Here is a 57671-nt window from a genome sequence, read left to right as displayed (position 1 = left end):
TTATTTATTCGTGAAAGCCGATTAGCTTCTACAATAGTATAGTCGTTGTAATAAAAAAAGCGTTATATAGTGGCTTCTAAGGAAATCGATCCCAAACAGTTAAAACACCTTCAAAACAACTTTGTTGCTTTGAGCGAAAAACGCCTGCTTAGAATGTTGGATAACTTTAACATGGTCCAAGCTGATTGTATTAAGTTACTGCCACTTTTATTTCACGTCAACCACCCAATGTTGCCCGGTTATGTCGATAAGGCGACGCCATGTGGCATACCTAATTACTCGCCCGATAATTTACAAAAAAAAATTGTTAAAACAATTAGTCGAAGTTTCGAATACAAATCAAGAGCCTATTTAAAATTTGATATTGCTGGTCTATTTCTTATGGGTAGCACCGGAACTTTAGGTCAATCAATTAAAAGTGATTTGGATTTATGGATTTGTCTGGCACAACCTTTAGCGGTAGAAGAAAAACAAAAGCTGGTTAAAAAAACAGCACTGATTAGCGACTGGTTAATGACCAAAGGCGTTGAGCTTAATGGTTATCTGGTGCAACAAAATCAATTTAAGCAACGACAAAAACAACAGCTTGATAAAGAAAGCTGTGGTAATGCGCAGCATTATTTATTGCTGGATGAATTTTATCGAACAGCGGTATGGATTTGTGGTCGACAGCCATTATGGTGGTTGATCCCTGTGGAAGAAAACTATCAACAATATGCCAGTCATTTGTTAGATGAAAAACGAATCGAACCTTCTGACTGGATTGATTTTGGCGAAATTGACAGTATTCCACCAGCAGAATATTTAAGTGCAGCGCTATGGCAATTATATAAAGCAATTGCTTCGCCCTATAAATCATCGTTAAAACTGTTACTACTTGAAGTTTATGCGCGATATTTGCCTCAAGTCGGGTTGATTTCAAACCAGTACAAAAAACGGGTACACGAAGGTGAAAGTGATCTTAATAATCTAGATCCTTACATTTTAATGCTAGGCTACGCTGAATCTTTTTTAGAGGGTGATGCGATGCGGCTGGAATTTTTACGTCGCGCCTTTTATTTGAAAACAGGGATAAAAATTCAACTCAATAAAGGAAATCACCGAAACTGGCGGTATCAACAGATAAAATTGTTGGTTGAACGTTGGGGCTGGAATCAAAATCGTCTGGATTATTTGAATAATCGAGTGAACTGGCAGATCAATGAAGTGCTAAAAGAAAGAGTGGATTTGGTAAGACAGTTAAATCATTCATACCACTTTATTTCGAATTTTGCGCGAGTACAGGGAGTGCTCGATGAGGTTGGGCAAACTGAGCTGATCGCATTGGGGCGAATGCTATATGCGACTTTTGAACGACGAACTGATAAAATTGATTGTGTCAATCATGGTATTGCCAAAAATATTAATGCAGCTTCGGTAACCGTGTATCAAAGTCATAATCAATGGCAGCTACTGATGGGAGCAATCTCGCCTGAGCAATTTTCAGTGAGTCAATCAGTGAACAGCGAGGCATCTTTTTTTGAAATGATAGTTTGGTGCGTGTGCAACCAAATTGTCAATAATAATAGTAACTTTCAAATTTTTAGCAATAACAAGTTTTTTAGCCATGTATTAGCTCGTCATCTGGTGAGAGATATTTCTGGCTTGGTTAACCATGCTCAAAAACAAGAGAAAAATTTTTCGCAAGTAGCAACGACACAAGTATTAGGTGTCTTTTTGAATACTATGTGTGATCCGTTAGAACAAGAAAAGCAGTCGGGCATTTATTCTGTCAGTGAAAACCAAGATAGTTTTAGCTGGGGGAAAAATCAATTAAATTTACTACAACAATTTAATGTTTTTTGGAGTAATAGTTGGGGAGAATATTGCACTAAAAACTATGCAGGAGAATTTGCCTGGATAGAGTTTTTCATAGAGCATCGTCAATTTATCATTAACACTGAAAATCAAATTTTGTTTTTTAACTATCAGTTCTCTGAATTAAGTCAACATAGGTTGCGAGTATTTGATTTGTTTCGCCAATGGAATAAATGGTTGACTGATAGTATCAGAAAAAATAAGACTACCCGATTTTTAATGTCAATTGGTGATGGTTTTTTACGCATAGACTTTGTCGGCAAAGAAATAAAGTTTCATCATTATCAAACGGTGAACTTACTCTTGGTATCGTTAAGTGAATTTGTTGCTGAAACCATACAATATCAAGTTGATCAAAAAATCAATCTACCAGCCAATGTTATTAAAATATTAAATAAACCGGTTTCAAATGGATTGGATATTTACATAATCCAAAAGCAGTCACAAAAAATAGGTGTTTTATTCAAAAGTATTTCTGGCTACATTAGATATTGTGAGCATAATGCGGCAAATGTACATCATTTAGTGAATCACTATCAGCAGTTTTTTGATTCAATCTATTATCGAATTAACGCTAGCTTTACCCTTTCAGATAAAACTTCCGGAATTAATGAGTTGGATAATCGACAGTTTTGGTATGCCGAATCTTCTACTTATCACCATACATCAAGATTCAATAAGTTAAAGCCTTCTAATCAGCAAATTGCCTTAATTTACTCTCCAATTCAAGCGGTCGCTCGACTAAATACTGAAAATAAAGTCTGTTTTAATTTTTATGTCGACCAACAGCAATACCTCTATCAGGATTATGGTGAGCTGGTATATCGAGAACTAGTTAAATATATTTTCAAACAACGTAATAGCAGTGAAAGTTACCCTATTTTTATTACTGATATTGATTTGACGGCAATATCTCATGATGCTTGCGTCATGGATTATTTAGATTATAAGTCGCAAGTTGAAAATAAAATTCTGTCTGCAATGAATCGGCTTGTTGCCGTGCATCCATTTATTGCCAGCCGAGAATAAATTACGAGACAAAAAAATAAAAAATTATTTAATTAGAGATATTCACTTCAATTTTTTCATTCTTAAATTTTTTAAATAATTCGCTTAAATTATCATATGCCTAAACATAACTAGTATATGCTATATCGCAATATCAAATTATCACCATCAATTAAAAATAACTTAATAAAATTAGGAGATTACTGTGGCTAGAGTTCACTTTTTTGAATGGGAAGATCAAAAGTGGTTCCCTCATTTGTTTCGAAACTTTATTACCGATCATTTAGTCTTTCATAGTACGCGTTTATATCAGCCCGTAATACAAAAATTGTTAGATGCGATGCGAATTACTGGCTACCGTTCGATTGTTGATTTATGCTCAGGGGGTGGCGGACCGTTACCTAAACTGATTGCGAATCATAAAGAAAATCTTGATCAACCTATCACAGCAACTTTAACTGACCTTTATCCAAACCTCGATGCATTTGAGCGAAATCATGACTTATCAGATGGTGCAATTAAATATCTAGAAAAATCAACCAGTGCAATGGATTGTCCAGCAGAATTAAATGGATTTCGCACAATTTTTACGGCCCTTCACCATTTTAAACCAGATGATGCAAAACGAATTTTATCTGATGCAATGGAGAAAAATGTACCAATTGCTGCGTTTGAGCATACGGAGCGTAGTGCTGTAAATATTGCTGCCATGCCGTTTGCTGGCTTTTTAGGAGGACTGGTTTTAACGCCCTTTGTTGGTAAAATGACATTCAGTCGCTTTTTATTTACTTATATTATTCCGTTGGCACCATTTTTCTTAATGTGGGATGGTATTGTGTCATGCTTGCGTACCTACACAGTCAAGGAGCTTGAAAAGCTTACCGAAGACCTTAACAAAAATGGATATCGTTGGGAAATTGGAAAAATATCTGCTGTTGGACATATGGGACCGTATAACGTTACCTACGCTATTGGATTTCCGGGAGAAGAGAAATCTTCGACAAATTAGTCAGCGAGATTTTATTGTTTTTTGTCGCTTTTATTTTTAAAAAAAGCGACAAATCTTTTTAATAGACGAACAACTGATTGAAGAGAACCGCTAAAAAAGTAATAGTTTTGTTCGAAATATTAGCTAAAAATGTTTCAAGCCAACTAGCTCAAGCCAACTAGCTCAAGCCACTCATATTGATTTGAAGTACTTCAAAAAATTAAAATGATTATAAAAAATAAAAAGCGAATCGAAAATTAAAGTAAATTAGCGCCATCAAAAGAACGAACATCGATATCTTTTAATTCCTCTATATTTTCTGCCATGCGAAAATTAATACCGACCTTGGCAGGCGTTATTTCTTTAAGCGTTTCATAATGGCAGACACAACCGCATTGACTACATATTTTTACGGTTAGAGCGCCTTCATCTTGAGTGTACTCTAACGGCGGTTGCCGATTAATAGTAACTTCTACCTCTTTAGGCGTATAGTAACCCCACAATGCCGCATAGCGTCGACAGATAGAGCAGTTGCATTCGGTTAGTTGTGTTGGTTTATTACTGACAATCAATTCAATATTACGACAATGGCAAGAAAGTTTCATTTATTTACTCATTACACTTTAGTTGAATTGACTATATCAAAAGGCTACTTTTTTATAAACGCTTTTTGGTTTCAGAAAAAATATCTTAAGTGTTAACCTGAATAGTAAAAAAAATTTATTTTTATCTCAACTGAGGTATTTAAATTGACTGGTCGTTCCATTAATATCTTGTTCGAAGTCGTCAGTAATAAGCATTTAAAGTTTACCGCAAAAAAGGAACTATTAGTGCCTCACAAGGATGTTTTCACTCACTTAGTGAAAGTGCTTAAAAATTTTATCTAAAAAAGCGACATAAAAATATAAGCAAAATACACGTCAAAAAATATAAGTTAGATATAAATTAAATTTCAATCAGATTTTACTAGAGAACAACCTTGTTTAGTTTGCCTTTGGAATCTTTCCTTTACTACACATTTAAATAATAATGTCTTTTCTATTTTATTGAGATTTTTCTTAAAAACACTTGGTAATTTTTCTCATACGGTTAACTTGAACACAATTAATTTACAATGCTCAGTAGCGATTTAATTGTCTCGATCAAAACTTTTATTAAGTTCATCAAAAGTTAAAGCGTTGAGCCACTTTTTTTACTGTCATCTAAATTATTCAATCAGTAAAATTTTTCAGTAAACTATTGATTGACGCCAGGCGATTTTCAACTGGTAACTTTTGTTGAATTTAAGAGCGTGCAATTTGTTGGATGTCGAGTCGACTAACATCAATAAAATTGAAATTGCGATAATGAACATCATTCACAGGGCTAAAGCACAATAGCGATTCATAAATAGATATTTAAATTACAGATCCAGATTACTGACTCAAAATCATGCTTTACAGACTGATATTGAAATAATTTGAGAAAAAATATCAACAGGCGGTAAATGTTGGTATATTTTTCATATATTCATAAAACTCATTGATTTCCTTTATAAAATTGCTGAAAATTAACGATATTTAACGAATATTCAGGTATGTTCATGCGCCTTGTGTCTTTCTTTAAGCCAATTTGCATAGTTTGCTTTTCAATTTTGCTGTTGGCCTGCGGCCAAAAAGGTCCGCTAAAACCTGCACAAATGAGCAGCAATATGAATCAATCAAATATGCATAAAACTTATATAAATCAATTACATTTGAGCCAAATTCCGGCGAATTATTCGCTATCAAAAAATCCAGCAGCAATTGCAATGTATCCTATTTCTATTCGCAAGGAGCAAAACTAATGATGCTCAGTTTTGCTAAGATGCACGGGTTAGGTAATGATTTTATGGTGGTTGATGGTGTTACCCAGCCTATATTTTTGAATGAAAGTCAGATTATTAAACTGGGTGATCGACACCGAGGTGTTGGATTTGATCAACTATTGCTGATAGAACCACCACAGCAACCCGATTTAGATTTTCAGTATCGTATATTTAATGCCGATGGTAGTGAAGTTGAGCAGTGCGGTAATGGGGCGCGTTGTATTGCAAGATTTGTCAGAAATGTTGGCCTGACCTGGAAGCATAAAATTCGGGTGGGTACAATGAAAGGAGTGTTGAATCTACAGATAATGCGTAACGGCCTTGTCAGTGTCGATATGGGTGAGCCTAGGTTAGAGCCTGGCGACATTCCACTAAGATATGCGCAAAAAGAGCTATTTTATCATGTGAATCTGGATGGAATAGACTATCAATTTGGTTCGGTATCGATGGGCAATCCGCATTGCGTATTAACAGTTGATAATGTTGATGAGACAGATGTTGATAAAATTGGCCGCCAGCTAACAGAGCATCATTTGTTTCCTGAAGGTACTAACGTAGGGTTTATGCAAAAAGTTTCTGATAGCGAAATCCGCTTACGTGTTTATGAAAGAGGAGTTGGCGAAACACAAGCCTGTGGTACCGGAGCGTGTGCCAGTGCCGTTATTGGACGATTACAGCATCAAATGGAAAATAAAATCAGAGTATATTTACCGGGCGGGCATTTACATATCGACTGGGGTGGGGTTGGCGAAACACTCAAGATGATGGGACCTGCTGAACTTGTTTACCAGGGGTTTATTGAGTTATGAAGTTTCCTAATCCACAAGCACTCGAAGAAGATAATATCAGTCGTTTAAATCAATTGATGGAAGAGGCTCAGGTGAAAAACTATCTGGCCAATCATCCTGACTTTTTAGTCAAAAATCCACAGTTGCTAACTCATATTGAGTTAAATCATGACTTTGGTGATGATGCGACCTCTTTAGTTGAGCGACAGATCAAGGTATTACGAGAACGCAATCAGACGCTGCAGGGACAGCTCATCGAAATGCTGCATGCTGCACATAATAATGAAAAGCTACTCATTCAAAGTAATCAATTTATGATTGATTTACTGCAAGCTAATAGTCTGGTTGAGTTATGTACCAATATCCGACTGTTTCTAAAACGGGATTTTAATATTGATGATGTGGCGCTTGTACTAGTCGGGACCTTTTCCCAGACAGGACCTGCTAAAGTTGTTGCAGAGCCCGAGCAAATTAAGCAATTGCTGAATTGTCAGTTTCCTGACAGTCAACCGCTATGTGGACGTTTGGAGGCAGAGCCCAAAGCAGAGCTATTCGGTGACTTTGGTAAAGATTTGCAATCTTTTGCACTTATTCCGCTTGGTGAGGGTTGTCGACATGGTCTTCTAGCTTTAGCCAGTACGGATGTGTCTCGATTCGCGCCTGAAATGGGGACTCTCTTTATCGAATTGATCGCTAATTTAATTACTCATCTGATTAAAAATTATCATGGCGAGATATGAAGAAAACCAGCTATGGCAAGAATTTGAGCCGCAACAGGTTAAGCCGGTTATTGAGTTTCTGGATTATCTGGCACAACAGAAAAACTATTCATCGCTGACGATTGAAAATTATCAGCGTCAACTGATAAAGTTGCTGCAATTTACCAAAGAGAATGCGTTGCAAAACTGGGCACAAGTAAAACCCATTCACATTCGCCAGCTTTCAGCAAAACATCACCGGTTAGGTGCTTCAGCAAAAACGATCGCCTTATTATTATCGGCTGGACGACGTTTTTTTGAGTATTTGGTTTTTCAAGAAAGATTGCAATCCAATCCTGCAAAAGGAGTTAAAGCACCAAAAATTCCAAAAAATCTGCCGAAAACAGTAGCAGTTGATCAGTTAAGTGCGCTACTAAGTGGAATTGACACCAGTGAAGAAATTGGCGTGCGTGATTTAGCTATTGCTGAATTATTCTATTCCAGTGGCTTACGTTTGGCAGAACTGGTTCGCCTAAATTTAGATGATTTGGATATCAATCAGGCGACGGCCAGAATTTTGGGTAAAGGAAGAAAAGAACGTATTGTTCCCGTTGGCCGAATCGCACTGCGCACAATCAAGCAGTGGTTAAATATTCGTCATATTTGGCTTTCCGGTCAAGCCGATCAGGCGCTATTTATCACACGACAAAAAAATCGGTTAACTCCACGTAGTATTCAAAAGCGTATGGAGTACTGGGGAAAAGTGGTTGGACTCAATGGACGCTTACATCCCCATAAATTTCGCCACTCTTGTGCAACACATATTTTAGAGTCATCGGGTGATTTACGAGCAGTACAAGAACTGCTGGGCCATGCGAATCTTTCAACAACACAAATATATACCCATCTTGATTTTCAACAACTCGCCAAGGTTTACGATAGCGCACATCCGAGGGCAAAAAAATAATGTACCAATTTAATGCTTCTATAAAATTGTTGAGTTTTGATTTGGATAATGCGCTGTATGACAATCGGGCAACAATTGAAGCGGCAGAGTTGAGCTGTCAAAATTATTTACAAAGCGCTTTTTCTAATCAAGGTGTTCATTTTGAGTATGAAAAATTTTGGGAAATTAGAAAGCAACTAGTTGCTCAAAATAATCCGGCTTTTGACGACTTGACATACTTGAGGTTAACGGTGCTAATTGAGTTTTGTAAGCCGCTCAATGCTGGAGAAACTATTGCAAAGCAAGCTTTGGCGGCTTTTTTACAACAGCGTAGTAAAGTGGATGTTGAACCAACCATTCAAAGTATGTTGTCACTACTGGTTAAGCATTTTACCCTGGTATCTACTTCAAATGGTAATTGTGATATTAACCAGACAATTATTGCTCCCTTTTTTAGTAAAAACTATTTTCCGGTTGGGGGAATGCGGGCAAAACCGCATCCTGCCATGTTGCATCAATGTATGGCAGATTTTTCGATTACAGCTTCCCAATTAGTTCATATTGGTGATTCGATTGAAAAAGATGGTGGTGTCGCTGAAGCAATTGGTGCTCGCTATCTACACTTTGCACCATTTGAAAGCGATAAAGATTTAGCGCAAAGTTGTCATGAATTGTGTTTGCAGTTATCTTCGTTATAAAAATAAATTTAGCTTAGCACTACTTTTTACTTCTCTTTCAATAATAGTAACCAAACATGATTGATGTTTGGTTACAAGTGAGTTGTTAACAGCTATCTTTATATATTACCCAAAATCTTAATTACATAGCACTTATTTAGTAGTCCGTATTCGAGAGCTTGTATTTAAAGGCTTGTATTTAAAAGTACTCAATAATAAATTTTTACCTCTTTATTTTTTCTATTCAATTTCTGCATAGGATATAAAAAATAAGGAAGGTGTATCTTTGTTAACAGCAGATATAATTCACTTTGTTGTCTATAGGGTTATTGAAAAATGCTATTGATAACAATAAAAATTATTCGTTTCTGTTCTGTTAGCACATTAGCACAATAGTTTTTTATGCTAAATCAAAGGTAATAGTGTCATGCGTATTTTCAATACAGTCAGATCTGTTGTTATTTGGGGTTTGATGAGCACGCCGTTAACAGCGGTAGCTAGCGAGACTAATGAAAAAACAGGAAGAGCTCGTGATTTTGGTATCGTAACAGGCCATTTGACGACCGGAAAATTCAATGCCATTACTATATTAAAAGCATACAAGTCTCAATATAACGGAAACTTACCAACAGGAATTTAGGTTATAAGATGAAAAAGATAATAAAGTTTTTGGTGATTGTGAGTATCTTCAATGTGTTGTATGTATCTGCCGTTGTGAAAGAGCAATTGGAGCAATTATTGATTGAAAATATAACTTACAAAGAATCTTTGATTTCATACTTAATTATAGACTTCAATCAGGATGGATATGAGGATGTGCTTCTCTTAAGTCGAAGGGGAAGTTCAATATTTTTAAGCAAAGGGGAGATATTTACAGAAGTTCATGGAGATATTGGTCAATATATTAATTCCAGTAATGTGGTTATAGTAGAAGAAAAAGGTAAACTAGCGTTAAGAATTATTTCTAATGAAGCACCAATGGAATTAGAGTTGCTCTATTTTTTAAGTGAAGATGAAAAGCAAATAAATAGGGAGCTAATAAAAGAAACTTGCAAGGAGCTTGTAGAACAGTGTATTAGTCGTACCCATAAAAACTATAAACTGAAACCGTATTTTTCGTCAGAAGAAGAGTTTCAGAAAAATTTTTACCATGGCTCTCTTAAAGATGTAGTGAGTAATAAAAAATCAAAATTGCTTCATTCGAAAAGTGAGGAAGTAGCGGAAACCTATTTGGCGGTTAACACAGTGAACTCCGCTATTTCTTCAGATATAGTAAGAGTGTTTGACCGGACAACAAATGAATTTGTCGGCTATGTTAATTTGTGGACAAACAAATTTGTAAGCTTAAAATTTCTCCCAATTGATACTGCTAAACATTCAAAAAATGATATTAGACCTAACTTTGAAGTCTATCAAGTTTATGGTGAAGAGCCTGTTGTTAGACTAAAAGAAGTGCCTAAAGAAAAAGTAGGGGCAATTGTTGGTGCGCCTATTGTTGCAGAAGAAAAAAGGATTGAAAATAAAGACGACAGCAATAAAAAACAAGCTATTACCTCAGAGCAACAACAGGCCTCGCCAAAAATGTTCAATCTGAAGTTAAAGATAAATATGAAGAGCCTGAAGAAGAGCGCTGGGTATGGTATTGGTTAATTGGGCTTTTAGTTATTGTAGGCTTATTTGAAATTTATAGAAAAATTAAATAGTTTGAGTTATTAATGGACAATTTTATGAAAGTATTTAGTCAGGTTGTACTATTGGTCTCGGCGTTATTTTTAATTTCTAGCTGTAATCAAGAAAACCAAAATAAACAAGAGCAGTGGCAAGCAGATGAGGTGTTACTACATTTGTCTGAATTGCGTAATTGTAGTGGTCAAGTAACTTTGGCCACAGATTCAGTGAATTAACAAGCTCAAGCAACTAGTCTAGTAATCCCACTTGAGCTTGTCATTTGACTACTGACGGATACCTTCAATATGTAACTCAATAATTACTTCAGTTGATGCTTTGCCGAGTTTTTCTGGAATACCAAAGTCTTTTAAACGCAATACGGTTTCTCCAGCGAACCCTACGCGGTAACCACCCCAGGGATCTTTTCCTTCACCAATTTTTTCGGCATCAATGGTAATACTTTTGGTCACACCATGTAGTGTTAAATCACCAACAACTTCTAGTTGGTTATCGCCTTGATCGGTAATTTTGGTACTGACAAATTTGGCGGTTGAAAATTTGCTGGCGTCAAGAAAGTCACCACTTTTTAAATGCTTGTCTCGCTCAGCATGATTAGAGTCAATACTAGTTGTGTCAATTTCAACCATTATCTTCGAATCATTTGGCTTAGCGGCATCATAGGTGAATTCGCCTGAAAAGTCATTGAATCGACCTGTTAACCAGGAATAACCTAAATGCTTAATTTTAAAGTTAACTGAGGCATGTGCGCCGCTGGTATCGATTTTATAGTTTGCTGCTGACACACCAAAAGATAGTGCTGCGCAAGCAACCATAGAAAGTAATAAGTGTTTCATTTTTTTCTCCCATGTTTATAACATTCGTTTTAAAGTTTGATCTTTATGAATAAAGTGGTGTGTTAAAGCTGCGCCTATGTGTAACACAATAAGGCCCATTAATATATACGCCATCCATTGGTGAACCAGACCAGCTCTGTCCTCCTGATTTTCAACCAGCAACCCTGCCGATGGAATTTCAAATAAATTAAATACGCTGATCCCGCGACCATCTGCTGTTGAAATGAGGTAGCCACTGGTAATAATTAATAAAATGAGGGTGTAAATTAAAATATGAGTTGCCAAAGCCAAACGCTGTTCCCATAAACGGTGACTAGCTAAGGGGGCTGGCTTGCTATTGATTGTGCGCCAAAAAATACGTAACAACATAATAAAGGCTAAAATAATGCCCGTACTTTTATGATAAAAAGGCGCATCTTTGTACCATTGGTCGTAATATCCCAACTCTACCATCCATACTCCAATTGCAAATAATCCAAAAATGAGAATTGCAACCAGCCAATGGAAGATTTTTGAAACTATACCGTATGCTTGACTTGAATCGTTTAACATTGTTAGTACCAAATAATTATCTGTCTAATAAGTTATACTATTTTACGACAAATGATAATCATTATTTTTAGAACAGATAATCGCAATAATTAGAACAATTATATTGGGGGATTAATAAATTCAATTAAGAATAATGTTTAAAAAACGTTGAGTCGATAGATTTGTGCGACGATTATAGCTAACTTGTTAGCGAATTTGGCTATTTGATGAACAATTTTGTTTAAGTAATAAGTAATAAGTAATAAGTAATAAGGTTTTGTTTCACTACTCCCTACAAGTAAAAACTTTAATTATTGTCAGTGTCACGGAATTTAAATTGAAATGTCATGCAATCGCCACAAAAGATTTACAGACTGAAAGTTCCATTTTTTGTAGGGGAAAATCAAATGAAAAAACCTAATTTCCTTGGCCGACTGTCTGTTATTTCAGCAGTTATTTTAAGTGTTAGCTGCATGGCAAGTGCAGGTAACCATGACGATAATAAAAAACATTACAAACCGAAAAAAGCAAGTACTGCGCAACTTGGTCCTCGACCATTTTATTTGGTCGATGATATGGATATTGGGTCACTTAAAAACCAGTTAAAAAGTTGTTCAAATAAAAAGCGCTTCAAAAAAAGTGATTTTTCAATTGGGCATCGTGGTGCAGCAATGCAGTTTCCAGAGCATACTAAAGAATCTTATGTTGCTGCGGCGCGCATGGGCGCGGGTATTCTTGAGTGCGATGTTACCTTTACCAAAGATAGAGAGCTGGTTTGTCGTCACTCACAATGTGATTTGCATACCACCACTAATATTTTGCAAACCCCTTTAGCCGCTAAATGTTCTAAGCCATTCTCGCCAGCAACATTTGATGTTGATGGTAATCGCTTAACACCAGCTACTGCACAATGTTGTACCAGTGATATTACTTTAGAAGAGTTCAAAACCTTAAAAGGTAAGATGGATGGTGCCAATGCCAATGCTAGAAATATTGAAGAGTATTTAGCCGGTACACCGGGTTGGAGAACTGATCTGTATATTCAAGATGGCACTTTGTTATCTCATGCAGAGAGTATTGAGTTGTTTAAGTCATTAAACGTTAAAATGACACCAGAGCTTAAATCAGCCAGCGTTGAAATGCCTTATGAGGGTGATTACACCCAACAAGATTACGCTCAGCAAATGATTGATGAGTATAAGCTGGCTGGTGTCCACCCTAAAAATGTTTATGCGCAGTCATTTAATCTTGAAGATGTTAAATATTGGATAAACAATGAGCCTCGATTTGGTCGCCAAGGGGTTTATCTGGATGATCGTTATGATAATCCAGCGTTTGACTTCCGTGATCCGGCAACTTGGACGCCTAGTATGGAAGAGCTGGTTGCAGATGGTGTGCAAATCATTGCACCACCTATGTGGATGCTGATCGACTTGAATGCAGATAATCAAATTGTTCCTTCGTTATATGCTAAATCAGCTAAAGCTGCGGGATTAGATATTATCACCTGGACTTTAGAGCGTTCTGGCCCACTGGCAACAGGTGGTGGCTGGTATTATCAATCAGTAACCGATGCGATTAATAACGATGGTGACATGCTGACTGTGCTTGACGTATTAGCGCAAGATGTTGGTGTTATTGGTGTATTCAGTGATTGGCCTGCCACAGTGACTTATTATGCTAACTGTAAAGGTCTAAAATAATTACTTTTAGGGTGCTGTCGGGAATAATTTGTTGACAGTACCCATTCAATTCTTTTTATAATCAAATCTTCTAATTTATCAACTTTTATATTATTTAAATTAAAAATTTATTTTTGTAACTAAAACTAACATTGAGTCATTCAATCAGATATTTAAAGGGCCGTCTTTAACCACTTGTAAAAGTTATTAAATTATTTTATTGAATAATTGTTATTGTTTATTTTTTTATTGTAATTTGTTGTTTGTCATTTTCTGCAATATTTGACCTGTTAAATTATAGGAACATAAATAAATCCAAAAATAGAAGGGAAATTATGCCAATTATTGTGAACTTAGATGTAATGCTGGCCAAAAGAAAGGTGAAGTCTAAGGAGCTAGCAAAGGAAATCGGTATCAGTGAGCAGAATTTATCGATGCTTAAATCGGGAAAAGTTAAAGGGGTTAGATTTTCAACTATTGAAAAAATCTGTAAATCATTATCTTGTCAACCGGGTGATCTGCTGGAGTATCAAGAAGAGCTTCCATAAAGCGATTGCATTATTCTCTTTTTATGTCAGTTATTGTACAAAACTATTATTGAAGAATAAGTATAATTAACTCGTGTAGGTGGCGTGAAATTCAAACGACACTGATTCAATGGGTTGATTAATTCCTGTCTCGTCATTTATGTGCTAAGGCATCCAATAGTGATGTTGGTTTTGCTCAATTTGAAAAAAGCTTCTTTGAAAAGAATACTTTTGAAAAAAGGTATCTTTAAAGAGTGTCTTTAAAAAAGCGTCTTGGTATCTGATAAATTGAATTACTCAGGTTTAACACCATCTTTTTGCAAATACCATTATTTTAAATCTCACAAATAAATATTGAAATTTTATCCAGCAATCAATTATTTAACCGAAAAAAACGCTTAATTTAACTATACTCAAATACGATAATAAAAAGCCAAGATTGACTTAACTTGGGCATTGATAGCGCCCGATAATTTGTTCTGTTCAAGCAACTCACTTTAATAATGTCAGCCTGCCTACAGGTTAATACAGGGAATATTGCTCATGAAACCCATACTACTTATTCACGGTTACTCTTCCGAAGGTAAAGATAATAAAGTCGAAGATATTTATGGCACATTACCAGATTTTTTAAAAAAAGAGTTTGGAGAAGAAAACATTGAAAGTATTAATTTAAGTCGCTGGATTTCGCTCAATGATGGTGTCCGTCTTGATGATATCAGTTTTGCCATGGAGCGGGCGCTAAATAGCGACCAATACCGTAGTTTATTAAGTGGTGGATTTCATGTAATTATCCATAGTACGGGCGCGTTAGTTGTACGTAACTGGATTCGAAAATACAGTGCTAAACCCAGTCCGATTATTAATCTGATTCATCTGGCTGGGGCTAATTTTGGCAGTGGACTGGCACATATTGGACAAGGACGCTTATCTCGTTGGGGACGTTATTTATTCGGCGGAACTGGGGTTGGCAAACATATTCTGCAAGCGCTAGAGTTTGGTTCGGCGGAAACTCTGAATTTACAAACCCATTTTTTAACATCAGATAATGATATTTATGAAGACTATCAAGTGCAGGAGTTTTGTATTATTGGATCTCAAACCTTGAGTTTTTTGCGTCAAGTTCCTATTCGTTATGTCAAAGAGGATTCATCGGATAATACGGTGAGAACTAGTGCGGGCAATCTAAACTTTAATTACATTCTTATTTCTCCTACAAAAACTGCTGATGATTTGACCGTGAAAAAACTCAATGAACTGATTGAAAAAAGAAAAAATAATGAAACCTTTAAAGAAGAAAATTATCAGTATGACTTAACAGGTTTAAGTGAAAATCGTCAGCCTATTCCGTTCACTATTGCTTACGAAACGGCTCACTTTGGTGACGATATTGGCATTGTGACTGGTAAAAGCAATCGCTCTGCGGTCATTCCACTAGTGATAAAAGCATTGAAAACAGCACAGGATAAAATTGCTTATACTAAAATGGTTCAGTTTTTCGAGCAGAATACTAGCAAAACCTTTCAGCGGGTTACCAAACTAAAAGGAAACATTACTGATTGGGACAAACAAGCGCAATATGAAGCTCATGCACAATTGATTTTTCGGTTAACGGATCAATATGGCAGACCTGTCGAAGAGTATGACATTACTTTTAAATCTAAAAATAAAAAAATGAATCGACTGGAAAGTATGATTGAAGATGACCATGTTAACGAGCAAAATCCAGCAAATAAAACCTTATATTTACGTACCCAACAGTATGACAGTAAAAGTAAAACCTGGATTAATTTAATGGATAATATATCGCCGCTGAATATGGAAGTAACTGGTGTTGAAGCGCATTCGAAAGATATTGCTTACGTTCCCGTTAATATCAGTTTATCAAGTAAGCAACTGCAGCAGGTGGTACAAAACTTTACGACAACGATTGTTGATATTCAGTTAATACGCCTACCATCGAGTAATGTATTTACCATAAAGCAAATATAATAGAAGCTTTAAATAATCGGTAATCCTTTATCGATTTTAATACGCTCGATAACAACATAAGTGTGGTTTTTGGCAACGCCGGGTATATCGACGACCTGACCTAAAACTGCACGATATTCTGCCATGTCAGAAATTCGAATTTTCAGTAGATAATCAAATCCACCGGCAACCATATCACATTCGGCAATTTGCTTAATTTGAGCGACTTCCTCTGCAAAGGTATCAAACACCTCGGAAGTGGATTTATCTAAAGTGACTTCAACATAAGCGGTTAATCCAAATTTAAGCATTGGTGCATTGAGTACTGCCCCATAGCGTTCAATAAAGCCTTCGGTTTCCAGACGTTTAACCCGATCCAGACAAGGGCTGGCACTTAAATTAACCTTTTTCGCCAAATTTACATTGGAAATTCGGCTATTTGATTGAAGAGCATCTAAAATTGCTAAATCAATCTTGTCTAGGGTACGAATTTTGGGAGGAGTTTTCATGGTCAGTACGATCTACGGAAAAGCTAATTGAATTCCCTGTAATTTACGGGATTTTCACAAAATTCACCAGCACATTCTGCTGCGACTTCTATAAAATGCTCTCACTTATACGGTTAGGGCTTTGACTCCTAAAGAGGATTTTGTAAATGTTGTTTAACGATTCATTGGTAACAAGCTGTCCAACGCGACAAAAAATTCGAGATTTCTATCGAATTGATGAAGAGACAGTGATTAATCATATTTTGCCGTTGGCTGAAGTTGGTGTCAGTGCCCGCAGCCGTGCTTGGGAACGCGCCCGACAAATGGTGGTAAATATTCGGGAAGATCAAGAAGGTCAGGGTGGTATTGATGCGCTGCTCAACGAATTCTCACTGTCTTCGGAAGAAGGGGTTGTTCTAATGTGTCTGGCCGAAGCATTGCTGCGTGTACCAGATGATGAAACTCAAGATAGCTTGATTCGCGATAAACTTTCCAAAGGTGATTGGAGTTCTCACCTTGGCAACAGTGATTCGCTTTTTGTGAATGCATCTTCTTGGGGTCTGCTAATTACCGGAAAAATGGTTAATTATTCCGATAAAAACAAAGAGCGACAGTTTGGTGTTCTTAAAAAGACAATTGGTCGACTGGGCGAACCGGTGATTCGTAAGTCGGTACAGTTTGCCATGAAAATCATGGGTAAACAGTTTGTCATGGGACGCACGATTGAAGAAGCGATTGATCGCGCAGTTGAAAAAGAAAATAAAGGCTATGCCTATTCTTATGACATGCTGGGCGAAGGTGCCCGCACCATGAAAGATGCCGAGCGATATTTCGATAGCTATATGTCAGCGATTCATGTAATTGGTAAAGCCGCAAAAGGTCGCGGACCAATTAAAAGTCCTGGTATTTCAGTGAAGCTATCTGCGATTCATCCACGTTATGAATTTACACACCGTGAAAGGGTGATGACTGAACTTGTACCCAAATTAAAAGAATTAGCACTGGCCGCTAAATCATACGATATTGGTTTTACCGTCGATGCCGAAGAAGCTGATCGACTGGATATTTCGCTAGATATTATTGAAGCGGTCTTTTTAGATGATGACTTGGGCGATTGGAATGGATTTGGTCTAGCGGTACAAGCCTACCAAAAACGAGCGATTTTTGTGATTGATTGGCTAGGTCAATTAACCGAAAAAACAACGCGTAAATTGATGGTTCGATTGGTAAAAGGCGCCTACTGGGATACGGAAATTAAAACATCACAACAAGATGGGCTGGAAGATTTTCCGGTATTTACTCGCAAAGCGACGACGGATGTTTCTTATAAAGCCTGTGCAATTAAACTAATGGCTATGCGTGATCGAATCTTCCCACAGTTTGCCACTCATAATGCGTATACCGCAGCAACCATTTTACAACTGGCACATGGTGATACCAGCAATTTCGAGTTTCAACGCTTGCATGGTATGGGTGAATCCTTATACGACCAAATTGTCACTCAAGATAAAGTACAGTGCCGCGTATATGCACCGGTTGGCCAACATGAAGATTTGCTGGCTTATTTGGTGAGACGATTATTAGAAAATGGTGCAAATTCATCGTTTGTTAATGCCATTGTTGATGAGTCTAAACCGGTGGAGTCTTTATTACCCGATCCGGTAGAAAAAATTCAAGGTGTAAAATCGAAAGCCAATCCGCAAATTCAAATGCCAATACGACTGTATGGCGATGAGCGCGATAACTCGAAAGGGTTGGATTTAACCAATATCAATCACATTACACCACTAAAAGAAAATCTTGATCAATGGTTAAGTAAAATACTAATTGATGCGCAGCAAGTTCCTGAAGGTTCTAAACCTGTGCGTAACCCGGCTAATCGTGACGAAGTGATTGGTTATATTACTCATCAAAATGATGAGCAAATGAAACTGCTAATCGATAATGCTGATAAAGCTTTTGCCGAATGGTCAACTAAACCGGTCAAAGAACGTGCCGATTTATTGCGTAAAACTGCTGATATTTTAGAGCGTCATCGTGATGAACTGATTGGCCTATGTATGAAAGAAGCGGGTAAAGTTGCGCAAGATGGCGTTGATGAAGTCCGTGAAGCTGTAGACTTTTGTCGTTACTATGCCGCTCGTGCTGAAGAATTGGCAAAAGATGAGCGATTTGAAGCGCGCGGGGTAATTTTGTGTATCAGTCCGTGGAACTTTCCGCTGGCTATCTTCTTGGGACAGGTTGCCGCTGCAATGGTTACCGGTAATACCGTAATTGCAAAACCTGCGGAACAAACAACTTTGATTGCATTAAGAACTATTGAATTAATGCAAACAGTTGGCTTACCTGAGCATGTGGTACAGGCCGTTGTTGCCAGAGGTAGCAAGGTTGGTCAGATTATAATTCCAGATGAGCGAGTTCAAGCCGTCATGTTTACTGGTTCAACTGAAACCGGTACACAAATTTCGCGAACTCTGGCCGAACGTGGTGGTAGTCAAGTTCCATTGATCGCTGAAACTGGTGGTCAAAACTGTATGATTGTTGATTCAACTGCTCTGCCAGAGCAAGTGGTTGACGATGTAGTTTCATCAGGTTTTCAAAGTGCGGGTCAACGCTGTTCGGCATTGCGAGTGTTGTTTTTACAAGAAGAAATAGCCGACAAAGTGATTCACATGCTGAAAGGTGCGATGCAAGAATTAACTGTTAGCGATCCTTCTCTTTTATCGACTGATGTTGGCCCTGTGATTGATCAAAAAGCTCATGAATCACTAACCGCACACGTTGAATATTTGAAAGACAAAGCAAAATTGATTTACGCTTGCGATATTCCTCAGCAAGGTGAACATTTCTTTTTTGCGCCCAGACTTTACGAAATTGAAAACTTATCTGTACTGACTCAAGAAGTCTTTGGTCCTTGCGTTCATGTCATTCGCTTTAAAGGTGATCAGCTGGATAATGTTATTGCTCAAGTTAACTCAACTGGATTTGGATTAACTATGGGTATTCATTCTCGTATTGAATCTCGAGCAGACTACTTGGCAAAAGCTTCACGCGCTGGAAATATTTATATTAACCGCAATATGATTGGTGCGGTTGTTGGGGCGCAGCCATTTGGTGGTCGCGGATTATCTGGAACAGGCCCCAAGGCTGGTGGCCCTGCTTATTTAACGCGTCTGGTTAAAGAAAAAGTTCCAACAGAAAATGCACAGGCAACTCTGCAAAAGTCAGATGTTGTTGATTTTACCCTGAGTGCTGCTGAACAGGTGCAAGTAGAGGAAATCATGCAACAATCTGCCCGAGATGAAATTATTTGGCGCAATACTGATTTGGTACAACGAATTTCATTAGTGCGGCAGTTAATTGCAAAAATTGCAACGGTCGATAGTGTGAATGAATTTGCTGATGATTTGGATAAAACACTCAATGACGCGCGCAAATTGTTAAATCAAATGGAAGGACAATTAGCTAAGCCTAAAATAATGCCTGGACCAACTGGTGAGTCAAATAAATTGTATCTTGAACCGCGCGGCTGTGTTGTCTGTTACGCCGATAAAGATACGTCATTTAATTTTTGGGCAATTTCCATTATTACCGCACTGGCTGCGGGTAATACGGTTGTTACTGTTGTATCTGACCTATTTCATAATGAAGCACTGGCATTTAAAGATAAATTTTTATCGACTGGTGTTGCAAAGGGCATTTTACAAGTTGCTAAATTGAAATATCTGGATGCTATTTTGGCACATCCGGTATTGGCTGGAGCGGTTATTGGTAGCGCGTGTGAGCGTAAGGAGTATGTGACCGCAGCGCTGGCTAATCGTGATGGCGCTATTTTACCCGTTATTAGCAGTGAATATTATGATACGTTGATTAATCGACTATTAACTGAAAAAACGGTGAGTATTGATACAACCGCATCTGGTGGCAATACATCATTAATGACATTATCCGAAGACGATTAAGGTGCTGGTATTTAGGAATTCTAAATTTGCAGGATGCAAAGATATTTGTCTGTCACATGGTCGAGTGCGTTAAGTACTCCGGCCATGTCTTCTCTGACCTTTAACAACAAAAGCTCCCTAATCAATAGAAGCTCTCTAATCGATAGAAGCTCTCTAATCGATAGAAATCCCTTAGTCATAGGCAACCCATTGATAACGCTGTGAATTTTAAGGTGACATTGGAATTTGATAAGTCGGTGATTGATTAGTTTGGGCTTTTAATCTTTACCAATAGTGACTTAATACAAGATTCTCAAAACTTGGCGAATGAATATTGCTATACTTTTTATATTAATTGTCTGATAGTGATTACATTGCAGGTGTAAACCCGATGGAAGAAATCAAACAAGACGTACTGTTTGCCAAGCAGCCTATTTATGATATCAATCAGAATCTGTATGGATATGAAATTCTGTTTCGTGATAAATCAACTAATTTTGCTGATATTCGAGATGGAAATACAGCAACCATGCAGCTGTTAACCAATTATTGTAGTGGTATTTTCGAATATATTAATCAACCCTATGTAAAAATATTTATTAACATGACAAGAGAGTTGATTCTTTCCGAGGTCTTTATTCCTCTTCCGCCAGAGAGAATGGTCATCGAAATTTTAGAAGACTCGGTAATCGATGATGAACTTCTGACTCGTATTGATGAACTCCGAAAACAAGGTTATATTTTTGCAATTGATGACTTTCATAACCAGATTGAAGAGCTGGAACCTTTGTTGCCAGTGATGGATATTATCAAGGTCGATATCATGGAGTTTACCGATCAAGCTAAACTCGACAGTATTTTAAAAAAAATAAAATCATTAATGCCACCGCAAAACCGTCCGATTTTTCTAGCTGAAAAGGTTGAAACACAGACAGAACTAAATTTTTGTAAAGAATCTGGTTTTGAGCTTTTTCAAGGTTACTACTTGTCTCGTCCTGAAATGGTATTTGGTAAGCGAATTGAATCAAATAGTCAAAATGCATTTCGACTTTTATCAGCATTACAAGATGAAGGTGTCAGCATTGAGCAAGTCAGAGAGTTGGTTTCTGTTGATGTAAAACTGAGTTATCAATTATTAAAAATAGTGAACAGTCCTTTATGTGGGTTACCTAAAAAAATTGACAGCATTCACGATGCCATTGTTTTCTTAGGTTTGAAAGTTGTCAAACAGTGGGCAATGATTTTAACTATATCTTCGCATAATCAATGCTCTCAGGAATTACTCAGAGTTTTATTAGAGCGAGCAAAACTTTGTGAATTGTTAGCACAAAAAGAGACAGGCATTAATAGCGAAACTGGATTTACGGTAGGACTATTTTCAGGTATCGACCTGGTTTTACAAGCAGATAAAGCCTGGTTGTTAAATCAAATTGATTTATCTAACGAAACCATTCAGGCAATCCTTGATTTTTCGGGTGAACTCGGACGCATCTTGAAGATTGCAATGCATATTGAAAAAGCTGAGCTGTCTTTGCTCGATGATTTAAGTATTGATGAAAAGCTATATGCAACTAATGCGAGTATTGAAGCAATCCATTGGGTGAGTGATATTTTAAATGTGACAAAATAATGGGGTTGATGATTTTCCTTATCCAGAGTTAAGGTTAATTATTCAGGCCGTTTTTTGTTGTTCAGTGGAATAAAAAAAGCCAGGTTTTTACCTGGCTTTTTAATGTTATATCGAATATTCAATCGTGATAAATAATCGATAAATTTTCCTTAAGGTTCCCAACGGGCTTTCAAGTTAATACCTGATGTATAAGAGTAACCGTTGATACCAATATGCCATTGACCTGCTTGAGGATTATTAATGGTACAGGTTTCGGTAACGCCCGTATCTTTGTATGGACGACAAGTCCAGTTAGAGGTTGAGGCTTGTGAACCATAAGCAACATACAAGTCAGGATCTCCACTAAAACCCGAAATAGAAATGGTCAGTGACTTGGTACCTTCGGGTACATTGACCCAACTATGATTCCACGCACCTTTGTTTACGGTAATATTATTTGAGTCATACCAACCGCTATGGCGAGCAGTAATTGATGTATTTAAAAATTGTTTTGCACCGTGCAACATGACATACCAAGTACCGCCTATATCAGTTGATAACCCATTACTGCTATCACACTTTTCATTATTGCCATCTAAAAATGGACGACAGTCATAGTCATTTAATGTTGGGATACCACCTTTTTTTACATAAAGATCGACATCCCCTGTACCACCTGAAGTTTCAAAAATAACGCGGTTAGAACCGGCAGGTGCAGCAGGAACTATCATTTTGTAATAGAGTTCGGTTGTGGCGGTGCCGTTGAGTGACGAAATTTTTACCCCGCGGAACAAATCAACTCCTGGGTTATAGTAATTGCCCGCACACCAGGTACTTCCCCATTGCGACAAGTTGAAATAGTCGCAATTTGTATCGTAGCTTTTATTACTGGTTGCCTTGATTTTATAACCCGACAGACTAACGCCATTTAGTGAATTAAAATAACCGTTTTTCTTTAAGCTGAAATGTAAGTGTGGGCCAGTCGATGAGCCACCATTACAAAGTGCTTGTGCTTTGTTACTTGCGTAGTGACCAATATTCGTATTACGGTTAATTGATGCCCCTGTGCTCCAGGCTAAGTCAGACATATGATAATAGGTTGTTGACCAGCCACCATCATGAATGATTTCCATAAAGCACGAAGAATGGACCTTTACTGTTCCTGGTGCAGCAGATTGTACCCAGATGTTACTTAAATCTGCTCCCCAACCAAAGCCGCCGGTTGATAAGTCCAGCGAGGAGTGAACGCCGGTACCACCATCGTTTGCATGGGCACCACCAATATACCAGGTTTTACCAACCGGATAAGGAAGCGATAATAAATTAGCTGGTGGTAATGAGGCGGCGTTGCTGACGGTTAAACCGGTTGATGGTGCTGGTTGGCTGGTTAATCCCGAAGAGCCAGGTAATGATGTATCGAGTGATTTTGCCGTTGCGTTAGCCATCATTTTGGCTTCTTGAGGAAACAGTTTTTGGAAAGTTTCCGACAGTTGATTCATATGACCTGATAACATGGTTGTTTGCAGGCTTTTTTCTTGATGACCAACTTCTCTGAGTTGCTCTGCCATTTCTCTGAGCTGCTCAACAAAGCCATACTGATTAGACATTTGCGCTAAAGGGCTTTCTAAATCGGCGGCAGCGTTACTGACTAATCCACTTTGCATTTCGATCATGGCAAGGATGACTTTGGGACTTATGGCTGAATAGCCGGCAAAATGAGAGATCGCCTCAGATTTTGAAAGTAGGTGAGGTGCATTTTCGGCGAGGTATTTTTCTACATCGAAGCTCAGCATTTCATCATAAGAATAAGCCATTTGCTCAATACCAAGTTGAAACTCGGATGCTGTCGCAAAATTTGAGTTAATTGTTAATATGCCTGCACACAGTAAACCAGATAGCAGTTTATTTTTTCTGGATAAACTTTTAATGAGCATAGTCAGACCTCCAACAGTATTGGTGTTTAGTTATATTTCCGAGAGCTATTTATCTGGCGTTATATTTTTGTTCGTCAGTATTAGAGTACTGCTTGCCAGATTCCTTTATATTGCTTTCAATGTCACTTTCAAAAAGTTTACATTGACTAAAAAGTTATTGCGACTTTGCTATTTTATGTGACCGTTTATGATTATTTTTGTAGGTAGATTTTTTATTGTCAGTCAATAACTTTCAAAAATTACTACTTTGATATCTTCTGAAAGTTAGTTCAGTCTAATAGAGGGAATAATTGATGACAAGCATTTATCGGTTTATTATTATGTTAAAATTTACATTGATTTTACAATATGGCGTTAAAATTATATTAAGCATAATTATAAAATGTATGTTCTACTTAATAAAAGAAGGATAAATAATCTTTTTTTGAGATTATTTAAAATAAAGTTAATTATTAGGGATAAAAACATTATTATATTTTTAGATTGGGTAGTTTAAATAATTAGTCTTAAAGCCGTCTTATTTGTTGAGCTCAATGGGGATGTTTGAACCCTAAATGAGCCAAATAGCATTAGACTATAATTTTTAATGATTAGTTATCACTTTTTAATTAAATAATCTTATAAATACTAAGCTTTATTTTGTTAAGCAAGATTTTGCGAGTTGTTGCAACTGACGATATTCTACATGAGCTTGGCGGTAAAGATTGAAATCTGGGTGATTCTTATTCTTCAATTTATTGGTCAGATAGGTCAGAGTATTATCTAAATACTGTTGATGAGTACCAAGTTGTAACTGCCACATTTTATTACCGACCAGTTCAACCTTTTCTCTGGATTGTGTAGACACTAAAATAATTTCGTAAAAACGTTTATTTTCCTCAATTAGCAATTCATTTTCTAAGCCCAAAGGTAATGTTTGTAAGTGATTTCTTACCTTATAGTTATGGTGCACCGGGCACAACAAAAACGACAATTCTGATTGTGGGTTATTGGTCAGTAGCTGTGTAACAAAGGTATTGATTTTATCTCCACCAACTCCGGCCAGAATAAATAAATGTTTTTGTGATTGCATCGATGATGATTTGAGATCAATTGATGCCACATCAAAGCAATGGGTTTGCCATAAACCTGATCTTTGATTAATGGAGGTAACTGAATGATTATTTAAAAAATATTGTGCCAGTGTCAGGTTTAACTCATTAATTAAGCAATCAACAATATCGACAAAGTGCACGGTCGCCTTAATTTGACGTTTTAAAAGTGCCATGCCTAACAAGCCATGATCACAACAACAATCCCAAATATGATCAAATTCATCGGGGATTTGCTGCTCTATTGCTCGAAGACGCTTACCTAGTTTCACTTTTGAGTACTTAAAATTAAAAGGAAGGGCATAATAAATGAAGAATACAACGAAGAGAAGTGCTAAGAATAGAAGTGTCAAGAAAGGAAGTGTCAAGAAAGGAAGTGTCAAGAAAGGAAGTGTCAAGAAAGGAAGTGTCAAGAAAGGAAGTGCTATGGTAAATTTTGAGGTGCTTAAAAAAATCGCTTTTAAGCCTGAGAAGCATATATACCAGAGATAATATTAAAAATAGAAAAACTATAAAATAAGAGCATAAAGATAGTCGCTAATCATCAACTATAATTATTTGAGTACTTTACCAAATATCTAGAGGTTTCGGTGTTTCGTATCCTCATCGTGTTAACATTGACATGCTTTTCAACTTTAACTTTCGCGGTTAATAAGTCGAATAAAATATACTTAATTAATATGAAAATATCGTTAGAAATCGACACATTAATCAATTTAAGATTGAATGCCTTTATTAAGAAAAACTTACCTGATCAAAATATTGAGTTAGTTGTATTACCGATTAATCGTTTGAAACGCTTGGTATTTGATAACGTTGATTCAGCGAACAGTTATTGCACGGTCGCATCGAAAGGTTATGAAAGTAACATTCCTCATTTAGAAACAATTCCGTATCTTGCATTTAATATCGAACCGGGCTTGGTTACTTCGATTAATTCAAAAGCCCTTCAAAGACATTTGTTAGAAGATGGCAGCGTCAATATCAACAGTGCACTTGCCGATGAGAGGTTACGTTGGGTATTAGTTGAGAATTTTGCTTTATTTGCACCTGATGCAAAAAAAGTGGAGAATTCTAAATTAATTGAAAATAGTGAGCGTTTTCATATTCTTTCCCATAACGATCCTTATAAAGCCAGTTTCAAATTAGTTGCCGCAAACCGCTTTGATGTGACCTATACTACGGTTAACGGCATGCACCTATTTGCCAAGCCGCTTGGTGTTTATGAACAGTTGACCTTTTATCCTATTAAAAAATATACTGAGGAATATGCCAAAAATCCCGTATTAGATACAATACATTGTAATTTGTCTGAGACCAGTCAGTATATTTTACCCTACCTAAATGAGCTTTTATATCAAGTGCGTGGCAGAGAAGAATTTATTAAATATTTACTCACCTTTCGCGATTTAAAAAATTTACAAGATTTCAGCTTATCAAAAAATCTGGATGCACTAAGAGCGGGAATATATGATGAACCAAGTACGTTATCTAATCGTGTAAAATTGCCGATAAAAAAAGAATTTATCTATCCGCCCATCGAGCAGTATATTGAACAGCTTTATTTGACTGAGGTAAAGGATAAAAAATAATTATAGTAAAATGTTAACAATAAAAACGAAATAAGTTAGGTATTAATAGGGTGAAAAGAAATATTAAAGATATTTCTTTTCACTAAACACACACAATGATATCACTATTTTTGTTGTAAATAATCAACTAACCCATCAAAGAAATGTGCGGCATGTGCGGCAGGTCGGTCAATTAAGCGTTGCAGATAGTGTGATACTGATTGCCATTCGATCAAATTTGTCATTACAGCAATTCTCAAACTATAGCCAGCAAAAATATCGACAATTGTAAACCTGTCACCCAAAATAAAACCCGACTGAGGAAGCTGTGATTGAATGCTTTTTAACTTAAACCGCAAGCCTTGTTCGTAAATGGGTTGAAGTTCCTTTGGCATGAGTTCCTTATCGGCAAGAATATAATCAACTAACCTACCTTCAAGCGACTCGCTAAAAACTGAAGACCATTTTAAAAATTCAAAGCGATTAGGTTCGCCGGGTAATACGGATAAACGGGCTTCCGGAAATTGTTCTGCAAGGTAACTACAAATAGCGGTTGATTCAATTAGAGTTTTGTCATTAAACTTAACACAAGGTACGGCTGCAAACGGATTTAATTGTGTATATTGTGGTTTGCGATGTTCACCTAAGTCCAGTTTGTGCTCTTGTATTGTTAAGCCAAGTTCTTCGGCAAGCCAACGAACTTTACCACCACGATCATTATAACCAAATGAGTATATCTCGATTGAGTTGTTCATGTTGTTCATAAATAAAGATCCTTTCAGGTATCAGAAGTCTCAATAGACTACTCCAAATAAGGTTGTTTTACTAAAGAATATTCTTGATAGTCAGAGGCGTGTCAAAAATTTTTGAATAAAATAGTTGTCACAGATTTTTTATAGAAAATTTAACCGCATAAAACTGATTGTTAACTCATAATCTCATCTATCTGGCATGATGAAACCTCGGTAAATGTCGAAAATTTCCAATCATTATTCTCGAAATATCGGTAACTTATTGGCTACTATCGTCTATGAGGATTAAATTATGAGCAACCGAGTGGATTTTATCCAACTTGTGCCTGAAGCAATGACAATATTAATGACACAAGAAGATTATCTTCAACATCAATTTGCATCATCTGAAAGTTTAAGCGTTGGTATTGTGGAGTTAGTCAAATTGCGTGTATCACAAATTAATCAATGTGCATACTGCATTGATATGCATAGCAAAGATGCACTTAAAAATGGTGAAACTTATGAGCGAATGCTCGGATTAAGTGCATGGAAAGATATGCCATTATTTTCTGAGCAAGAACGCAATGCTCTCTGGTGGGCAGAGTTGGTCACTTTAGAAAAAGTGATTGATGAGGTAGACTATCAGCGGGTCATCGATTGTTTTGGGGAATTAGCTACTGTGAATTTAACTATTGCTATTAATGCCATCAATAGTTGGAACAAAATGGTAAAAGTTTTCAAACCGCAGGTAGGTTATTATCATCCAGCATCATCATAATTTAAACTCGAATGAGGCACCCTTTAAGCTTGTTCTTTTTAAGCCAAAGGGGGCTTTATCGGCTTATGTGCAATGCATCTGGTTTGCTTCAGTGACGGCAACCGATAACCGTGGACTTTATTCAGGTGAACAATCCGTTAAACGCTGGTTAGCTGGCGATGGTTGTGGTGGTATTTTATTTTCCTTGAATCCTTTATTTTGTTTAAATCAAAAAATTTATCGCACGAATATCTTATTGCTACCTGTTAGTAAACATAGCCAAAAGATTGAATTATTACCTGGGTGTCAACTAGCAGGAATTCGTTTTCAACCTGGCGTCAGTTTTAGTCTATTTGGTTCACTGTTTGATAAGCCGATCATGGTAACGGAACAAAATGATAGTAATCAGCTTAATGAGCTGTTTTTTGCACTAACCACTTGTATTGGATTTAGCAGTGTTATTTTAAAAATTTATCAATGGTGCAACCAACAAGTCGCATTTGAAGCGCTAACGCCGAAGAAAGTTATCAATGCCATTCAATATTTTCAAAACAGCTATTTAACAAATGATTTAACCACGACAAACTTACCATTGAGCCTGCGTCAAATCGAAAGGCAATTTTCTAAACGAATTGGATTAACGCCGGTTCAATTCAAACGCTTATTGAGAGTCAAAAACTGCTGGTCGCAGCTAAAATTCAATCCGCAAGTTGACTTGTCCGAACTGGCTTTGCAATGTGGATTTTCTGATCAAGCACATATGATTAATGAATTTAAGCGGTTCGCTGAAATCACACCGGGAAGATTGAGTCAGTTGCTGTTGCGACGGTAGATCTAATAAATTAAATAAGTACAGACTATAAGTGAACCCTAAGTTACTCTTCATCAAAATATCCTTTTTCGAATGTTGTTGATTGCCTAAATAAAAAATTCTAAATGAGATAAATATTGTAAACTAAGAAAGTTTTGATATTAAAAACTTGGGGAAAAATTATCCCCCAAGTCTTAGTCTTCAAGTCTTAATTTTCAAATCAACAATATCACACTCGTTCAAATACAGTGGCAATGCCTTGTCCTGAACCAATACACATTGTCGCAACACCTAAGTTGGCATCTTTACTTTGCATTAAACGCAATAGGGTTGTACTGATTCGTGCGCCAGAACAACCAAGAGGGTGACCTAAAGCAATTGCTCCACCATTTAAGTTTACTTTTTCATCAACAACAGATAATAGTTCCAGATCTTTTAATACCGGCAATGATTGCGCTGAGAACGCTTCATTTAACTCCCATAAGTCAATATCCTGAGTCGACAAACCTGCACGGTTTAAAACTTTTTTAACTGCGGGAACAGGGCCATATCCCATTATAGATGGATCACATCCAGCGACGGCCATTGCTCTAACTTTGGCAATAGGAGTTAATCCCAGTTCTGATGCTTTCTCTGCACTCATCATTAGCATGGCAGATGCACCATCTGAAAGTGCAGAAGCATTACCGGCAGTGACTGTACCGCGCGGGTCAAATACTGGTCTTAAACTGTTGAGTGCTTCTATGCTGGCATCTTCGCGAATGACTTCATCATAATTAAAAACGGTTAATGCGCCATTGGCATCATGTCCTTCCATTGGCAATATTTCAGCAGTGAAGGCACCTGAAGTTGTTGCTGCATGTGCTCGTTGATGTGAGCGTAATGCGAACTCATCTTGTGACTGTCTATCTATTTTGTGCATGCGTGCTAAAAGTTCTGCAGTTAATCCCATCATACCTGCTGCTTTTGCTGAATATTTAGAGAGTTCTGGTGCAATGTCGACACCATGAGTCATGGGAACATGGCCCATATGCTCGACCCCACCAATAATATAAATTTCACCATGACCTGTTTGAATAGCCTGAGTGGCTGAATGGATTGCTTGCATTGATGAGCCACATAAGCGATTAATCGTTTGTCCAGGCACGCTATGAGGAATACTGGTCATTAACATTGCAGTACGTGCTATGTTAAAACCTTGTTCGAGTGTTTGTTGAACACAGCCCCAAATCACATCTTCGACTGCTGCTGGATCCACCGCAGGATTTCTTTCAAGTAAAGCCTGCATTAGTTTTGCACTTAATACTTCGGCACGCACGTTTCTAAACATACCGCCTTTCGAGCGTCCCATGGGTGAGCGAATTGCATCAACTATGACGACATCTTTCATTGTGAATTCTCCTGTTTATTGTTGCGGTTGTTTATGCCGAGTAAAAGTTTTGATTGTTGGCTGCCATTTGTTGGAGCAGCTCTGGAGCTTCGTAAGCTGCCCCTAAATGCTGATATTTTTTCGCATTTTCAATAAATTGATTAATACCAATTTGGTCAACGTACTTAAGCGCGCCACCTCTGAATGGTGGGAATCCTAATCCATAAATTAATGCCATATCACATTCTGCGGCACTATCAACAATGCCTTCTTGCAGGCAACGAATCACTTCAAAAACAAATGGAATCATCATGCGATCAATAATTTCGTCTTCATTTAACTCGGTATTTGGTTGTCCAATGAGTTCAAATATTGAATCGTCCACCAGTTTTTGTGGTTTGCCTTTTTTATCTTTGGTGTAGGTATAAAAACCACTACCTGATTTTTGACCGAACTTTTTGGCCTGATAAAGTTTTTCAATGGCATCATCGGCTAACGCACTCATGCGTTCCGGATAACCTGATGCAAGCACATCAACACAGTGAAAAGAGGTGTCGATTCCTACGACATCGAGTAAGTAAGCTGGACCCATCGGCCAGCCAAAAGCGGCCATAACTTTATCTAATTGACGGAAGTCTGCACCATCGTTAAGTAACTGGCTGAAAGCTCTGAAATAAGGGAATAATACGCGGTTAACAAAAAAGCCGGGACAATCTTTGACAACAATAGCCGATTTGCCCATTGCGCTGGCATAGGCAACTGTTGTGGCAATTGTATCATCAGAAGTTTGACTGCCACGAATGACTTCAACTAATGGCATTTTATGCACGGGGTTGAAAAAATGCATTCCGCAAAACTTTTCAGGGTGTTGCAGATTAGTGGCCAGTTTATCAATCGAAATAGTCGACGTGTTTGATGCCAAGATGGCATCGCTACCAATGGCTTTTTCAACTTCCTGTAAAACACTGTCTTTCACCTTTGGGTTTTCAACGACCGCCTCAACGACAAAATCGACATGTTGCAGTGTAGTATAATCCAGTGTTGGTGTGATACTGGCAACAACCTTTGCCATTTTCTCTGGAGTGACTTTTCCAAGCTGAACACCTTTATTGAGAATTTTAATGGCTTCGCTAATACCTAAATCAAGTGCTGCGGTATTAATGTCTTTCATTACCACAGGAATTCCTTTACTGGCAGACTGATAAGCAATACCACCTCCCATAATTCCAGCGCCCAAAACGGCGGCAGACTTGACTTGTTTTGATGCAGTTTTAGCTGCAATTTTGGCTTTCTTCTTAATTAGCTGATCGCTTAAAAAGATTTGTACCATCGCATTCGCCTGAGCTGACTGACAGACGGTTGTAAAACCCTCATGTTCCTCTTTTAGGGCTTCTGATGCAGGTAAGTGGGCTGTTTGTTCAATCACTCGAATTGCTTCCATGGGAGCCGGGTAGTGTGACAGAGCTTTGGCGCCAACAACCCCTTTGGCTGTAGTAAATGCCATGGTCGCTTCTACTTGATTGAGTTTTAATGGCGCTTGTTTTTCGGCACGTTTGGCCTGCCAGTCTAGTTTGCCATTGATTGCATCATTGACCATTTGTAAGGCGACTTCGATTAATTGTTCTGGTTCGGTAACCGCATCAATTGCGCCAGTCTTTAGAGCATCGGCGGGCTTGTATGGTTTAGCCATAGCAATCCACTCAATCGCATTGTCGATGCCAATCAGACGTGGTAAACGAATGGTTCCGCCAAATCCTGGAATCAGTCCTAACTGTGTTTCTGGTAATCCGACGCTGGCAGCGGTAGAAGCAACGCGGTAATCACAGGTTAGTGCCATTTCAAATCCACCACCTAATGCGAAACCGTTAATAGCGGCTACTGTTGGAAAAGGTAACGCTTCAAATCCAGAAAAGATTGCGCCTGCCTCAATGCACCATTTGATCATGGTTTCTCGAGGGTTGGCAAACATGACTAAAAACTCGGTGATATCTGCACCGACGATAAAAACTGACTTGGGGCTGGTAACAATGGCTCCCTTTACTTCACTATTGTTGTTTAGCAGATTGATAATTTCACGCCATTCATTCAACGTTGCTTGATCAAACTTGTTGACTGACTCGTTTTTATTATCAAAGATGACTTCGACAATGCCATTGTCGAGCATCTGGCATTGAAGTGACTGACCTTCGTAAATCATGGGGTGCTCCATTAGTTGACTAGTCTGTTATCGCCTAGTTTAGCTTATGAGGGTTATGAGGCGACAAGTATAAATTTGAGATTTGGATGATTTATTACATTTCAGTTTGCAACCCCAGAATTATAACAGGATAATTTTATATTTAAACAAGCGTTTGAATTTTGAAGGATGAATCGAGCTGAGCAATGGAAAACAGGTGTCGGTGCTAAACGGCATTATTTGCTGATAAATGCGGTGATTGTTGCGTAAATAATGTACTTATCCAGAGTTGAGGTTACTTAATTGCCCGTTAAACGGAATAAGTTATTGCGAGTTATCGTCATGAAAAATTTAATCGAACAATTATCAACCTACAAGTCTGTCCATTTTAATCCGGTTAATCTAAAGACTCACTTTGTGGGTATTCCTCTGATTATTTTATCAACTGCTGTATTTTTGTCGCAATTTCAATGGCAGATAACTATTTTTAACATTCAATGGCACTTTTCATTGACTCATTTGTTGTTTTTAGTGGTGACACTTTACTATGCTTGGCTAAAACTGGTTTTAGCTTGCGGCATGATTTTATTTATTGGTTTAATAATAGTGCTGGTTGATTTACTGGAAGTTTCCGCTTTTGCCGAGATTGACTGGCAGATCGCGCTTGGATTGTTTATTGTGGGGTGGATCTTTCAGTTTATCGGTCATCGGTATGAAAAAGCAAAACCTGCATTTATTGATGATCTAAATCAATTGTTTATAGGTCCATTGTTTCTTATGGCTGAAATCTATTTTATGCTTGGCTGGGCGCCAGAACTTGAACATAAAATTAATCAGCTAGCCGTTACTAAACGTCAACAACTTAGTCGATTACCAAAATAATGCAATTAGCAGGCAATATTTATGATTGTGTTGAGTTGAGTGGGTCGAGTAAACTGAATAAAAAAACACGATTTTGAGATAAAACCAAGAAAAAAATAGAAAAACATCTTTCAATATTTAATGAATTTCACGGAGTTTTACTGGTGTTAAACTTAACTTCTCTATATGCCGATCACCTGACAGATTTACTCGCGCGCCACCGCTTACTCATGCAGCAAAATGATCTCGAGTATCTCGTCATTCCTTCAGGTGAGCCCATTCGTATCTATCTTGACGACATGGACTATCCTTTTAAATCGAGTTTTTTCTTTCGCACATATTTACCTTTAACCGAACTGGCTTTCAGCTATTTAATTATTGGACTGAATGACAAACCGACTTTGGTTTATTATCAACCCGTCGATTATTGGCATAAAGTCGCTTCAGATCCGGCGGGCATTTGGCCTGAGCATTTTAATATTCAAGTTGTGGCAGATAAAAATATTGTCAGTCAATATTTTCCATTAGATTCTGATAAGGTTGCTATTCTCGGTCAGGCAACATCGCTAACCAATCAGTTGACTCAAGCCAAAATTAATCCGGAACAATTACTAAACGCAATGTTTTGGCAGCGGGCCTATAAAAGTGAATACGAAATTGGCTGTTTACAACTGGCCAATGAAAGAGCGGTGGTTGCCCATCAGGCTGCTGAAACCGCATTTCGAGCAGGCAAAAGTGAGCAACAAATTCATTTAGCCTATGTTGAAGCTACCGGTATGCTTGAGCACCAAATGCCTTATAGCAATATTGTGGCACTTAATCAAAACAGTGCAGTATTGCACTATACTGATTGCGAAGCTCAAGCACCTCAACAAAGTCGTTCCTTTTTAATTGACGCTGGCGCCAGTGTTAATGGCTATCACTCAGATATTACCCGAACCTATGCGCTAGAAAATAATGAGTTTGCTGATTTGATTGCTGCAATGGAAAAAATACAGCTTAACTGTATTGAGTCAATTCAGGTTGGACAAAAGTATCTTGACCTACATGTCAATACGCATCTTGAAATTGCCAAAATAATTCAGCAATTTGGTTATGTCGACATGTCCCCTGAAGCAATGGTGGAAAGCGGTGTTACGGCAACTTTTTTCCCACATGGTTTAGGTCATTTAATCGGTTTGCAGGTGCATGATATTGGTGGACAGTTCTTGAATGAGACAGGCCAGCTAAATCCGCCTCCCGCCGCTCACCCATTTTTGCGATGTACTCGCCATATGGAAGCCGGTATGGCTTTTACCATTGAGCCGGGTTTATATTTTATTGAATCACTATTGGCTGAACAGTATCAAGGTGAACATAAAAAGGCTTTTAACTGGGAAAAAATCAATGTAATGAAACCATTTGGCGGTATTCGTATTGAAGACAACATTGTCGTGACACCTGATAAAGTGATTAATTTAACTCGTGATGCTTTTGCAAAATACTAGTATTAAAGATTACCACACGACAATATAGACAATATAAATAAGGGCGGTGGTTGCTCGCCCTTAAAGTCAGTAAAAACAATTTTATGACCGGATACTTAGTGCCAGCACAATCAATTGACGTTGAAGAAGTGATAAAAAACAGTCAGTTTATCACGCGAATAAAACCCGTTTCATCGGTTGACGAGGCAAAAGCATTTATTCGACATTTAAACCAGACTTATGCTGATGCGACTCATCATTGCTGGGCTTATATTGTTGGTAATCCATCATCAACCACCTTAATGGGGTGTAGCGATGATGGAGAACCATCTGGAACAGCAGGAAAGCCAATGCTCACCGTTTTACAATATTCTGGTATCGGTGACATTATAGCCGTTTGCACTCGCTACTACGGTGGGACCAAATTGGGGACAGGGGGACTAACTCGAGCGTATGGTGGCGGCGTAAAACTAGCGCTTGAAGCGCTAAGTGTGACGCAAAAAGTAAACTATCAAACGCTGAGTTTTCTGATTGATTATGGACAGCTTAAAGATTGTGAACACTTACTAAAACAGTATCAAATTGAAAATTTACAGCAACAATTTGATACGCAAATTGGCATTTCATTTGACATCGCCAGCGAAGAAGTGACGCAATTTAAAACAACAATAAAAAATAAACTAAAAGGTCAAATTACATGGAATACTACTTAATGGCAAAACATATCCATATGTCGGCAGCTTCGATTTCTTTGGTCGGATTTTTATTGCGAGGCTTTTGGATGTGGCGTGAAAGTCCCTTACTTCATGCCAAACTAACCAAAATATTACCGCATATTATCGATACCGTTTTATTAAGCGCAGCTATTTATATGCTGGTAGTCTCTCAAGTCAATCCGTTTCAAGTGAGCTGGCTATCAACAAAAATATTTTTGCTGGTTGTTTATATTGTATTGGGTATGTTTGCATTGAAACGCGGTAAAACAAAATCGGCCAGAATGATTGCATTGTTAACTTCGATAGTCGCAATTTTATGTATTTTTGCAGTTGCCATGTATCGACCGGAAATTATGATAATGTAACTGAAGTTTAGTTGAATATCTAAATTTCAGTTATTGATTATTATCAGTGAGTTGCCGAGTTTTGGGAAAGTGCCTGGTCCTTTTTCTCCCAGATGCTATTGAGCCACTGCTGAGTGGCTTTGCGGATTTCGGGGCTATTAATAAAGTCACCTTTGACTGATTCGGGGACTTCGATTAATTCTGCGTGAAACTGAATATGTAAAATTCGTCCACATAAAAAATCCCAAAAACTAAATTGTTGATTATTAGGATAATTGATTGTGACATTTAAAACATGCTGAATTTCATCACCCATTAGCGTTAAAACATAACCAATACCACCTGATTTTGGCTTGAGTAAATGCTGATAGGGTGAATTCTGGCGCTGTTTTTTCGCCGGTGTAAAACGTGAGCCTTCAGTAAAGTTCATGATTGAAATGGGAATATTTTTAAACTTTTCACAGGCTTTTTGTGTAGTCTTAAAATCCTCACCTTTTTTATGCGGATTTTTCTTTAAATAAGATTTTGAATAACGCTTCATAAAAGGAAAGTCTAGCGCCCACCAACAAATTCCTAATACTGGAATCCAAAACAGTTCTTGCTTTAAAAAAAACTTTAAAAATGGAATTTTACGATTTAAAACTTGCTGTAATACTAAAATATCAACCCAGCTTTGATGATTGGCTACCACCAGGTACCAGTCCTTAGTCGATAAGTTATCGGGCAAACTCACCTGCCAGCTAATTGGCTTGGTTAGCCAGTTAACCGCAGAATTAACGCTGATCCAGCTAGAGGCGACCAGATTAAGAAAATAATTACACAGGGTGGTTATTGGCTTAATAGGTAATAACAGCTTAATAATGGCAAATACTAAGATTGGTACGAACCAAAAAAAGGTATTAAGCGTGTAAAGTAGCAGAGTAATTGCCCCATTGAGCTGAGCTGGCAGTAATTTGTACAACATAGTCTTGATTTAGCTTTCATTTTTTAATCAATGTCGGCTGCAATTATACTGTTTTCTGTGAAATCTCCCAAATAGAGAATGATGTTTAAAAACCGTTAACTCAATTATTAACGAAATTAGTGAAAAACAGCGGTTTGTGACAGATTCATTATTTGTAACCTCGCGTTTCAACAATTTTAAGTCGAATTTGTCACATTTAGTCGAACAATAAGTATCCAAGTGCCTTGATTTCTCGTGAAACTGATGGTGTCTCGATATGGTTGATAGCAGCAATGTCATTGATAGTATTTATCATTCAGGCTCTTAATGGGACTGATGTACAAGGAAAAAGGAAATAACCAATATGCTTACTCATGATGAACTCTCTTCACTAAGTCGCCTGGCACTTGGCAGGCAAACCCAACACGAAATCTATGTAATCTCTTTCGAAGAAATGGAAAACGTCATTAAAGCGGTACTACCTGCCTCGCAAGAAAAAATTCGGGAAAATTGGCAAAAAAATTAAAGAAAAGGTTAATGTTGGCGTGACTTACCATGCCTCAGCCGATGATGCGCTGCTTGCTGCCAAACTGGTTGGCGACTTAGGCGGCGTTGGTACCTGAGCTTACATTAAATATTATGGTGGTAAACCTCATATTATATTAAAAGGAAGATCGGGTTTACGCAAAATTCTAACCAGTCTGCGTTATGGTATTGGCAATCCCAAGGTGATTAGTATGGGTCTTGGTAAATTAGGCGCTACCAAAGCGGCCAAAATTGGTGGTGTTGTCAGCGTTATCTTGATCTCGGCTTATCATATTGCTAATCATGTGCTTACCGATCAAAGTACACATATTCGGCTAATTGGTACTTTGGCTGTTGTTTTTGTTGGCATACTAGCTACTTGGGAGCTTAATCGCTTAGACCAAAAATATAGAGTCACAGATAAAGTGATCAGTGAATTAGAAAAAGTGATTACATATCTCGAAAAAAACATGTATCAAATTAAGCTTAATACTTATAGTTTGGCCGGTGAACTGTTAATTGGAATGATTGATGTTACTAAAAACAGAGTGATTAACATCGCTAAATATCGATTGAAGCGACTTTTTTAATAGGTAGTGTTTTCATGAAAACAGAAGCACATCAACCTACTTTGGCATTTAAATTATGTGGAGTAGGTTTTTTTACTGTGTTTGCTTTGACAGCTTTTTTGGGGTTCTTTTCTACTATCTGGGAGATAATCAAACATACGCAATCAGCCAGTGCTTTGGTAATTTTTGAAAGGGGCAGTATGTACGGACTAGGTTGCGGTCTTGGTTGTCTAGTTTTCGTAATCCGTGGATGGGTAGAGTCAATTTTTGGTAAAAATATACTCAATTCGGCGAATCATTATTTTATAAAAGTATTATTGCCAGTTTGATATTACTATTCTTTTTTCCAATGATTGCTACCTACACCGTCAGTTATTATCTAGTTGATAAAAAAGGTTACCAAGAATGCAAACTGGAATCCGGGCCTTGGGTGATGTATCGAAATATTTACTATACTGATGACACGCTGAGTTGTACTGATAAGTTGGTCGAGATTTATCGGGCACGGTGACTCGGCGTGTTTGTATGACGCATTGGATTTACTGTTTAGGATGGTCTTCTTATTTTTTCTGCACAATAGCGAGTATTATTAAACGTTAAATAAGCAAGTTTTCGCCAGATAAACTCCATAGGTCCTTGCGAAAAATAATTTAACCAAACTTTGCAAAAATAATATTGAACAATCAATATCATTAAAGCAAAGGCTAAGATGCTACTAAATGCCACTTTTCCCATTAAAGCAAATCCATAACCATAAAAAATGAACACACAAACACTCGTTTGCATTAAATAAACGGTTAATGAACATCGGCCAAGGAGCGCAAATTTGGTGAGTATTTTGTTGGGTATTTTTATTGTAAATAGAAATCCCATAAACGCCAGTGCCAATAAAATTGCGCCAACATGATAACAGACCCCCTGAAAAAAACCGATTAGGTTAGTCGCAAATGGTGTACCTGTTACCGCTTTAATATAAGCGTAAATCAAACTTAAAATAAGCCCCAGTAATAATAGCCCGGATAATATAGGCAAATTAATAGTTCTATTGGTTGGAGCGTTTTCTGTTAAAAGATACTGCCTTGCTAAAAATAGGCCAGTTAAAAAATAGGCAAAAACTTCGGGAATTCTACCAGTTTGTAGATAGCTCATTGGGCGCGGGATGACGCTTAATAAATTGGCATAAAAAACATCAGTCGGATTCGATGAAGTACGCATTTGTAATAAGCTGACATCTGCATAGCCCCAAAAAACTTTTACTGCCTGACTAATGACACTTAAACTCGACCAAAAGCTATGCTGGGCGCTGATAACTAATACCCAGTGAATCAGTATCGGCAACATGAATAACAATAAAATAATTTTTAATAGCCTGGATTGCGATAGATTGGCAAAGTAAAGTAGAGCAAAACCCAATAAACTATATAACGTTAAAATGTCACCATGCCATATAAAACAAAGGTGCATCACGCCAATAATTAATAAAATACTCATACGCCGCAACCAATAGTTTTTAAACTGCTGTTGTTGAGGCAAAAAACGATGCCATTGAACGGCAAAACCAATACCAAACAATATTGAAAACATTGCGTAAAATTTACCTTCAATTAACCAGTCGATAAAAAATAATGTGGTTCTGTCTTGCCAGGGTAATTGAGTAATTTGCAATAAATTTAGTGAATAAAACCCAGTAAAACTCATCAAGTTGGCAAACAAAATGCCACATAAACAAATTCCGCGAATAATGTCGAGTGATAAAATCCGCTGATTAGCTGCTGTTGGTGTTTGTAATGAGTTGTGGGTATTCATTAAAATTATTCCTGAAAAATAAACTTATGCAATCTTATGAAATTGCTCTTGCCAAGGCATATAACTCCATGGGAGTTTTAATTGTTTGATTGAATGAATTAACGTCGGCGCTAATGGCTCATTGAGGTCAACTTGTTCATTTGCAAAATCCTGAAACACTGGTTTGGTGTAACGATGTCCTGTGTCGGCGGCAATAAAAAGACAGGGAGTATTACTATTTTGATTTAGCCATTTGCCTACGGTGTAACCTGATCCAGAAGATAAGCCAGCAAAAATACCATGTTGTTTGAGTAGATTAATTGCGCCAATCGCGCTGTAATCAAATGAAATCCAATGAATATAATTATATAAATGATGACGCACATTATTAAAGTGAATAGCACTACCAATACCAGCTATAATAATCCCTGGGTCTTCTAAATGATCAGATTGAAACGTTACGCTGCCAAATGGTTGAATACCATGTAAATTAACTTTCATACCCATATCACGTAAATAGGTGGCTATTGCACCTGTTGAACAGCCAGAGCCAACACCACCAACAATCGATATTTCGGGATAATCAAAATGCTGTATGATTAACTCGGCAAATTCGCGATAGCCTTCATAGTGGATATCGTCGTGATACTGTTGCATCCAGTGGATGTCATCTCGTTCGTTTAATAATTCATGAATGCGTTTTACCCGGTTTTCCTGATCAAGCTTCAAATTAGGTGCTGATGCGGCGGGTTCAATAATTGCACCCATCATTTCCAGTTGTGTTTTTAAGGTTTCATCAACTGTTTTTGAGGCAATAATATGGCACTTTAATCCATATTTTTGACAAGCAAGCGCTAGTGCATAGGCATATATGCCACTAGAACTATCCAGTAAGGTATCACTGGTTTTTATTTTTCCTTGTTCCAGCAAAAGCTTAACTGCGGCAAGTGTTGAATAGATTTTCATAGATTCAAAGCGAGCGACATAAAAGTGATTGTCCAGTTTAACTAAGTGAGGTGTTTTAATTGCATCTGAAATATGCGAATAAATCATTAGCCTATCTCCGCTAATTGACATTTGCCACCGAGTTTTTTAAAAAAAACGGTAATCGATTCAATAGATTCAATTTGAGGTTTTTCAACAAATAAATACCCAATTGCCGAACCTGTATGCGCGGTAATAATACCGTCAGCATAAAAGTCAGCCATTTTTTGATGAATGGTATAAAAATGTTTTTTGGGTAAAATTTCTTGTGATAACTCTGAACTGCGAGTTGAAAGTTGGCAAACCTGCTTTAAATTTCTGTTGGTGAATTGTTGAATAATTGCTGAGTAAAGCTTGGTGTAGTGTGAAAAATTACGCTGATAAAAATTAATCAATATTTCTTTGGTATCATCTGTTTCAATCGTATTTTCTTCATGCATAAATAATGCATAAAGAGGTGGCAGCTTTCCGAACTGTTGAATAATTTTATGATGAGAACTACAAAACAACGTCAGATTATTTAAAAAAACACTATCAGAACGCTCTATAGCAAATAAAACTTTTAATAAGTTATCTAAATTAAATGCTTTGTTATAATAATTTTGCAAACAGCGAATAGTAGCAACTATGTCTGCTGTTGAACTTGCCATGCCGCGTGAAACAGGCAAATCGCTGCTAAATTCCCATTGGCCAATCGGTAAGGGTAAATTATTAAGTTGGCAAAATATTTCGGCAGCCTTAAATGCTTTTTTATGATTTGGATCGTTGTAAATCAAATCATGATATTCATCTTTAGAAAATAATTGATTTTTTATTGGTGTAAAATAAACTCGCGAATACTGCGAAATTAACGACGAGATAATAACGATTTCATCTGTTTGATACGGCGATGGGCCTTGGAATAATTCTCCCAATGCACCACGACAAACACCTGCATAAACCGCTTGATCTTGATTAATAGAAAATTGATTAATCACTTTGCTTGAGGCACTTTCCACCAGCCCTCTCCTTTACCAGTTTATTAATGTTATTCGACTTGGTCACAAATTTAAGTTTGGTTATCGATTGAAGATTTGATGATGCTTTACTTCGTTATTAATGATATGTTATAACATAACCGTTTGGCGGGTTCTAGATCTTATTTATTTAAAATTAAATTTTGATAAATCTCCACCAAAAAAGGAGGACATAATGTCGCATTTACTGATTATCGAAAGCTGGGTTGAAGGGACAGGCAGATTGTTGCCACTGACTATTATTGGCCTTGGCCATGAATATACCTTTGTAACGCGTAACCCCGAACATTATCAACAAAGTGAAGCTGGTGAAAAACATCCAATTGTTCAAAATGCCAGACAAGTAATTCAATGTGAAACAAATAATCTCGAACAATTGATTCCCAAATTAACAAAATGCCATCAAATAAATCCTTTCGATGGGGTGATTACAATCTGTGATTATTATGTGGAAACGGTTGCTGCTATAGCTAAATCCCTTAACTTACCTCAGGCGTTTTCAAAACATGTTGCTCTAGAGTCGCGTAAACATTTGGTAAGGCAGGCACTGCAAAAAGCACAGCTAGAAAACCCACAATTTGTCATTGCTAAAAACTGGAATGAAGTTTTACAAGGTGCTCACGATATTGGGTTCCCACTGGTAATTAAGCCTTCGGATTTGGCATCAAGCGCTTTTGTCACTTTAGTTAAAAATGAAGATGAGTTAAAAGTGGCGTTTGATAAGTTGGCATTATTTACACATAACTTCAGAGAGCAACCTCGTGAGGCCATTTGGTTACTTGAAGCATATATTCAGGGTGATGAGTTTAGTGTTGAAGCCTGCACTTATAATGGTAAAACAACAATCATAGGTATTACCGATAAAACGGTAACTGGCCAACCTTACTTTATTGAAGATGGACATATGTTTCCGGCAAAAATATCGGACAGCTTGGCACAAAAAATTAAATCCTATGTAACCGATGTATTAAATGCGCTAGAGCATGAGCATGGTATTACTCACACCGAAGTTAAGGTCAATGGTGATTCCGTCAAACTGATTGAAATTAATCCCAGACCCGCTGGCAATTACATTGTTGAACTGATTAAACAAGTGACAGGTATCGATTTGTTATCGGTACATATTGGTCTTGCAATTAATGAAAAACCTGATCTTTCATTTATCAATCAGGCGCGAGGTAGTGCAGCAATCAAATTTTTAGTGCCTGAGCAAACTGGGGTTGTTAAATCGTTCACCGGACTCGAGCAAATAACTCGTGATCCTAATATTGTACGATGTCAATTCAAATCCATAGAAGGACAAGAAATCTCAACGTCAATAGATAACGCTTGCTATCTCGGACATGTTATTGCTGTCGATGAAAAAGGTAATAATGCTCGTCAGTTTGCCGAGGCGGCATTGAACAAATTAAATATTGAGTTTGAATAAAGGATATACTCATGTCGCAAAAAGTAAATGGCCTTGCGCCTTCAGATATTTCGCAATTAATCGAACATGTTTTTGCAGGTAACTATGGTGAATTACCTGAGAATCTAACTGCTGTTGGTGCATTTTGGGTGAGCCAAAGTACCCAGTTTAATAAAACATCACAGAAATATAAAAACTTCTATTTGTTATTGCGAGTAGAAAATGCTTTTGGTGGTTGCTGTGTTGAAGAATCTCAACTTAATTATTCAATTGCTCAAGAGATTGCCGGTAGTAATCTTGCTGATTTAATACGACACGATAATCTAGCCATTAAAATTGCTGCGCTAGATGCCTATCTTGGTTATGTAAAACCACACTCACAGGCAAAAAATGTAACTGAATTTTTGTTGCCAGCAGGTACGCCAATCACCAGAGCCGTTGCCCGAGATCAACAAATTATTAATTTGTTGAATATACAGCAAGGGCAAAAAGTCGGATTAATTGGTGTTGTGAATCCACTGGTCGATGCGATTGAAGAAAAGGGTGCGCAGTGTTTGCCGTGTGATTTTAATATAAAAAAAACGCAAAGCGGAATTGATGTTGTTCAAGATATGCTGCCCGTTTTACAACAGGCTGACTACCTGATTGCAACGGGAATGACACTAAGTAATGGTTCATTTGAAAAAATTGTCGAAACAGCTAAAAAACGCGATATTCCACTGGTTTTTTATGCCCAGACTGGCGCTAATATTATCCCCCAGTTCCTAAATAGTGGTGTGACTGCTGTCTTATCAGAGTTATTTCCATTTTCTCAATTCTCAGCAATACAAAGTCCAGTGTACTTATATCGACAAGAGGGAACGCTGTGACTCAATTAGCTGAAGAGGTTCAAAGCTTACAAAAGCCCAACCGAAAAGATCTCAACTACTTATTGGTTTACACCTTTGTGATGGTGACAGGATTTACCATGTTAATGCCGTTAGTTGCCGTACATTTTGTTAATAATGTCGGTATGACGGCAACAATTGTTGGGCTGGCTTTAGCCGTCAGACAAATTACTCAACAAGGACTAACAGTTATTGGTGGTCTTTTGTCGGATAAATTTGGGATTAAACCCATACTGTGTTTTGGCGTCTTGTTACGAGCGCTTGGTTTTGCTGCGCTCGCTTGGAGTCAATCACCACTATTTTTATTTTTAGCACTGATTATTGCTGCACTAGGTGGGGCATTATTCGAGGCGCCCTATCAGGCTGCTATTGCTGTGTTAACGAAATCACACGAACGACAACAGTACTATTTATTAAGTAATTTCGTTGGCGGTATAGCTTCAACGACGGGGCCCTTACTCGGCATGTTGCTCTTACAATTTAATTTCACCACCGTATGTTTAGGTGCTGCTGCTTGCTTTTTAATTAACTATTTAATTGCAACTTTTTTAATGCCGCAGCTTGATGCACAGGTTCATCATAAAGAATCAGCAAGTGAACATCCCATTCGACAAGTTTTTAATAATAAATATTTTGTATTGTTTATTGGCTTCATGACGGGATATTGGTTTACCGCAATGCAAATTAATATCAGTTTTCCGCTTTGGGCCGAAAAAATTACTGGCAATCTGGAAAGTGTGAGTGTGATGTATGCATTGAGTGCAGCCTTAACAGTGGTATTTCAATATCCATTAGTTAAGTGGCTAGAGAAATTATTTAACACACAACAAATATTATTTTTAGGTGTTTTAGTCATGTCTCTATCGACAGCGCTCATTGCTTTTGTAAGTAGATTTTTTGAGTTTTTAATTTGTGTTGGCTGCTTTACTTTGGGGGTTTTACTGACTCGACCAACACAGCAAACGCTTACGGCAGCGCTTGCTGATAAGTCGGCGATAGGAACTTTTATGGGGTTTAGCTCAATAGGATTAGCGATTGGCGGTGGACTAGGTAATTTTATTGGTGGATATTTATTTGATGTTGCCGTGTCTTTGCAATTACCAGAACTACCTTGGTTAATCTTTGGCGGGGTTGGCTTGCTGAGCGGTATTTCCATGTTAATCGTTATTAACTATGCCGAATCGGCTAATGCGTTACAACAATCTTAAAAGTAATAATTTTAAAAGTCGTAATTTAATTTTAACAACAATTATTTTTAGCAATATAGATATTTGAGGAATAACTCATGAAATTTTTAAACCAGTCTATGCTGGTCATTAGTGTGTGTAGTGTTATTTATAATAGCCCGGTGATTGCACAAGAATCTGCTTTAAACGGTATGACCAATAGCATCGATAATAATCGTATTGATGACAATCAAGAAATTAAAGGGAAAAAAGTATTACAGCAATCTGGTGGCGCAGATGATAGCGATGACAATAATATCAATAATGATGAACCGCGACTTATTATTGTTGGTAATGCTATTGGTGAATTAGGACTTAAAGATCCTTCTTCAACGGCTAGTCGATTAGGTTTATCGGCAATGGAAACACCTGCCACGATAGAAATGATAGATAAAGCCGTGATGCGCGCGCGCGGCTATGAAAAATTATCGGATGCTGTTGAAAGCTTACCTGGTGTGGTAACTGGAGAGCATCCCACGGCACCATCAACTTTTTCGATGCGCGGATTTTCTCGCGGACAGATTACCGTATTGCGAGATGGTTTATGGATTGGACCGAGCACAATGGTGATGCGCCCTCAAAATATCTTTAACCTGGAGAGAATCGAAATTCTAAGAGGCCCTTCGTCGGTAATTAATGGTGTGGGCGCAGTTGCCGGAACTGTCAATGCCATTACCAAAACCGCATCGGCCTATCAGCAGGAAAACATTGACTTAATGGCTTCTTATGGACGGTATAACTCATATCATGTTGGTGTAGGAATACAGCAAGATCTTGGCGAAAACGCCTGGTTTAATATCAACATCAGTGATTATGGCAGCGACGGTTATGTGGAAAGAACCGATCAAACCTCAACTAATTTGACTGCCAGCGCATTATGGAAAGTCTCTGATGATTTTTCTGTGAAATTTAGTGCAGACTATTTAGAAGATGATGTTGGTGGTTATTTTGGTACACCTTTAGTGCCAACCAATTTAGCTCGCGAGCCACTCAATCATGTTGTTTCAACTCAACAAAATGAAACTATCGATAAAGCAATGCGATTTAAAAATTATAATGTTTTAGATGGTGTTGCCGAATCTGATCAGAATTTTTGGCGACTCGATCTGCAATGGCATTTAAATAATGATGTGACAATTAATAATCACCTTTACCAGTTTAATGCTGATCGCTATTGGAAAAATGCGGAAGGCTATGTGTACTGTACCGAAGTTGTGGGTGTTTGTACCGACGTTGGTAAGATTCAGCGCTATTATGGTTATTTTCTTTTAGATCATGAACAGGATTTACTCGGCAATCGTACAACGCTTAATTGGAATCAGCAATTTAATCAAATTGAAAATCGATTGGTTGCAGGTATTGAAGTGATTGACTTAAGCTTTGATCGACTGCGTGGCTATCGCCGCCAAGTACCGGTTGTCGGAAGTGACTCGGTAGATCCTTATAATCCTCAGCCCGGTCTGTATGGGCCGGAGGAGGTGCGTGGCAATAGTCCTACCGAGATCGAAATGCAGGCGTTCTTTATTGAAGATGTTGTTAAGTTTAATGAGCAATTCAGTTTGGTGATGGCGGCTCGTTATGATGAGATGGATTTGGATCGTAAAAACTATAATGCACAAGGTGAATTGGAAAATAATGGATTTACTCGTCAATATACCTGGGAGAGCTGGCGACTTGGTATGGTTTATCAAATGAATGACGAACTCAGTTTTTATGGACAATATAGTGATGCCAAAGATCCGATTAATTCAAATATATTCTTGGTTAATGCCAATCAAAATTTTGATTTAACTAAAGCCAGACAGTGGGAAGTTGGTGTGAAGTCAATTTGGTTTGATGGTAAAGCTGAAACCACACTGGCATATTATGATATAGAGCGGGATGATATTTTTGAGCGGTTTTCTTTAGACAGCGTAACTAATATCGGTGGCCGTACTTCTAATGGATTTGAATTGTCATTGACTATGCATGCTAATGAACGTTGGCGTTTGGGTGCCAATGCGGCTTATACCCAAGCAGAATTTAAAGCATCATCAAACTTTGTTGAATTAGCGGGTAATACCCCTCCCAATGTTGCCGAGTGGACTGCCAATACCTGGTTAAGCTTTCACAATATTGGTGATTTACCCATTGAAATTGGTACGTCGCTACACTACGTCGGTGATCGCTATGGTGATAATCCTAATACGGTGAAATTAAAAAGTTATTGGCTGGCCGATTTGTTTGCTGCTTGGCAGTTTGATAAGTATCGTGTTTCTGCGCGGATAGATAATTTACTGGATGAAGAATTCATTCAATGGTCTGATGTCTTTTATTTACATCAAACTGACCCGGGTTTTATTTATGCGAATCAATTAATGCTTGGGGCACCACGTACCTATCGCTTGATGTTTGAAGTGTCAATTTAAGTCCATGGTTATTTTAAACTTTGAGTGAATGGAGAAGGGAAAAATGCAAATTGTTTTAAAAAAAAACAATCTATTCAAAGTCGGTTATTGTTTACTGTTGCCAGTGGTGTCTTTATTACTGTCAGGGAAATCAAATAAAGTTATGGCGGCAGTTCAAACTCAAAATGAACTTGTTCAATTGGCAGAGGAAACTTATCTTCCCGATTTTTTTACCAGCTATGCACCACAAACAGCATTAGATATGGTGATGCGTTTGCCCGGGTTTGAGTTAAAACTTGATGATGATGCAGTGAGGGGGTTTGGGGCCACCGCGGGAAATGTATTAATTGATGGTATACGCCCGCCGTCTAAATCTGGTGGAATAAAAAATGCACTACTACGCATTCCTGCCTCACAAGTTGCTAAAATAATCGTTGTGCGCGGTGCAACCAGTACTGGTGATGCGGCAGGCCAATCGGTAATTGCCAATATTTATCGTGTCAATAATCAATCGGTTAAGCGTTGGCAATTGGGTGTTGGTAAAACATCGGGTGAGCAGGCGATTAATCCACAAATGGAATTTAATGGGTCAAAACCGATTGCCAACTGGCAAAGTGCATTCAAATTGAATGCGATTAAAGAACAATTGCCACGCGATGCAACCACCGAAACTTTTGATCAATCAATGAGCTTAGTCGAAAAGCAAGCAGAGAAGCGACCGAGTGAATTGAACGAAGTGTTTATTTCGGGCGATGCCAGTCGGACAATTGATAAAAATAGTTGGCAGTTAACCGCACAACTTGGGTGGAGTCAGTTTATTCCAGAAACGAAGCGCTGGATAGACCGTTTGCCAGCAAACAATCAACCGAGCGAAAGCCAATATACAAACAATTATCGAGATAGTCAGTATTACACGGGAGAAGTTGGAGTTGACTGGTCTCATCAATATGCTGACTGGACATTTCGTTTATTAGGTTTGGCCAATTGGCAAAACTGGTTTGTCGATGCTTTTTCTGCAACCGAAATTCCTGCGGGAGTATTTGACTCAGGTAATCAGTTACGATTTGATGAGCATAAGCGTGAAAGTGTTGTTCGAACGGTTTGGCAGCATGCCGATAAACAAGGACCAACCAGCGAATACGGTATCGAAGTCGCTTACAATCGAATGACCAGTCAGTTAAAGCTTGACGCAATTAACGAAACCTTTACCCCGATTAATCGACTGCGAAATACCGATGCATTTGTTGAGGAGTTTCGTGGCGAAGGATTCGTTAATTATACCTGGTCACTTGATGCCATGGTGATAAAAGCGGGGCTGGCTACTGAATTTTCAAGTATCTCGGTTTCGGGTGATGCCCGTCATCAACAAAACCTGCATTTTTGGAAACCGAGCTTTGCGATTAATTATAATGCAACGCCCACATTGCAATATCGATTTAATCTGGAACATTCGGTTGGCCAATTGGACTTTAGTGATTTTGCGGCCAGTGCTGATCTGGTTGAAGAACGCCAGATTTCAGGGAATGAGAAACTGCAACCGGATCAGAAAACTCGCTTAAGCGTTTCGCTGGACTATCGTTTTGCCGAAAAAGGCGCTTTCAGTTTTGAAATCTATCACAACTGGCATAAAGATGTATTAGAGCAAATCTTGCTGACTCCGGAAATTCAGGCTTTAGGGAATGCCGGGAGTGGTCAGTCATGGGGGGCTAAAATGACTAGCAATCTGCCGCTGGAACGTTGGATTCCGGGCGGGGCGCTGGAGTTAAATGCCGACTGGATGGACTCATCATTTGATGATCCGATAACCGGACAGACTCGTGTACTGACTGATTTTATTTCGCCAGATATTGTGATCGATTTTCGCCAGGATCTGAGTGTGTTGCGCTGGGGAATTGGGTATACGGCTTATAAGGTGTATCGAGATTATTATGCGGATGAATTTGATTATTTGAAAAACAAGCCGATGTGGTTTGCCTTTGCTGAAAAAAGCTTCGGACAAAATCTTACCTTACGTCTTGAAATCGAAAATGTGAATGATTTTCGACAGTACCGCGAACGTAAACGTTATTCAGGGAACCGGGCTGATTCGGCTTATTGGCTCGAAAAAACACAACGAGAGCGGGGGGAAACAATAAAATTACTGATTAGTGGAGAGTTCTAATGTAAATGCATAGCTGAAAGTTTCTCCAATAATGAGCTAATGTTGATAATTTGTACTAATTTGGGTGATGAAAGTGCTGATTTGCAAAGACCAAACACTGATATCACTCAACTTAATGTATTTTAGCGAATAATTGACTTGAGAAAAGGCAGACTTATATTCATACTAATCTACTGAGCCTTCATTAGTGGCTTTTATTTGAACGTCGTTATTCCAATGGCAGCATTTGAATGACGTCACAATTCGAATATAGCTATGTTTTGTGCGCGCTCAGCATGATTAATCCATAGTCCGTCAACACTCAATTCAATATGACTAGTAAGAAAGATATCAATAAATCGGTTAAAAAAGCGGAACAGATCTGTAGTAAAGTTGGTGTTAAACTGACCGCCAAAAGAAAGAATGTTTTGATTATTTTATTGCATTCAGGTGTACCGCTATCGGCTTATGAGCTGACCGACGAGTATAAAGAACACTTCAGTGAATCGATTCCTACCATGTCGATTTACCGAATGCTTGACTTTTTAGTGCAGGAAAACCTGGCTCATAAACTCAACTCTTCTAATAAGTATGTGTCTTGCTCACATATAGCCTGTGATCATCAACACGAAATTCCTCAGTTTTTAATTTGTGATGTATGTAACTCGGTGAGTGAAATTGGTGTCAAAAAAGAAATCATTAAAGCATTAAACCAAAGCGTTAAAAAGGTTGGTTTTATGCTTAATAGCCAACAACTTGAGTTACACGGAATGTGCGAAAACTGTCAAAAAGAGCGTCTGAATTAACTGATTGCTTAATGCGTGTCTGACTTTCAGTAATCTCTAGTCGAAATATATTATTAATACAGCCAATTAATTGTTGCCTAATTGGATATTTTCTGTAAAATGATATGATATATCATATGAGGTCATGTTGGGTTCATGGGTTATCTGGTGAATCAAATAGAGTCGTTTTTTATATGGTATATGTGCAGTGAAATGGGAAAACTGCTGTTTAATCAAGCGTAGTCAATACTTTTGAGTAAACGGCTGGCTAAAGTATTAAGTCAGTATTAAATCAGCATTGAATAAGTATTAAAGTGGTAAGTGGCCTACTAAAACAGGAGCATAACTTGAAGGATATTAGCGGTATTTTAGTATCAGTTGCTTGTATTTTGCATTGTTTATTCATGCCAGTTTTAATCGGATTTTTCTCATTCGCCGCATCACTGAGTATTTTTGTTTCAGAGTTTTTTCATGTTGTTATTCTCTTGATTGCTATAGGCGTTGCTGCCTATAGCTTTTTTTCTACCTACTTCCAACATCATTCACTAAAACCGATGACAGTCGGTGCAATCGGGCTGGTGTTTCTGCTAAGTGCATTGCTATTTAATCATTCTATAGAAATCCTATTTACAGTTGTTGGTTCGCTTTGTTTGTCTCTGGCACATTGGATTAATTTCAATTTAACAAATAATAAACCGCCAAGTAGTCGTTTATTTAATTAAATTAGCTTATCGAGTATGCTAACTTTATTAAAACTGGTAAGGTACATTGCTATTGAGTGCGATGAACCTCTGATACTTATCGAGTACTCAGAAATCGGTGCGACATTGTGCGTGTGAATACCCAAATGTGCCCAAATACCAAGGAAAAAGTGTTATTTAATTGAATATTAAATGTTCGATTTCAAATGGCTAGATATTTTCAAACAAGTGGACACTCAATCAATAGTGATCCTATCAATAGGCATTCAGACATTAGATAAGCAAGCATGAATCAAATAAAAAAATCTGATGGTATTCCAACCAATATTATTACTGGCTTTTTAGGTGTTGGCAAAACGACCGCAATAATGCACCTGTTAGCACAAAAAGATCCGACTGAAAATTGGGCCATATTAATTAACGAATTTGGTGAAGTCGGCATTGATGAAAAATTGATAGCAGGTCAGGGGCGTGAGTCTTCGGTATTTATGCGAGAAGTTCCTGGTGGCTGTATTTGCTGCGCTGCCGGTTTGCCCATGCAGGTGGCACTCAATCAGTTAATTGTACAAGCTCAGCCTGACCGAATTTTGATTGAACCTACCGGACTAGGCCACCCGACAGAAATTATTAAGCAATTAAGTGGAACAAATTACGCGTCCATTTTGCAGTTAAAAGCCACCATTACGCTAGTTGATGCAAGAAAACTCGTCGATAAGCGATACACCCAGCATGAAACTTTTAATCAACAGTTGGCAATAGCCGATATTTTAGTCGCTAATAAAGCTGATCAATATGCTGAAACCGATATTGAACGATTAAATCGATATATTATAGATAAAAACTGGTCAAAATCGCTGAAAATCGTTAAAAATGCAGCGATCGATTTAACCTGGCTCGAACAACCGAACGGCTATAGTGTGTCGCATGAATCTCCAGTAAAGCCTTCGGTCAATCAGAGTAAGCCAGATACACAAACTCACCACGCTAAGATGTCTCATCACAACACTCAGTCATTACCATCAAACGATAACGGGATAATTCACATACAAAATTCAGACGGTGAATTTGCCAGTTCGGGCTGGATTATTGAGCCATCATTTGTTTTTGATTTTACTGCGGTTAAAGCCTTAATCGACTCAATAGGTGCTGAGCGACTGAAAGCGGTGATGATTACCGAGCAAGGTATTATTGGCTTTAACAAGGTTAATAATGAGCTGACAATTATTGAACTGGACGAAGCCATGGACAGTCGACTAGAAATAATTGGAACAGAATCGGATAGCTGGCAGCAATTTGGCGAGCGGTTAAAAGGCTGCATTATTGCCGAATAAGTTGTGGTAATTGGCCCGAAATGAGATTTGCCATAGGAAATTAACCAATTTCTTAGTATACTTTTTTACCTCAATTATTTGATATGAACGGTCTTTTCCATTTGAATTTTAAAAATGGCAATGAGCCGGAAAAATAAAACTTTGTAGGTTTTTTATGATCGATCCAAAAAAAATAGATGATATTGCGGCCAAACTGAGTGAAGCCATTCCGCCAGGCGCAAAAGCCTTGCAACAGGATTTACAAGCGCAATTTAAACAGATTTTACAATCCATGATTGCGCGAATGGATTTAGTTACCCGCGAAGAGTTTGATGCGCAAACCAAAGTATTAGCAAAAACACGAGAAAAAATTGATGCGCTCGAAAAAGTTGTCGCTGATTTGGAAGATAAGCTGAAAAACACTTAACCAAAATTTTTAAGAAAAAGCGAATATCACGACGCTAAATAATTTGAATTAATTATAATCGTTATTCGCTTTGTGTCGTTAAATTTTTAACATCAAATTCACTTAACAATTCCATTCCATCTGGAATAATATGAATTTCATTAGGCATAGCTGAACTCCATATATAGTCAGTAGCTCTAATACTGATTGATAATGTGATAATGAATATTCCTAATACAAACCTATTTTTCATAACTGACTAATCCCTAAAAATTTTTTTTATTGATTTAACAATTATTGAACACACTAAAGCAATATTATTTGCAATATGCTTTAGTTTTATTTTGAAAACTATTCATTATGTCAAAATTTCACCTTAAAATTATTGACCGCAAAGTGCAAAAAGTTGCTAGTAAAAAGTGATTGTCTCGATTTGCTTCGATTCATTTTTTTAAATTTTAAATATTGTACTACTTGAGTTGATTGTTAGATTTATTTAAACTCAGATCTATAAAAGCAATGATGTAACCGTATTCTTTGTCTGTTAAATGCTCTAATTTATGTAGTTCAGTGGCGTATTCAAAAGACCATGAATCGCCACTAGGCGTTTTAGGTATCGATAGATCCAACGTCAACAAATGTTTATCGATAACTTGATGACCTTGCTTCTCTGCATTTTTGGCACAATAGCTTAGAACATATTCTACCGCATATTTATCGATAGATGGCGCACCACTATATTCAGTTTCACAACCGACTTTACGCTCGCCGTTACTTGTAATGTATTCTAACTTTCCCTGAGTTGTGCAAGCGATCAAGGTTGAGAAAAATACTAATATTAAGACTTTTTGCAATGTGAATCCCTTTTTTATAAATTTGACACTTAGTTAATCTGCAATGTATTTTTAGGGGGCTTGCGAACTAAAAATTCACAAATTTATTACATGTTTTCTACTACGCCAAATACTTGTGAAGATCATTAATATTACTGGTAGAGTAAATAAAAACAATAAATACCACCATACTCCTGCTCTGAGTAAAATGAGTAATAGCAAGAAACAACTGTTTGATATTAAAATCGCAATTATATTTTGCCTTGCAGCTTGGTAGTTAGCGAATGCAACTAGAGCAAAACCCAAAGCCATAATGCACATTATAGTTATACTGCCTGTGCTATGTTCTAATAACTGAGGCTCATCTAAGTTTGGAATATAATCAGGAAAAAGTATCATCACTACAGTTCCGATTGATAGAGAACTATAGACTCCAATTGAACACCAATAAATAAAACTACTTATAAGTACAAGATATTTCACTAGTTTAAGCTATCCATTTTCTAGGAGTAACGACTTAGCTTAGCCGCGCCCCTTCTTGGCAAAGGCTGGAGCGCATGGTAATGTGCTCATGGGTAAATAGAGTCTCTTGGCCCAACGTCCTCCAAGATCCAAAAAAAGCAATATAACCCACAATATACGTTAGCTTTATTTTAAAAAAACTTATCATGTCAAAAGTTTACCTTAAAATGGTTGTTTGAGTTTGATTAAATTAATATAAAATTATGTAAAAAATGACGGAGTTTTAAATTATTGGGCCGGTTTTACTTTGAATTTTGAGTTGATTTTTAGTGAAGCTATGAAACGGGACTGCCCGACTTACTCGCTTGAAGCAGAAAGTATTTTAAATACTGAGTTTTCTTTCGAGCTTGCAGAGGCAAACTAGATTCGCTGTATTGAGTTGATAAATGGAAACTCAGATATTAAAGATGATGTTGAAGCTTTAATAATTTCGATGTTTGAGGATAAAGAGCTTAGTAGCGAACCAATTGCTTATCTGATGTATTGCTTAAGATGGCCTGGAGTAAAAAAGTGGATGGAAGATAGTTTAAGAAACTCACCCAATGCAATTGCAACTGGCGCTCCAATGGAAAAGGTTATAGACGCTCATGATGATGATTGGGAAAATAAGGAGCTTTATAAATCAATTTAAGAATAAGTTCTGCAGCATGTCACTCAACCGAAATGAAATGGGACATCGATAACTTGTTTTTCTTGTTGTTTTGATTTGGTTAAGTTGATTTAAGAGTATGTAAGGCAAAGAGTAATAGGGGTTTAAATGGATTTGAGTATGGGATGTCCCGCTTCGATGTGCGAATTTTTTTTCTAACTTGGGTAAGTCGCTTAGGTTTTTGCTGACTATTCATGGTGAAACATCCTTGTTTTAGATTATTTTATGCCACTTGAATAAGTCGTTACGTTCAAGCGATTGCATGATACATTGTTTAATTATTTTTTAACTGATTGAAAATAAAGTTATATTCTTAAATGCGATTGTTGTTTATAAGCAATAAAGCAACCTTTCTGCACTTTGCTAATCGGTTAATTTAAGGTGAACTTTTGAAATAATTAATGAATTTCAAAATAAAGTGAATGTCTCTTGCAGATTATATTGCTTTGGTGCATTTAATAAGCGTTAAGACTACTATGAAAAAATTTGCATTTTTACTTTTGATCTTGCCTTCCCTTGTTAGAGCAACAGAGATTTGCAACGACTTGGAGAAGAAAATTGAGTCTGATATGCAAATAGCTGAATCAGATTTTACGAAAGAAACAGCACTCCGAGCACAAAAGGCAATTGGAGAGCTTATTGAAAGCGGAAAGTTTGAGTGGTTTCAGCCTTTAAATCTTCAGAAGTTCATTTATGGATACTTGCTAAAAAAACAGGCATTAAATGCAATTGAAACTCGCGGAAACGAAGATATAAAATCCTTGCATGCAGTAACAGAGTTTTGCAAATTTATTGTAGAGGATGCATTTTACTATGATTAGTCTTAACCAGACGCGGCAATCGACAATTAACAGCGCTACGCAAATTTGCGCCTGCGCTAGGCGTTAGCTTCACCAAGTCGAGCATCATGATCAAACTTAAAAATATAGAGGGTAAGGTAAGCTTAAGTATTGAGGTTGTGGGTTACCAATTTCCAGAGAGTGAAAAGGACGATTGGTGCTTGTTAAAAGTGCAAGTAGAGCAGGATAATGATTCAATAGAATTAATAGACCCTGCGATTGAAACAACAGAATTGGCACAGCTTTTACTTTGGGTTTCAAGCTTATCTGAGGGTCGCCTACCTCGGTATGCTCATCTTACATTTATAGAGCCATGCATAAGCTTTAATTTTTTGTCTTTTAAAGATGATATCGTAAGAATATCTATCACTCTAAGCCACGAGCTTAAGCCAAATTTTCCATTGATACAATTTGGTAACGAATCTAGCGAATGGTGTATAGTATTCGAGTTAAATGAAAACCAATTTACTAATATACGTAATGGTATCAAAAGTACACTTGAGCGGTATCCAATCCGTGGAAGCTAACAAAGTGGTCAACCGGACTCCGGTAAGCGTGGTTCGCTACGCTCGCTTTACCACGCTTACCTTCTCTCGGTTACCACGGCGTTAGCTGACAATCGAAAATTTAAGGAGTGTTTAAATGTATGATTTTGAGTGGGATGAGAATAAAAACAACATAAATCGTGCCAAACATAAAATTGACTTTATGGACACAATACAAGTCTTTTTTGATGATCGGCGAATAGGTAAGCTTGATCTTAGGCACGATTATGGTGAAAGCCAATATCAAGTAATCGGAATGTCAAATGAGAGGATGCTTTTCGTGGTTTACACTGAGAGGGCGGAGAATACTATCAGGGTTATATCAGCACGAAAAGCAAATAAGAAAGAGCGTGCAGCTTATGAGCGCGGAATATTTTAGAATTAGGAGATTATTCATGGCTATTAAGAAGATTACCGCTGAACAAGCAAAGAAGTTAAAGGGTAAAACTAACTGGCAAGAGGTTGACGAAATAACTGATGAAGAAATAGAGAGGGCGGCAAAAGATGATCCTGATTCTGCATTGCCAACAAATGAAGAGCTAGATGAATTTAAGCCCGTTAAAAACAAAAAGGACGAGAAATAGTTATGACTATTAAGAAAATTAGTGGTGCGAGCGCGCGGGGACGCAGGGGCGCGACTGACTGGAAGAAGGTTAAGTCTATGACTGACGATGAAATTAAAAAGTCCGCAATGATAGACCCTGACGCTAAGGAATTAAGAAATGATGAGCTGGCAAGGTTCCGAAGAAGTACCCGTTAAGTCCTGCCTAAAATCAGCTAACAAAAAGCTCAAGCGGACGCTGAAAAGCACGCCGCTTAGCTTGGCGTTGGTATGACTCCCTTTGTCAATTAAAACGTACTATTCCCCACCCTATTTTTTCAAAGTGCCGCTATCTAAAAGTTGGATGAATTCAATCACAGATTAAAGCCAGTAACTTTCGACGGTTCTCATGCTGGTATTCGTGGATTTTATCGCCAAGCGATTAACCTACCTTACTTATTTCGTCGTGGTGCCTGTCTTCAGTCTATGCTCGTGGGTCTAATTAATTTTCATCATCAGCCATCCTAACGCCCTCGGAGATTACACCACCTACCGTGGTTTAATCTGCAATTGAATCCAAAACTGTTAATCATGCTGGTACACGAGAGAGCCTATCTTTGGGATTAACCGGAGAGATCAACTAGGAAAGCAACTAGGAAAGGACATCCTCAGCTTAAAATAATATTTTTTGAAGTTAGGTATATGTATATATAAAAAAGCTTTTTTCCCGTATGAAAATGAATCAAAGTAACAGGTTTAGT

At 37.6% G+C, this 57671-nt stretch carries 53 protein-coding genes; 38 read left to right on the top strand and 15 right to left on the bottom strand.

Annotation, left to right across the window (positions count from 1 at the left end; all coding sequences use genetic code 11):
• Positions 1 to 69: 69 nt before the first annotated feature.
• Together ABVT42_RS13080 and ABVT42_RS13075 are read left to right on the top strand one after the other, a co-directional pair.
• Positions 70 to 2886, top strand: a complete 2817-nt coding sequence (locus ABVT42_RS13080; RefSeq protein WP_353896265.1) for a class I adenylate cyclase — start codon at positions 70 to 72, stop codon at positions 2884 to 2886.
• 184 nt (positions 2887 to 3070) lie between these two features.
• Entirely contained in the window at positions 3071 to 3874 is an 804-nt protein-coding gene (locus ABVT42_RS13075; protein ID WP_353896264.1) for a hypothetical protein, read from the top strand.
• 236 nt (positions 3875 to 4110) lie between these two features.
• Here the strand turns inward: ABVT42_RS13075 and ABVT42_RS13070 are convergent, their stop codons facing one another.
• A complete protein-coding gene (locus ABVT42_RS13070) occupies positions 4111 to 4458 on the bottom strand; it encodes a GFA family protein (protein ID WP_353896263.1) in 348 nt (115 codons plus the stop codon).
• Between the two features lie 1219 nt (positions 4459 to 5677).
• Here ABVT42_RS13070 and dapF point away from each other — a divergent pair.
• The 7 genes from dapF (at position 5678) to ABVT42_RS13030 (ending at position 10712) form a co-directional block, all read left to right on the top strand.
• Complete coding sequence (gene dapF / locus ABVT42_RS13060; protein ID WP_353896261.1) at positions 5678 to 6508, top strand: diaminopimelate epimerase; 831 nt, start codon at positions 5678 to 5680, stop codon at positions 6506 to 6508.
• On the top strand, positions 6505 to 7227 hold the full coding sequence (locus ABVT42_RS13055; RefSeq protein ID WP_353896260.1) for a DUF484 family protein: 723 nt from the start codon (positions 6505 to 6507) through the stop codon (positions 7225 to 7227). The genes dapF and ABVT42_RS13055 overlap by 4 nt, the downstream gene beginning before the upstream one ends.
• Entirely contained in the window at positions 7214 to 8152 is a 939-nt protein-coding gene (gene xerC / locus ABVT42_RS13050) for a tyrosine recombinase XerC (protein ID WP_353896259.1), read from the top strand. Before ABVT42_RS13055 ends, xerC begins: the two co-directional genes overlap by 14 nt.
• Positions 8152 to 8829: an HAD family hydrolase gene (locus ABVT42_RS13045; protein WP_353896258.1), complete on the top strand. Its 678-nt coding sequence runs from the start codon at positions 8152 to 8154 to the stop codon at positions 8827 to 8829. The genes xerC and ABVT42_RS13045 overlap by 1 nt, the downstream gene beginning before the upstream one ends.
• Before the next feature lie 406 nt (positions 8830 to 9235).
• Positions 9236 to 9448, top strand: coding sequence for a hypothetical protein (locus ABVT42_RS13040; protein WP_353896257.1), 213 nt, complete (start codon positions 9236 to 9238; stop codon positions 9446 to 9448).
• Positions 9449 to 9456: 8 nt separating this feature from the next.
• The gene (locus tag ABVT42_RS13035) at positions 9457 to 10458 is read left to right on the top strand and encodes a hypothetical protein (protein WP_353896256.1); all 1002 of its coding nucleotides are present in this window, start codon (positions 9457 to 9459) and stop codon (positions 10456 to 10458) included.
• A gap of 77 nt (positions 10459 to 10535) precedes the next feature.
• Entirely contained in the window at positions 10536 to 10712 is a 177-nt protein-coding gene (locus ABVT42_RS13030; RefSeq protein WP_353896255.1) for a hypothetical protein, read from the top strand.
• Between the two features lie 48 nt (positions 10713 to 10760).
• Here the strand turns inward: ABVT42_RS13030 and ABVT42_RS13025 are convergent, their stop codons facing one another.
• A complete protein-coding gene (locus ABVT42_RS13025) occupies positions 10761 to 11330 on the bottom strand; it encodes a YceI family protein (protein ID WP_353896254.1) in 570 nt (189 codons plus the stop codon).
• Positions 11331 to 11345: 15 nt separating this feature from the next.
• On the bottom strand, positions 11346 to 11882 hold the full coding sequence (locus tag ABVT42_RS13020) for a cytochrome b (RefSeq protein WP_353896253.1): 537 nt from the start codon (positions 11880 to 11882) through the stop codon (positions 11346 to 11348).
• A 386-nt stretch (positions 11883 to 12268) separates the two neighbouring features.
• Between ABVT42_RS13020 and ABVT42_RS13015 the strand changes: the two genes are divergently transcribed.
• From ABVT42_RS13015 to ABVT42_RS13005, 3 genes are all read left to right on the top strand, one after another.
• Positions 12269 to 13564 (top strand): glycerophosphodiester phosphodiesterase family protein, encoded by a 1296-nt coding sequence (locus tag ABVT42_RS13015; protein ID WP_353896252.1) that lies wholly within the window; start codon positions 12269 to 12271, stop codon positions 13562 to 13564.
• Between the two features lie 314 nt (positions 13565 to 13878).
• Entirely contained in the window at positions 13879 to 14091 is a 213-nt protein-coding gene (locus ABVT42_RS13010) for a helix-turn-helix domain-containing protein (protein ID WP_353896251.1), read from the top strand.
• A 522-nt stretch (positions 14092 to 14613) separates the two neighbouring features.
• Complete coding sequence (locus ABVT42_RS13005) at positions 14614 to 16062, top strand: hypothetical protein (protein ID WP_353896250.1); 1449 nt, start codon at positions 14614 to 14616, stop codon at positions 16060 to 16062.
• Between the two features lie 8 nt (positions 16063 to 16070).
• Here the strand turns inward: ABVT42_RS13005 and ABVT42_RS13000 are convergent, their stop codons facing one another.
• The gene (locus tag ABVT42_RS13000) at positions 16071 to 16550 is read right to left on the bottom strand and encodes a winged helix-turn-helix transcriptional regulator (protein WP_353896249.1); all 480 of its coding nucleotides are present in this window, start codon (positions 16548 to 16550) and stop codon (positions 16071 to 16073) included.
• Between the two features lie 146 nt (positions 16551 to 16696).
• Between ABVT42_RS13000 and putA the strand changes: the two genes are divergently transcribed.
• Positions 16697 to 20491 (top strand): bifunctional proline dehydrogenase/L-glutamate gamma-semialdehyde dehydrogenase PutA, encoded by a 3795-nt coding sequence (putA, locus tag ABVT42_RS12995; RefSeq protein ID WP_353896248.1) that lies wholly within the window; start codon positions 16697 to 16699, stop codon positions 20489 to 20491.
• 370 nt (positions 20492 to 20861) lie between these two features.
• Entirely contained in the window at positions 20862 to 22100 is a 1239-nt protein-coding gene (locus tag ABVT42_RS12990) for an EAL and HDOD domain-containing protein (RefSeq protein ID WP_353896247.1), read from the top strand.
• A gap of 149 nt (positions 22101 to 22249) precedes the next feature.
• Here the strand turns inward: ABVT42_RS12990 and ABVT42_RS12985 are convergent, their stop codons facing one another.
• On the bottom strand, positions 22250 to 24013 hold the full coding sequence (locus ABVT42_RS12985; RefSeq protein ID WP_353896246.1) for a pre-peptidase C-terminal domain-containing protein: 1764 nt from the start codon (positions 24011 to 24013) through the stop codon (positions 22250 to 22252).
• Positions 24014 to 24647: 634 nt separating this feature from the next.
• A complete protein-coding gene (locus tag ABVT42_RS12980; RefSeq protein WP_353896245.1) occupies positions 24648 to 25376 on the bottom strand; it encodes a tRNA (adenine(22)-N(1))-methyltransferase TrmK in 729 nt (242 codons plus the stop codon).
• A gap of 408 nt (positions 25377 to 25784) precedes the next feature.
• On the opposite strand from ABVT42_RS12980, the gene ABVT42_RS12975 reads away from it, so the two are divergent.
• A complete protein-coding gene (locus ABVT42_RS12975; protein ID WP_353896244.1) occupies positions 25785 to 26696 on the top strand; it encodes a hypothetical protein in 912 nt (303 codons plus the stop codon).
• 104 nt (positions 26697 to 26800) lie between these two features.
• On the opposite strand, the gene ABVT42_RS12970 is transcribed toward ABVT42_RS12975, so the two are convergent.
• Entirely contained in the window at positions 26801 to 27439 is a 639-nt protein-coding gene (locus tag ABVT42_RS12970; RefSeq protein ID WP_353896243.1) for a glutathione S-transferase family protein, read from the bottom strand.
• 280 nt (positions 27440 to 27719) lie between these two features.
• Between ABVT42_RS12970 and ABVT42_RS12965 the strand changes: the two genes are divergently transcribed.
• Complete coding sequence (locus tag ABVT42_RS12965; RefSeq protein WP_353896242.1) at positions 27720 to 28187, top strand: carboxymuconolactone decarboxylase family protein; 468 nt, start codon at positions 27720 to 27722, stop codon at positions 28185 to 28187.
• Positions 28165 to 28998, top strand: a complete 834-nt coding sequence (locus ABVT42_RS12960) for a helix-turn-helix domain-containing protein (protein WP_353896319.1) — start codon at positions 28165 to 28167, stop codon at positions 28996 to 28998. Before ABVT42_RS12965 ends, ABVT42_RS12960 begins: the two co-directional genes overlap by 23 nt.
• 208 nt (positions 28999 to 29206) lie before the next feature.
• Here the strand turns inward: ABVT42_RS12960 and fadA are convergent, their stop codons facing one another.
• Both fadA and fadB read right to left on the bottom strand, forming a co-directional pair.
• Entirely contained in the window at positions 29207 to 30367 is a 1161-nt protein-coding gene (gene fadA, locus ABVT42_RS12955) for an acetyl-CoA C-acyltransferase FadA (RefSeq protein ID WP_353896241.1), read from the bottom strand.
• Between the two features lie 31 nt (positions 30368 to 30398).
• On the bottom strand, positions 30399 to 32543 hold the full coding sequence (gene fadB, locus ABVT42_RS12950) for a fatty acid oxidation complex subunit alpha FadB (RefSeq protein WP_353896240.1): 2145 nt from the start codon (positions 32541 to 32543) through the stop codon (positions 30399 to 30401).
• Positions 32544 to 32864: 321 nt separating this feature from the next.
• Here fadB and ABVT42_RS12945 point away from each other — a divergent pair, with 321 nt between their 5' ends.
• The 4 genes from ABVT42_RS12945 to ABVT42_RS12930 all read left to right on the top strand — a co-directional run bounded on the left by ABVT42_RS12945 (position 32865) and on the right by ABVT42_RS12930 (position 35930).
• Positions 32865 to 33404 carry an Mpo1 family 2-hydroxy fatty acid dioxygenase gene (locus ABVT42_RS12945; RefSeq protein WP_353896239.1) on the top strand — a complete coding sequence of 180 codons (540 nt, stop codon included), beginning with the start codon at positions 32865 to 32867 and terminating at the stop codon, positions 33402 to 33404.
• Between the two features lie 143 nt (positions 33405 to 33547).
• Complete coding sequence (gene pepQ / locus ABVT42_RS12940) at positions 33548 to 34870, top strand: Xaa-Pro dipeptidase (protein WP_353896238.1); 1323 nt, start codon at positions 33548 to 33550, stop codon at positions 34868 to 34870.
• Between the two features lie 83 nt (positions 34871 to 34953).
• Positions 34954 to 35562 (top strand): YigZ family protein, encoded by a 609-nt coding sequence (locus tag ABVT42_RS12935; protein ID WP_353896318.1) that lies wholly within the window; start codon positions 34954 to 34956, stop codon positions 35560 to 35562.
• The gene (locus tag ABVT42_RS12930) at positions 35562 to 35930 is read left to right on the top strand and encodes a SirB2 family protein (protein ID WP_353896237.1); all 369 of its coding nucleotides are present in this window, start codon (positions 35562 to 35564) and stop codon (positions 35928 to 35930) included. The genes ABVT42_RS12935 and ABVT42_RS12930 overlap by 1 nt, the downstream gene beginning before the upstream one ends.
• Before the next feature lie 43 nt (positions 35931 to 35973).
• Here the strand turns inward: ABVT42_RS12930 and ABVT42_RS12925 are convergent, their stop codons facing one another.
• Positions 35974 to 36873 carry an acyltransferase gene (locus tag ABVT42_RS12925; protein WP_353896236.1) on the bottom strand — a complete coding sequence of 300 codons (900 nt, stop codon included), beginning with the start codon at positions 36871 to 36873 and terminating at the stop codon, positions 35974 to 35976.
• Positions 36874 to 37216: 343 nt separating this feature from the next.
• Between ABVT42_RS12925 and ABVT42_RS12920 the strand changes: the two genes are divergently transcribed.
• From ABVT42_RS12920 to ABVT42_RS12910, 3 genes are all read left to right on the top strand, one after another.
• Complete coding sequence (locus tag ABVT42_RS12920; protein ID WP_353896235.1) at positions 37217 to 37378, top strand: hypothetical protein; 162 nt, start codon at positions 37217 to 37219, stop codon at positions 37376 to 37378.
• Positions 37379 to 37589: 211 nt separating this feature from the next.
• Positions 37590 to 37967, top strand: a complete 378-nt coding sequence (locus tag ABVT42_RS12915) for a hypothetical protein (RefSeq protein ID WP_353896234.1) — start codon at positions 37590 to 37592, stop codon at positions 37965 to 37967.
• A gap of 14 nt (positions 37968 to 37981) precedes the next feature.
• Positions 37982 to 38275, top strand: coding sequence for a hypothetical protein (locus ABVT42_RS12910; RefSeq protein WP_353896233.1), 294 nt, complete (start codon positions 37982 to 37984; stop codon positions 38273 to 38275).
• A 217-nt stretch (positions 38276 to 38492) separates the two neighbouring features.
• On the opposite strand, the gene ABVT42_RS12905 is transcribed toward ABVT42_RS12910, so the two are convergent.
• From ABVT42_RS12905 to ABVT42_RS12895, 3 genes are read right to left on the bottom strand one after another with little or no spacing between them, the layout of a single operon-like run.
• A complete protein-coding gene (locus ABVT42_RS12905) occupies positions 38493 to 39752 on the bottom strand; it encodes a DUF418 domain-containing protein (protein WP_353896232.1) in 1260 nt (419 codons plus the stop codon).
• Between the two features lie 24 nt (positions 39753 to 39776).
• Positions 39777 to 40784: a pyridoxal-phosphate dependent enzyme gene (locus tag ABVT42_RS12900; protein WP_353896231.1), complete on the bottom strand. Its 1008-nt coding sequence runs from the start codon at positions 40782 to 40784 to the stop codon at positions 39777 to 39779.
• Complete coding sequence (locus ABVT42_RS12895) at positions 40784 to 41713, bottom strand: GHMP family kinase ATP-binding protein (protein WP_353896230.1); 930 nt, start codon at positions 41711 to 41713, stop codon at positions 40784 to 40786. Before ABVT42_RS12895 ends, ABVT42_RS12900 begins: the two co-directional genes overlap by 1 nt.
• A 193-nt stretch (positions 41714 to 41906) precedes the next feature.
• On the opposite strand from ABVT42_RS12895, the gene ABVT42_RS12890 reads away from it, so the two are divergent.
• The 9 genes from ABVT42_RS12890 (at position 41907) to ubiK (ending at position 53002) form a co-directional block, all read left to right on the top strand.
• Positions 41907 to 43160: an ATP-grasp domain-containing protein gene (locus tag ABVT42_RS12890; RefSeq protein ID WP_353896229.1), complete on the top strand. Its 1254-nt coding sequence runs from the start codon at positions 41907 to 41909 to the stop codon at positions 43158 to 43160.
• Positions 43161 to 43171: 11 nt separating this feature from the next.
• The gene (locus ABVT42_RS12885; RefSeq protein WP_353896228.1) at positions 43172 to 44008 is read left to right on the top strand and encodes a Rossmann-like domain-containing protein; all 837 of its coding nucleotides are present in this window, start codon (positions 43172 to 43174) and stop codon (positions 44006 to 44008) included.
• Positions 44005 to 45234 carry an MFS transporter gene (locus ABVT42_RS12880; protein ID WP_353896227.1) on the top strand — a complete coding sequence of 410 codons (1230 nt, stop codon included), beginning with the start codon at positions 44005 to 44007 and terminating at the stop codon, positions 45232 to 45234. The genes ABVT42_RS12885 and ABVT42_RS12880 overlap by 4 nt, the downstream gene beginning before the upstream one ends.
• Before the next feature lie 77 nt (positions 45235 to 45311).
• Positions 45312 to 47660: a TonB-dependent receptor gene (locus tag ABVT42_RS12875; protein ID WP_353896226.1), complete on the top strand. Its 2349-nt coding sequence runs from the start codon at positions 45312 to 45314 to the stop codon at positions 47658 to 47660.
• A 43-nt stretch (positions 47661 to 47703) separates the two neighbouring features.
• A complete protein-coding gene (locus tag ABVT42_RS12870) occupies positions 47704 to 49800 on the top strand; it encodes a TonB-dependent receptor plug domain-containing protein (RefSeq protein ID WP_353896225.1) in 2097 nt (698 codons plus the stop codon).
• Between the two features lie 311 nt (positions 49801 to 50111).
• A complete protein-coding gene (locus ABVT42_RS12865) occupies positions 50112 to 50585 on the top strand; it encodes a Fur family transcriptional regulator (protein ID WP_353896224.1) in 474 nt (157 codons plus the stop codon).
• Positions 50586 to 50911: 326 nt separating this feature from the next.
• A complete protein-coding gene (locus ABVT42_RS12860; RefSeq protein ID WP_353896223.1) occupies positions 50912 to 51286 on the top strand; it encodes a MerC domain-containing protein in 375 nt (124 codons plus the stop codon).
• Positions 51287 to 51552: 266 nt separating this feature from the next.
• Positions 51553 to 52596: a CobW family GTP-binding protein gene (locus tag ABVT42_RS12855; RefSeq protein WP_353896222.1), complete on the top strand. Its 1044-nt coding sequence runs from the start codon at positions 51553 to 51555 to the stop codon at positions 52594 to 52596.
• 154 nt (positions 52597 to 52750) lie between these two features.
• Entirely contained in the window at positions 52751 to 53002 is a 252-nt protein-coding gene (ubiK, locus tag ABVT42_RS12850; RefSeq protein ID WP_353896221.1) for a ubiquinone biosynthesis accessory factor UbiK, read from the top strand.
• A 61-nt stretch (positions 53003 to 53063) separates the two neighbouring features.
• Here ubiK and ABVT42_RS12845 read toward each other — a convergent pair whose 3' ends face one another.
• Together ABVT42_RS12845 and ABVT42_RS12840 are read right to left on the bottom strand one after the other, a co-directional pair.
• Complete coding sequence (locus ABVT42_RS12845) at positions 53064 to 53234, bottom strand: hypothetical protein (protein ID WP_353896220.1); 171 nt, start codon at positions 53232 to 53234, stop codon at positions 53064 to 53066.
• A gap of 217 nt (positions 53235 to 53451) precedes the next feature.
• Entirely contained in the window at positions 53452 to 53835 is a 384-nt protein-coding gene (locus ABVT42_RS12840) for a hypothetical protein (RefSeq protein WP_353896219.1), read from the bottom strand.
• Between the two features lie 880 nt (positions 53836 to 54715).
• Here ABVT42_RS12840 and ABVT42_RS12835 point away from each other — a divergent pair.
• The 5 genes from ABVT42_RS12835 to ABVT42_RS12815 all read left to right on the top strand — a co-directional run bounded on the left by ABVT42_RS12835 (position 54716) and on the right by ABVT42_RS12815 (position 56953).
• The gene (locus tag ABVT42_RS12835) at positions 54716 to 54967 is read left to right on the top strand and encodes a hypothetical protein (protein ID WP_353896218.1); all 252 of its coding nucleotides are present in this window, start codon (positions 54716 to 54718) and stop codon (positions 54965 to 54967) included.
• A 440-nt stretch (positions 54968 to 55407) separates the two neighbouring features.
• Positions 55408 to 55806: a hypothetical protein gene (locus ABVT42_RS12830; protein WP_353896217.1), complete on the top strand. Its 399-nt coding sequence runs from the start codon at positions 55408 to 55410 to the stop codon at positions 55804 to 55806.
• 86 nt (positions 55807 to 55892) lie between these two features.
• Positions 55893 to 56351: a WapI family immunity protein gene (locus ABVT42_RS12825; protein WP_353896216.1), complete on the top strand. Its 459-nt coding sequence runs from the start codon at positions 55893 to 55895 to the stop codon at positions 56349 to 56351.
• A 115-nt stretch (positions 56352 to 56466) separates the two neighbouring features.
• Positions 56467 to 56748, top strand: a complete 282-nt coding sequence (locus ABVT42_RS12820) for a BrnT family toxin (protein ID WP_353896215.1) — start codon at positions 56467 to 56469, stop codon at positions 56746 to 56748.
• A gap of 16 nt (positions 56749 to 56764) precedes the next feature.
• Positions 56765 to 56953, top strand: a complete 189-nt coding sequence (locus tag ABVT42_RS12815; RefSeq protein ID WP_353896214.1) for a hypothetical protein — start codon at positions 56765 to 56767, stop codon at positions 56951 to 56953.
• Positions 56954 to 57671: the final 718 nt, after the last annotated feature.

The sequence above is a fragment of the Aliikangiella maris genome (genome assembly GCF_040719265.1).
In the GTDB taxonomy this organism is placed as follows: Bacteria; Pseudomonadota; Gammaproteobacteria; order Enterobacterales; family Kangiellaceae; genus Aliikangiella; species Aliikangiella maris.
This window is presented reverse-complemented; position numbering and strand designations above follow the sequence as displayed.

Bases quoted from the DNA above. Each gene is read 5' to 3' on its own strand.
- ABVT42_RS13070 (WP_353896263.1), bottom strand. From the start codon at position 4,458: ATGAAACTTTCTTGCCATTGTCGTAATATTGAATTGATTGTCAGTAAT.
- dapF (WP_353896261.1), top strand. From the start codon at position 5,678: ATGATGCTCAGTTTTGCTAAGATGCACGGGTTAGGTAATGATTTTATG.
- ABVT42_RS13055 (WP_353896260.1), top strand. From the start codon at position 6,505: ATGAAGTTTCCTAATCCACAAGCACTCGAAGAAGATAATATCAGTCGT.
- xerC (WP_353896259.1), top strand. From the start codon at position 7,214: ATGGCGAGATATGAAGAAAACCAGCTATGGCAAGAATTTGAGCCGCAA.
- ABVT42_RS13045 (WP_353896258.1), top strand. From the start codon at position 8,152: ATGTACCAATTTAATGCTTCTATAAAATTGTTGAGTTTTGATTTGGAT.
- ABVT42_RS13040 (WP_353896257.1), top strand. From the start codon at position 9,236: ATGCGTATTTTCAATACAGTCAGATCTGTTGTTATTTGGGGTTTGATG.
- ABVT42_RS13035 (WP_353896256.1), top strand. From the start codon at position 9,457: ATGAAAAAGATAATAAAGTTTTTGGTGATTGTGAGTATCTTCAATGTG.
- ABVT42_RS13030 (WP_353896255.1), top strand. From the start codon at position 10,536: ATGAAAGTATTTAGTCAGGTTGTACTATTGGTCTCGGCGTTATTTTTA.
- ABVT42_RS13025 (WP_353896254.1), bottom strand. From the start codon at position 11,330: ATGAAACACTTATTACTTTCTATGGTTGCTTGCGCAGCACTATCTTTT.
- ABVT42_RS13020 (WP_353896253.1), bottom strand. From the start codon at position 11,882: ATGTTAAACGATTCAAGTCAAGCATACGGTATAGTTTCAAAAATCTTC.
- ABVT42_RS13015 (WP_353896252.1), top strand. From the start codon at position 12,269: ATGAAAAAACCTAATTTCCTTGGCCGACTGTCTGTTATTTCAGCAGTT.
- ABVT42_RS13010 (WP_353896251.1), top strand. From the start codon at position 13,879: ATGCCAATTATTGTGAACTTAGATGTAATGCTGGCCAAAAGAAAGGTG.
- ABVT42_RS13005 (WP_353896250.1), top strand. From the start codon at position 14,614: ATGAAACCCATACTACTTATTCACGGTTACTCTTCCGAAGGTAAAGAT.
- ABVT42_RS13000 (WP_353896249.1), bottom strand. From the start codon at position 16,550: ATGAAAACTCCTCCCAAAATTCGTACCCTAGACAAGATTGATTTAGCA.
- putA (WP_353896248.1), top strand. From the start codon at position 16,697: ATGTTGTTTAACGATTCATTGGTAACAAGCTGTCCAACGCGACAAAAA.
- ABVT42_RS12990 (WP_353896247.1), top strand. From the start codon at position 20,862: ATGGAAGAAATCAAACAAGACGTACTGTTTGCCAAGCAGCCTATTTAT.
- ABVT42_RS12985 (WP_353896246.1), bottom strand. From the start codon at position 24,013: ATGCTCATTAAAAGTTTATCCAGAAAAAATAAACTGCTATCTGGTTTA.
- ABVT42_RS12975 (WP_353896244.1), top strand. From the start codon at position 25,785: ATGAAAATATCGTTAGAAATCGACACATTAATCAATTTAAGATTGAAT.
- ABVT42_RS12970 (WP_353896243.1), bottom strand. From the start codon at position 27,439: ATGAACAACATGAACAACTCAATCGAGATATACTCATTTGGTTATAAT.
- ABVT42_RS12965 (WP_353896242.1), top strand. From the start codon at position 27,720: ATGAGCAACCGAGTGGATTTTATCCAACTTGTGCCTGAAGCAATGACA.
- fadA (WP_353896241.1), bottom strand. From the start codon at position 30,367: ATGAAAGATGTCGTCATAGTTGATGCAATTCGCTCACCCATGGGACGC.
- fadB (WP_353896240.1), bottom strand. From the start codon at position 32,543: ATGATTTACGAAGGTCAGTCACTTCAATGCCAGATGCTCGACAATGGC.
- ABVT42_RS12945 (WP_353896239.1), top strand. From the start codon at position 32,865: ATGAAAAATTTAATCGAACAATTATCAACCTACAAGTCTGTCCATTTT.
- ABVT42_RS12935 (WP_353896318.1), top strand. From the start codon at position 34,954: ATGACCGGATACTTAGTGCCAGCACAATCAATTGACGTTGAAGAAGTG.
- ABVT42_RS12930 (WP_353896237.1), top strand. From the start codon at position 35,562: ATGGCAAAACATATCCATATGTCGGCAGCTTCGATTTCTTTGGTCGGA.
- ABVT42_RS12925 (WP_353896236.1), bottom strand. From the start codon at position 36,873: ATGTTGTACAAATTACTGCCAGCTCAGCTCAATGGGGCAATTACTCTG.
- ABVT42_RS12920 (WP_353896235.1), top strand. From the start codon at position 37,217: ATGCTTACTCATGATGAACTCTCTTCACTAAGTCGCCTGGCACTTGGC.
- ABVT42_RS12915 (WP_353896234.1), top strand. From the start codon at position 37,590: ATGGGTCTTGGTAAATTAGGCGCTACCAAAGCGGCCAAAATTGGTGGT.
- ABVT42_RS12910 (WP_353896233.1), top strand. From the start codon at position 37,982: ATGAAAACAGAAGCACATCAACCTACTTTGGCATTTAAATTATGTGGA.
- ABVT42_RS12905 (WP_353896232.1), bottom strand. From the start codon at position 39,752: ATGAATACCCACAACTCATTACAAACACCAACAGCAGCTAATCAGCGG.
- ABVT42_RS12900 (WP_353896231.1), bottom strand. From the start codon at position 40,784: ATGATTTATTCGCATATTTCAGATGCAATTAAAACACCTCACTTAGTT.
- ABVT42_RS12890 (WP_353896229.1), top strand. From the start codon at position 41,907: ATGTCGCATTTACTGATTATCGAAAGCTGGGTTGAAGGGACAGGCAGA.
- ABVT42_RS12885 (WP_353896228.1), top strand. From the start codon at position 43,172: ATGTCGCAAAAAGTAAATGGCCTTGCGCCTTCAGATATTTCGCAATTA.
- ABVT42_RS12875 (WP_353896226.1), top strand. From the start codon at position 45,312: ATGAAATTTTTAAACCAGTCTATGCTGGTCATTAGTGTGTGTAGTGTT.
- ABVT42_RS12870 (WP_353896225.1), top strand. From the start codon at position 47,704: ATGCAAATTGTTTTAAAAAAAAACAATCTATTCAAAGTCGGTTATTGT.
- ABVT42_RS12865 (WP_353896224.1), top strand. From the start codon at position 50,112: ATGACTAGTAAGAAAGATATCAATAAATCGGTTAAAAAAGCGGAACAG.
- ABVT42_RS12855 (WP_353896222.1), top strand. From the start codon at position 51,553: ATGAATCAAATAAAAAAATCTGATGGTATTCCAACCAATATTATTACT.
- ubiK (WP_353896221.1), top strand. From the start codon at position 52,751: ATGATCGATCCAAAAAAAATAGATGATATTGCGGCCAAACTGAGTGAA.
- ABVT42_RS12845 (WP_353896220.1), bottom strand. From the start codon at position 53,234: ATGAAAAATAGGTTTGTATTAGGAATATTCATTATCACATTATCAATC.
- ABVT42_RS12830 (WP_353896217.1), top strand. From the start codon at position 55,408: ATGTCTCTTGCAGATTATATTGCTTTGGTGCATTTAATAAGCGTTAAG.
- ABVT42_RS12825 (WP_353896216.1), top strand. From the start codon at position 55,893: ATGATCAAACTTAAAAATATAGAGGGTAAGGTAAGCTTAAGTATTGAG.
- ABVT42_RS12820 (WP_353896215.1), top strand. From the start codon at position 56,467: ATGTATGATTTTGAGTGGGATGAGAATAAAAACAACATAAATCGTGCC.
- ABVT42_RS12815 (WP_353896214.1), top strand. From the start codon at position 56,765: ATGGCTATTAAGAAGATTACCGCTGAACAAGCAAAGAAGTTAAAGGGT.